The sequence below is a fragment of the Arthrobacter cupressi genome (assembly GCF_900099975.1).
Classification (GTDB): domain Bacteria; phylum Actinomycetota; class Actinomycetes; order Actinomycetales; family Micrococcaceae; genus Arthrobacter; species Arthrobacter cupressi.
Genome location: NZ_FNEI01000011.1, coordinates 112,383 through 153,211, shown reverse-complemented (window position 1 = coordinate 153,211; position 40,829 = coordinate 112,383). Strand labels below are relative to the sequence as shown.

The window sequence follows — 40,829 nt, the reverse complement described above, 5'->3', positions numbered from 1 at the left end:
CCTGACAGCTCCGGAGGTGCTTTGGAAGGACTAACTCAACTCATATCAGCCTGCCGGAACGACGAAGCCATAGAGTAACCAGCCGGGTACGAGCCATCAACATACCTAGGACGGCAGCAGGAACATCGACGGCGGAAAACTACTGGGCATGCCGGTCGGACCCGCCCAGCATTTGCTGTGAGCTGCTTCTCGCAGCTCAGCGCGAATGGGATTCGTAGAACTTCATGGCCTCGCTCAAATGAAAGTCAAATTCATGCGCAAGAATAGTCCCGTGTCCACGCACTTCACCGTCGTACATGACAAACTTGTGGCGACCTGACCGGGAAACACCTGAGTCATCTCGAACGCCGTACACCGCTTTGAACGGCAGATAGTGGTTCTCCACATGCGATGGGTCGCTTCGACTCTGCATGTAGTACACAAAGTTCTCGGGCTGCTTCATCTGGTAGTGCCGAACCATGTCGAATCTCTCCGGGAAAGCCTTTAGGAGGTCTTCCTGAGACCAACCTGGCCAAACAACGTCGAAATAGGTCTTCACGACGTGAGGGATGTATCTCGCGATCGACGTCTGCGGTGCCTGGACAAAAGCCATAGAGCCCGGCGTCATAGCCGAGGCTCTGAGTGCTGCATAGCCGCCACCTGAACCGCCCACAAAGACAACACGTCGTGAACCGGTCTTCCCAATGGCCTTCCGGATGACCTTGGTGATCTCGTTCATAGGATCCCAACCAGGACCACCGAGGTACCACGAGAGCAACATTTCCCTCGATTGGTCGACCATGATCGTCGGATCAGCGAATGCGATCAGGGCCGGAGCTATCTTCCTTAGCGACTGCACCCGTTCAAATCGCGGGTACATGTTGCGGTCGATCATGTTGGCGCCATGAAACGCAACAAAAAGCGTGTCGCTCTTCCCAGTCTGGATGAAGAAATCAAGGGACAGCGAATTGTTTATGGGAACCGTGTGAACGGCGCGTGGTTGCCCGTCGAAGCGAAGCGCATTGACGTTCCGCTGGTGTACTTCGGGGATCTTATAGAACGGATGTACCCGTTCCTTCAGACCAGTCTTCTCGTTTACAGCTAATGTCAATTTTCCCTCATTATCGGATGATGCACGTGTGGATGTTGATGAGTCGCTTGGACAGGGCCGTCAGCGGCGGACGATGGGGTTGGACAGGGTGCCGATGCCTTCGATTTCGACCTCGACGCGGTCGCCTTCGCGCACGAGTCCGACGCCGGCCGGGGTGCCTGTCATGATGACGTCGCCCGGGAGCAGGGTGAAGGCGTGGGACACGATCGAGACGAGTTCCCTGACGCCGCGGATCATCTGCGTGGTGTTGCCGTCCTGACGGAGTTCACCGTTCAGGGTGGACTTGATGGAGATGTCCTCCGGGTCCAGTTCCGTTTCGATCCAGGGGCCAAGCGGCGCGGAGGTATCGAACCCTTTGGCGCGTGCCCACTGCAGGTCGGTCTTTTGGGCGTCGCGGGCCGTGAAATCGTTGCCGCAGGTGTAGCCGAAAATGACGTCGTCCACGCGTTCTTCCGGTACGTCCTTGCAGATCCGGCCGATCACCACGCACAGTTCAGCCTCGTAGCTGACCTCCTCGGAAAACTCCGGAAGGACCACGGGATCGCCCGGACCGACGACGGCGGTGTTCGGCTTGAGGAACAGCAGCGGCTGGGCCGGGACGTCGTTGCCAAGTTCGGCCGCGTGGTCCACGAAGTTGCGTCCCACGCCCACCACCTTGCTGCGCGGAATGATGGGGGCCAGCAGCCGAACGTCCTCCAGCTTGTGCCGCACGGACGTGGGTTCGACCCCGTGGAAGAAGGGATCGCCATTGATGACAGTGACGGTTTCGCTGCCGGGCTCCCCTTCCACAACGCCGTACATGGGATCAGAGTCAACAACAAACCGGGCTATACGCATGGGCTCAAGCCTACCGTCGGAGGTAGTCCAGCTGCGCCGCCACGGAGTTCTCTGCCGCGCGCCGCACGGACGGATCGACGTCGGGGTAGACGGCGTCGGCGACCTCCGAAACGCCGGCGTCCGCCCCGAGTTCGTCCAGGGCGGCGCGGATCTGCTCAAGCCGCATGAGCCGGTGGGCGCGGTATTCGCGGCAGATGATGTCCGTGGCCGGAAGCACGGGGCCGTGGGCGGGCAGCAGGGTGGCGGGCCCAAGCGATTCGAGGAGGTCGAGGCTGGTCAGGTAGTCCCCGAGCCGGCCGTCCGGGTAGTCCAGGACTGTGGTCCCCCGGCCCAGGATGGTGTCCCCGCTCAGCACGGAACCGTCCGGGCCGTCCGCGGGAAGGTGGAAGCACAGCGAATCGGAGGTGTGGCCCGGAGTGGCGAGGACCCGGATCTCGACGCCCCCGGCGTGCAGCATCTCGCCGCCGCGCAGGGGCTCGCCGCCGTGGCAGTGGTGCGGATCGGCCGCGCGGACCGGTGCCCCGGTGATTTCGTGGAACCGGGCCGCGGCCTCCGTGTGGTCCGGATGGCGGTGGGTTATGAGCACCAGCTCCACCTTTCCGGCACCAGCCAGGGCGGCCAGGTGTTCCCCGTCCAGCGGGCCGGGATCCACCACCACGGTTCCCGCCGCTCCGGGCGCCGAAATCACGTAGGAGTTGGTGCCGTCCAGGCTCATCGGGCCGGGGTTGGGCGCGAGCCGGTAGCGCGTGAGTTCGCTGCTGTACAGGAGGGAGGAGTCTTGGGCCGGGTTCATGGTCCTATCTTGGCATCCGGTTTCCGGGCGCGCGCCGGGCGTTACAGCAGGAGAAGGACCGCGATGACGAGCGGCAGCAGGCTCTGGCCGATGCCGCTCACCCACAGGCGCCGCTCTGACACCACCAGCACGATGCCCAGGATGACATGGGCCACGCACGCGAACAGCAGCACGGCGTGGCCGGCCTGATGGTTGGCCCCGCCCAGCAGCAGCGCCCCGATGATCGCCCCGACGCCCCACACCATGTTGTAGAAGCCCAGGTTCACGGTCCACAAGCGCACGGCGGCCGTGTCCTTGGGTTCGATCAGGAAGATTGAATGGAAGCGCTGGTCCCGGAAGAAGAACGATTCGAGGACGCCGACCACGATCAGCACGGCGCCTAAAACCACGCCCAGTATCTGGATTGTCCCGGTCATGCCCATATTGTGCCCGCGCCTGTGGCGCCCGGACAGGGGTCGGTCCGGAAAACTACGGTTAACCCCCGACGGCGGCCCGCCCACCTGGGTGGGCAGACCGCCGTCGGCGAGGGACCCGGGCCGAGCTTGCGGGGGCTTGGGAGCCGGTGGGGATCAGGCGAGGCGGGTCAGCCAGCCGTGCTTATCCTCGATGGTGCCGGTCTGGATGCCCAGGATCTGCTCGCGGATTGCCATGGTGACCTCACCGGCCACGGCGTCCTCGGATCCGATGAATTCGGTTTCGTCCTTCAGTACGCCGATCGGGGTGATGACGGCGGCGGTGCCGCAGGCGAACACTTCGGCGATCTCGCCGGAGGCCACGCCGTCGCGCCATTCCGCGAGGGTGATCTTGCGTTCGGCGACCTCGCGGCCCATGTCCTTGGCCACCTGGATGATCGAGGAGCGGGTGACGCCCTCGAGGATGGTCCCCGTCAGGGCTGGGGTGACCAGGGAGCCGTCCTTCAGCACGAAGAAGACGTTCATGCCGCCAAGCTCTTCCACGGCGTCGTCGTTGTAGTGGTCCAGGAAGAGGACCTGCTTGCAGCCGTGTGCTTCGGCTTCCTGCTGGGCGATCAGTGAGGCGGCGTAGTTGCCGCCGCACTTGGCCGCACCGGTGCCGCCGCGCCCTGCGCGGGCGTATTCACGGGAGATCCAGATGGAGACGGGCTTGAGCTCGCCGCCGAAGTAGTTGCCGGCGGGCGAGGCGATCACGCGGAAGGAGACCTCGCGTGCCGCCCGGACGCCCAGGAAGGCCTCGGTGGCGATCATGAAGGGCCGCAGGTAGAGGGATTCACCGTCGCCGGAGGGGACCCAGTCCTTGTCAGCCTGGACGAGTTCACGGATGGCGCCCAGGAAGTATTCCTCGGGAAGCTCCGGCAGGGCCAGGCGGTGCGCGGACTGGTTCAGGCGGGCTGCGTTGCGCTCCGGGCGGAAGGTCCAGACCGAGCCGTCTGCGTGGCGGTACGCCTTCAGGCCCTCGAAGATTTCCTGGCCGTAGTGCAGCACGGCCGCGGACGGGTCCAGCGAGATGGGACCGTAGGGCTCAACGCGTGCACTGTGCCAGCCGCCTTTGCCTTCGGCGTCGACCTTGTAGTCGACAACCGCGGTGTGGTCGGTGAAGTGGTCGCCAAAGCCTGGGTTCGCCAGGATGGCCGCACGCTCTTCAGCAGATTTCGGGTTCGCCGAGAACTGCTGGCTGAATTCGACGCCATGGGCAGTCTGAGTCATGGTTCCTCCACTATCGGCTACCGGCCGACGCGAACCCCGTCCGCGGGGAAGACCATCCCCCGGAGCATGGTTCAACGGCGGACACGGCAGCATGTAAGTAATTCAAGTCAAGCTTACGCCCCGGGGCGGGGCGCAAGAGTCCGCCTACAGGGCGGCCAGGATGGCGTCGCCGATGGCGGCGGTGCCGCGCGGTTCGCCGGTGCGGGACTCGACGTCGGAGACCACGGCGGCCTCGATCCGGCGGGCCGCGTCGGCGTAACCGAGGTGGTCCAGCAGCAGGGCCGCGGAGAGGATGGCCGCGGTGGGGTCTGCCTTTTGCTGGCCGGCGATGTCCGGCGCGGATCCGTGCACCGGTTCGAACATGGACGGTGCCGTGCGGTCCATGTTGATGTTGCCGGAGGCGGCCAGGCCGATGCCGCCGGTAACGGCTGCGGCGAGGTCGGTGATGATGTCGCCGAACAGGTTGTCCGTGACAATGACGTCGAAGCGCGCCGGGTCGGTGACCAGGAAGATCATGGCGGCATCGATGTGCAGGTAGTCGTGGGTGACCTCGGGGAATTCCTGGGCCACTGCCTCGACGGTGCGCTTCCACAAGTGGCCCGCGTACACCAGGACGTTGTGCTTGTGGACCAGGGTGACGTGCTTGCGGGGACGTGCGTTGGCGCGCCGGAAAGCGTCACGGACCACGCGCTCCACGCCGTGGGCCGTGTTGAGCGAGACTTCGGTGGCCACCTCGTGCGGGGTTCCGCCGCGCAGGGTGCCGCCGTTGCCGACGTACGGCCCTTCGGTGCCTTCACGGACCACGATGAAGTCGATGTTCCCCGGGTTCGCCAGGGGGCTGCCCACTGTGCCGTACAGGCGTGAGGGGCGCAGGTTCACGTAGTGGTCCAGGCTGAAACGCAGCTTGAGCAGCATCTCGCGCTCGATGATGCCCGAGGGGATGCGGGTGTCCCCGGGTGCGGCACCGACGGCGCCGAAGAGGATGGCGTCGTGGCCGCGGAGCTTTTCAAGGGTCTCATCCGGCAGGGTTTCGCCGGTCTCCAGCCAGTGCTGCGCGCCGAGCTTGTACTCGGTGCGCTCAAGGGTGATGCCTTCGCTGGCAACAACCTTTTCCAGGACCTTGACGGCCTCGGCGATCACTTCGGGGCCGATGCCGTCGCCGGGGATGACTGCGAGATTAATGGACCGTGCGTTCATTCCACCAGCGTGCCAATGCATCCACATTCTGGTCAAAAACGTCTCATTATTCGAACGTCCGGCGGCCTGCCCGCTGGGCGCTCTCCGACCGCGGTCCGATGTGGCGGCATTCCGGCGGCCGATAGAGTGCATGGGTGGATAGACGGCATGCACTCTACAACTGGTTCAGGCGCAATCCCTTCAAGGTGGACTGCGCCGCCGCCGCCGTCCTGGTCCTGATCCTCGGCCCTGTCTACGCGTTCGCGGACCGCCCGCCGCTGGCGCTGCTCTCCGCCGGCCTCCTGGTGCCGCTCGCGTGGCGACGCACGCGCCCGGTGGCGGCGGCCGCCGTCGTGGTCTTCATCTGCCTGGTCCAGTGGGCACTGGCGGTCCAGCCGGTGGCCGGGCAGATCGCCGTGCCGCTGATCATCTACGCGGTGGCCGCCTACGGTCCCGTGTGGGCGAGCCGCTCCGTGCTGGTCCTCGGCCTGGTAGGGGCGGTCATGCTGACCACCCGCTACTACGGCGGCGGGGTCAACTCCGGCATCCAGGACCTCACGGTGGGCGCGACCTACACGGTGCTGATCTGGATGCTCGTCCTGGTCAGCTGGACCCTGGGCGACCTGACCCGGGTGCGCCGCCTGCAACTGCAGGCCCTCGAAGACCGCAACCGGCGGCTGGAGATCGAGCAACAGCAGGAGCGCCAGCTGGCCGCCGCCGATGAACGCTCGCACATTGCCCGGGAGATGCACGACATCGTGGCCCATTCCCTTGCGGTGATCATCACCCAGGCCGACGGCGCGCGCTATGCCGCAGCGGCAAAGCCCGAGCTCGCCACGCAAGCCCTGGCCACGATCGCCGGCACCGGCCGGAATTCGCTGGCCGAGATGCGGCGGCTGCTGGGCGTGCTGCGCTCCGATGAGCAATCCGGCACCCGCCCCCTGCCGGGGCTCCCGGACCTGGACGACCTTTTCCTTGGTTTCCGCGCCGCCGGCCTCACCATGTCCTTCGAACAGGGCGGTGTTCCCTCCGGCCCGCCCGGAGGCTCACGACGCCGGCTGCCGCCGGGTGCCGAACTCACCGCATACCGGGTCATCCAGGAAGCCCTCACCAACGTAATCAAGCATGCCGGCCCCCGGGCCCGGGCGTCCGTGAAGCTGCAGTGGGAGGGACGCGGGCTGCGAATCGACGTGCACGACGACGGCCGCGGAGCCGCCGCCGACCCCGGCCCGGGCGGCGGCAACGGCCTGCGCGGGATGGCCGAGCGGATCGCCCTCTACGATGGATCCTTGGATGCCGGCCCGGCCAGCGGCGGGGGTTTCCGGGTGTCCGCTTTCATCCCCTACACGGAGTCCTGAACCATGACTGAACCGGCCGGTACCATCCGGGTGGCCCTTGTTGACGACCAGCAGCTGGTGCGCTCGGGCTTCGGCATGCTGATCAATTCGCAGCCGGACCTTGAGGTGGTGGCCGAGGCCGGCAACGGTTTCGACGCCGTGCGGGCCCTGTCGGCGACTGCCGCGGATGTCGTGCTCATGGATGTGCGCATGCCGGGCATGGACGGGATTGAAGCCACCCGCAGGATCCTCGAACTGTCGCGGGACCCGAAGATCGTGGTGCTCACCACCTTCGACCTGGACGAGTACGCCCTGGCCGCGATCGAGGCCGGCGCCAGCGGCTTCCTGCTCAAGGATGCCCCGCCCGAGGAACTGCTCGAGGCCATCCGCACGGTGCACCGCGGCGACGCCGTGATCGCGCCGTCCACCACGCGCCGGCTCCTGGACCACGTGGCTCCCTTGCTGCGGGCCCGGACCCCGGAACGGAATGGCCACGCGGCCGCCGTCGAACGCCTCACCGCCCGCGAGCGCGAGGTATTCGAACTGATCGCGCAGGGCCGCTCCAACCCGGAAATCGCCGCGGACCTCTACCTGTCCGAGGCCACGGTGAAAACCCACGTGGGGCACATCCTGGCCAAGCTCGGGGCCCGGGACCGGGTGCAGGTGGTGGTGATCGCCTACGAAACGGGCGTGGTCTCCCCCGGCGGCTGACTCCGCTTTGTGGACTAACGTGCCCGCCGGCCGGCTCAGACCACGGTATGAGTTCGGGGCTGGAACAATGGCCCCTTGGCCCGATCCGCCGGGCCAATGCCCGGAAATAGCGTGGGAACATGACAACTTTCGCGCCCTTTCCCCGCCCTTCCGGCCAGCCCGCCTCAGCTGCGGCGCCCGCCGTCGAGGCCTTCGAGCTCAGCAAGCACTACGGCAAGGCCGACGCCCGGGTCACAGCGCTCGACGGCGTCAGTGTCTCCTTCGAGGCGGGCCGCTTCACTGCCATCATGGGACCCTCGGGTTCCGGCAAGTCCACCCTGATGCACTGCCTCGCGGGCCTCGACACCCCCGATGCGGGCCGGATCCTGCTGGGCGGCACGGAGATCTCCGCCCTCAACGACCGTCAGCTGACCGCGCTGCGCCGCGAACGCATCGGCTTCGTGTTCCAGGCGTTCAACCTGGTTCCCACGCTCAACGCCGAACAGAACATCACTCTTCCCCTCGCGCTGGCCGGCAGCACGGCCGATCCCGCGTGGTTCGACTATGTGGTGGGCACCCTGGGCCTGAAGGACCGCCTCACACACCGGCCCCATGAGCTTTCCGGCGGGCAGCAACAGCGTGTTGCCGTAGCCCGGGCGCTGCTGACCCGGCCGGACGTGGTGTTCGGCGACGAACCCACCGGCAACCTCGATTCCAAGGCCGGGGGCGAGGTCCTTGCCATGCTGCGGCGCAGCAGTCAGGAACTGGGCCAGACCATCATCATGGTCACCCACGATCCCGTGGCGGCCAGCTACGCAGACCGCGTAGTGCTGATGAGCGACGGCCACCTGGTGGGAGACCTGGACAACCCCACCACCGGTTCCGTGCTCACTGCACTCGGCAAGCTGGGAGCCTGAGCATGCTGCGGGTTTCCCTTTCCCAGCTCACCACCCAGTTCAGGCGCTTCATCGCGATCGGGCTGGCCGTGATGCTGGCCGTCGCCTTCCTCTCCAGCACGCTCATGGTGGGAGCCAGCACCCAGGCCTCGCTGGGCGCCAGCGTCGGCGAGGCCTACCGCAAGGCCCAGCTCGTAGTGACGCCGCAGGACGGCAAGGAGCTCTCCCAGGAAGCCGTCGACGCCGCCGCCTCGGCACCCGCCGTCGCGGAAAGCTACGCCGAACGGTACGCCACCGTGACCATCGACGACGGCGGCGAGCAACTCGCACGGGTCCGGAACCTCGCCTCGCCGGCGATGGAGCCCTCGGTGCTGCTGTCCGGCCGCTACCCCGCCGCCGCGGACGAGGCCGCCGTGGACTCCAGGACCGCCGAACGGCTCAAGCTCAGCCCGGGCAGCGAACTGACCGCGGGCACCACCGGGGCGCCGGAGGCGGGCGGCAAACCCGGCACCCGCACCTTCCGGATCACTGGCCTCCTGCAGCCCAGCAACGATCCTTTCTCCGCACCTTTCCCCCAGCTGCTCGCGCCCGACGGCACGGTGGCGTCCCTCGCGCCGGGGAATGAGGGCTTCACCGGGCTGCAGCTCAGCATCAAGGACGGCCAGGACGAGTCGGCGGCCAGGGATTACCTCGGGCAGCGGCTGAAGGCCGCCGGCGCCGGGGACGCGCTGGTGCAGACCTCCGGGGAAAAGGTGACGGCCGCCGTCGCGCAGATGAGCGGCGGGCAGGACCAGCTGACCATCATCCTGCTGGCCTTCGCAGGCGTGGCCGTGGTGGTCTCCACGCTGGTGGTCGCCAATACCTTCTCCGTGCTGCTCGCCCAGCGCACCCGGGAACTGGCCCTGCTGCGCTGCCTCGGAGCGGGCCGGGCGCAGATCCGCGCGTCGGTGCTCTTCGAGGCCGGGGTGCTCGGCTTGGTCTCATCGGTCCTCGGGGTGCTCGCCGGGGCGGGGCTGATGTCCGGCCTGATCGCCTGGGCCCGGACCGGCCCGGAACAGTCCTTCGCCACCCTGGCCGTCCCGCCGTCGGCAATCATCGCCGGGCTGCTTGCCGGAACCCTGCTCACGGTCATCGCAGCACTGCTGCCCGCCAAGGCCGCGACCGCCGTGGCGCCCCTGGCCGCCCTCCGTCCCGCGGACGACGCGAGCCTGCGCAACAAGCGCGGCCGGGCACGGCTCTGGCTTGGCATCGCCCTGTTGGTGGTCAGTGTTCCGCTGCTGGTTCTCGGCGCCATGTTCAACATGCTGTTCGTGGCCATGCCGGCCGGTGCGTTGTCCTTCGTGGGCGTGCTGCTGTGTGCCAGCCTGTTCATCCCGCCGGTGGTGGCTGCGGCCGGCAGGCTTGCCGCGCCCGCAGGGGTTCCCGGAAAGCTGGCCGCCGTCAACGCGGTGCGCAATCCGGCCCGCACCTCGGCCACGGCGGCGGCGCTGCTGATCGGCGTCACCCTGGTCACGCTGATGATGACCGGAGCGGCCACCTCGCGGCAGGCCTTCGACGCCATGCTCGCCGAGAACTACCCGGTGGATCTCGCCGTCAGGATCGACGGAGATCCCCGGACCGACGAAGCTGCGGTGCGAAAAGTCTGGGCCTTCGACGGCGTGCAGGCGGCCGTGCTGCTCCAGGCGGCCGGCACGATCACGGCTCCCGGCACTGCGGCGGACGGCAGCCCGGTGTTCGCGATCAGTTCCGGTGATGCCGCGGCCGTACTCCGCGATCCCGGCCTGCGGCCGCAGGCGGGCACCGTGTACCTCCCCGAACGGCTGGTCCTGGACCGGGTCACCATCGCCGGGCCGGGCGGCACGCACAGCTTCGCGGGCAAGGTGCTGCGGACCGGCAACATCGAGTCCCTGATGGACAGCACGACGGCGGCGACCCTGCTGGGCGCCCCGGCACCCGGCACCACCGGGCCTGGGTCAGCCCAGGAGCTGCCGCGCACGGCCTGGCTGAAGCTCGATGACGGGCTCTCCGCCGACCGGATCCAGGCCATCCAGCGCGAGGCCGCGGCCGCCTTCGGCGTTCCCGTGCACAACGTCAGCGGGGCGGCGGTGGAACGTGTGGTGTTCAACAGCATCATCGACGTCCTCCTGCTGGTGGTTACCGCACTGCTGGGGATCGCCGTCGTGATCGCCCTGATCGGTGTGGCGAACACGCTGTCCCTGTCGGTACTGGAGCGGACCCGGGAGAACTCGCTGCTGCGCGCGCTCGGCCTCACCCGGGGTCAGCTGCGCGGCATGCTCGCCCTCGAAGCCGTGCTGGTGGCCGGGGTCGCCGCGGTGCTGGGCTCGGCGTTGGGCACCGCCTACGGCTGGCTGGGTGCCAAGGCAGCGCTGGGACCGGTGGCCGAGGTGGTTCCCGTGGTGCCGTGGCTGCAACTGCTGGGCGTGTTCGCCGTCGCCGTGGTCGCCGGGCTGCTGGCCTCGGTGCTGCCGGCCCGGCGCGCGGCACGGCTCTCTCCGGTGCAGGGCCTGGCCACTACCTGAGCGGCAGGCAAAAAAAGAACCCCTCCTTCACCGGCTTGTTCGGTGAAGGAGGGGTTCTACGTGTTGGGTGTTGCCTAGGCGTCCGCGGGTTCTTCGTAGCGCGGGAAAACCGGGGCCGGGGCGGGCAGTTCCGTGCCGGCCACGATCGGCGTGCCGATGGCGGCGAACTGGCGGGCCTGGCCTTCCGGCTGGCCAAGCACCTCAAGGAGCTTCGCGGACGACGCCGGCATAACCGGTTGGGCGAGGATCGCCACGATCCGGACTACCTCGAGGGTGACGTACAGGACCGTGTTCATGCGTTCGATGTCGGTTTTGCGCAGCACCCACGGGGCCTGCTCGGCGAAGTAGGCATTGGTGTCGCCCAGCACGCCCCAGATCGCTTCGAGGGCACGGGAGAACTCCTGCTTCTCGAAGGCGGCCCGGGCGGTGTCCAGCAGCGCCCCCGCCTTCTCCAGCAGCGCGGTGTCCTCGGCGGTGAACGCACCGGGAACCGGCACCTTGCCTTCGCAGTTCTTCGCCACCATGGACAGCGACCGCTGCGCGAGGTTGCCGAAGTTGTTGGCGAGGTCCGCGTTCATGCGGCCCACGATCGCCTCGTGGTTGTAGCTGCCGTCCGCGCCAAAGGGTACTTCGCGCAGGAAGAAGAAGCGCATCTGGTCCACGCCGTACTGGGCGATGAAGTCGGCCGGCGCCACCACGTTGCCCAGGGACTTGGACATCTTCACGCCGTTGTTCTGCAGGAAGCCGTGGATCATGACGCGCTTGGGCAGTTCCAGGCCCGCGCTCATCAGGAAGGCCGGCCAGTAAATGGCGTGGAAGCGGGAGATGTCCTTGCCGATCACGTGCACGTCGGCCGGCCAGAACTTCTTGAACGACTCGGAGTCAACGTCCGGGTAGCCGGCACCGGTGAGGTAGTTGGTGAGGGCGTCCACCCAGACGTACATGACGTGCTTGGGGTCGCCGGGCACCGGCACGCCCCAGTCGAAGGTGGTGCGGCTGATGGACAGGTCCTCAAGGCCGCGCTTGACGAAACTGATGACCTCGTTGAAGCGGTAGCCGGGAGCACCGAATTCGGGCTGGGCCTCGTACAGGGCCAGCAGCTTGTCCTGGTAAGCCGAAAGCCGGAAGAAGTAGCTCTCCTCCGCCGTCCACGTGACCTCGGTGTCCGTCTCCTTGGAGTAGCGCACGCCGTCGTCCTTGACGATGGTCTCGTCTTCGCCGTAGTAGGCCTCGTCGCGGACGGAGTACCAGCCCTCGTATTTGGACAGGTAGATGTCGCCGTTGGCTTCCATCTTCTTCCAGATCGCCTGGCTCGCCGTGTAGTGGTCGGCATCCGTGGTGCGGATGAAGCGGTCGTAGGAGCTGCCCACGAGGTCGTGGACCTCGCGGAAGGCGGCGGAGTTGCGGTCCACCAGTTCCTTGGCCGTGATGCCTTCCTTGTCAGCGGTCTGCTGGACCTTCAGCCCGTGCTCGTCCGTTCCGGACATGTAGAACACCTCGTGGCCATCCAGGCGCTTGAAGCGCGCCATCGCATCCGCTGCCACGAACTCGTAGGCGTGCCCGATGTGCGGGGCGCCGTTGGGGTAGCTGATGGCCGTGGTGATGTAGAACGGGGGCTTTGCTGCGGGGCTCACTCTAGAAAGGTACCTTTTTTCGGTGACGGCTGGGGTTCGGTGACGGCTGCTTCGCGGGCGGCGTCAGTTCAGCTCGGTCAGGGTGTCGCTGAGGCGCACGAGTTCGTGGTCGTGCGAGGCCACCAGCACGGCGATGCCGTCGGTGCTGGTGTCCTTGAGGATGCCGATGATCTTGTTGGCGGAGGCGCGGTCCAGGCTGGCCGTGGGTTCGTCCACCACGAGGACGCGGGTGCCCAGGATCAGGGCCCGGGCGATCGCCACGCGCTGGCGTTCACCGCCGGAGAGCTGCGCCGGGCGGTGCCGCATGCGCCGGCCCAGCCCCACCAGGTCCAGCAGGTCCTTGGCCATTTCGGTGCGCTGTTCCACTTCGCCGTCGGGCACGGCCGGGAGCAGCACGTTCTCCAGGGCGCTCATCCCGTCGATCAGGGCGCCGCCCTGGTCCACGTAGCCGATGAGGGCGCGGCGGCGGTCGGCGATCTCGTCGTCGCCCATGGTCTCCAGGGACTGGCCCTCCCACAGCACCCGGCCCGCCGTCGGCAGCGTCAGGCCGGCGCCGACGGTGAGGATGCTGGTCTTGCCGGAGCCGCTTCGGCCGGCAACGCAGTGCATCTCGCCCGCGTGCAGGGTCAGGGAGAAGTCCTCGACGACGGTGACCGGCTCGGCGCCGCCCTTGTCGCCGCCGTAGCGGATGGTGATCCGGTTCAGTTCCAGGGGCGTGGCGTGGTCCGCAGCCTTGACGATGGTGTTGGCGCGGGTCTGCAGGGGATCCCCGGCGGATGCCTGCACGGCCTCCAGCGCCGCGTGCGGGTCGTTGTGGAGATTCTCAGTCATTTGACCACTTTCGTTGCGATGGGAATCCAGCAGATGACGGCCAGCAATCCGGCCAGGGCCGCCCACAGGGCGGCGTAGGGGGCAAGGATGAGGCCCAGGGCGAGGGCGCCGAGCACGCCTAGGATCACGGCAACCGTGCCCACGAGGGCGTTCTCGAAGAAGCGGACGTGGCCCAGCATGTCCGGGTTCCAGCCCATGGCTTCGAGGGTGGACAGGTACTGGCGCTTGGCCTGCAGTTCGAAGCGGGCGGTCACCAGCGTCAGGAGCAGTCCCACCAGCACGCCGGTGATGGCCATGATCACGCTGGGCAGTGCCACGCTTGCCGCCGCCAGGCCGCTGAGCGCGCTGGCGCCAGCGGCCCGCGGAATGTCGATCAGCAGGGCGATCAGGGCACCCACGGCGGCACCGAACACGCCCACGGCCACGGCGAGGGCCGCGGAGTTGAAGCGGTTGGTGACCACCTGCCGGTAGGCGAAGGTCAGGGCCGAGTCGACAGGCAGGAGGCGCTCGTCGTGCTGCGGTTCCTGGTCCACCTCGTGGCGGTGCCGCAGCATCAGGGCTGCGATGTAGGCGGCGGCGCAGTAGAGGACCAGCACGGACACGGACACGATCACGGTGGCCAGGTTCCAGCTCAGCAGGCTCAGCAGCAGCCCGGCCGCGGCCAGGATTGCGGAGCCGATACCGAATTCCTCGAGCACCCAGCGGCGGATCCTGCCCTGCGTCCAGCCCATGGCGCGCAGGATGCCGGCTTCGTTGCGCCGCTGGCGGATGTAGCTGACGGTGGAGGCCGCTGTGAGCAGGGTGGCTCCGAGGAGGGTCAGGAACAGCAGGGTGATGTTCGTGCCGGTCAGGGACCCGGAGACGGCGTCGGCGGCGTCCTGGCGTACCCAGGACTGGGCGACCGTGCCGAGCGCGGATTCCTTGCCGGCGTCGTCCTTGGAGTATCCCGGCACGAAGATGCTGACGTCTTCGCGGGCCGAGCCTGCCACGACGGTGGCTTCCAGGCCCATGGCGCGGATTTCGTCGGCGAGCTTCTCAACCTCGGGCTGGGCCTGCTTCCAGGTGCCGGACACCCCGGCACGGACGCGGACGGCGTCGATCACGTCGGCATTGCTGTCATAGCCCCGGGCGGCAGCCAGGCCGTAGTAGTCGGTGATCGCACCGGCGGACTGGCTGACGAGACCGGTGGCGCTGAGCGAAGGCTTCAGGCCCTGGTTCTTGTCCTTGCCCTCCGCGTCCTTCTCAAGGGTCATCGGCGCGGCGTCGTAGCCGCCGAGGGGCAGCTTGTTGATGTCTCCCGCGGCTGCCTGGACTTCTGCGGGGTCGAAGGTGCCGTACACCATCGGAAGCGGGGTGGCCGGCGTGTTGCCGGTGGCGAGGCTTTCCCGGTAGGAACGTTCGTCGGCGGGCTGGCGCTGGGTCTGGTCAACGGGATCGCCGCTGAGCGACTTCTCCGGCAGGCGGTTGACAGTGACCCACTCCCCCGGCGTCGCGGACTTGTTCAGCGAGCCGTTGGCGGCCGTGTCGCCGTCCTTGTACTTGGGCGCGGCGGCGAAGTCGGTGCTCCACTGCGCGGGCTGGTACAGGCCCTGGCTGAAGTTTCCGGTGTTGCCCAGGAGCTGGCTGTGGTCGGTGGAACCCGGCCATTCGAGGGTGAACGGCGAGCGGGACACGAACGGCAGGTAGTCCTTGTCCAGCGACCGCGAAACGGTGCCGACGTCCTTGACCACCTTGCCGGCGTCGTCGATTTCCTCGATTTTGACCGAGTACTTCAGGTCCAGGGAGGTGCCCTTGCGGACGATCAGCGGGATGGCCTGGGAGTCGTCAGTGAGCTGGCCGGCGAGCTTGGCCTGCTGGTACTGGGTCATCAGCGGCGCCCAGTACTTGAGCTTGACGCCGAGGAAGTCGGGGCCTTCCTCGAGTTCCTGCTGGCTGGGACTGGTGGTGAACAGCTCTTCGAAGTAGCGGCCGATGGCCCCGGCGTTGCGCGTGTCGGCCGGCGGGGCTTTCTCGAGGGGTTCCAGGAAGTCGCCGGCCGAGCCGAGCAGCGCGCGTTCGGCGGAAGGGTCGACGGCGACCACGGACTCGGTCACTTCCGGCGCCATGGGCAGGGAGACCGAGAGGTTGAACAGGTTGTGGTCGGAGCCGCCGGCGGGGGCCGGGAACTTGATGCCGGTCTCGCCGTCGGGGCCGGTGATGCGGATGCTCTTGCCGCCGGCGGTGTTCGACTCGACGACCTTCGCCTTGCCCAGGGTGCCTTCGGCGCTGGTCTTGAACAGCGTCTGCTCGGAGACGCCGTCGGAGCTCACGGCCGTGGCGGTCAGGCGGTACTTCGTGGCCTTCTCCGGCAGTACGGACTCCGGTGCCGGCCATTCCTTGGCGTCGGTGCCCGTGGGGTCCCCGGCGGTGGCACCTCCGGCCAGGCCGGAGTTGTAGCCGAGGTAGTCCATGGCGTTCAGCCGCGGTGCTTCCAGGTTCTGGGTCACGCGGGAGACCAGGCTGATCGGGGCTGCCACGGAAGTGCCGGAAAGGCCCCGGATCTTCTCCAGCTGCTCGAAGCTGATCCCGCCCTGTCCGGTGGCGATTTCCGGTTGGATCATCGCCTTGCCGTCCTTGGCACCCTTGGCCTGGACGAGGATGTCGTACAGGCCCCGGGAATTCTCATCCACGGTGCGGTTCAGCGCCGCCTGGGACTGGCTCTGGATGAAGACGGACATGCACATGGCGACGATCAAAATGGCCGAAGTCAACAGCAGCACTCGGCTTCTGATGAACCTCTGGACGGCGTTCATTCGGCTCTCCCTGAGACCTGGATTGCGGGCGCACGACGGCAGGAGCAGTGCGCAGCAGGCAGCGTTGTCCTGCGTTTACTGTTCGAAAAGTAGTGGCCGGCCTGCCGCCGGGTCCGAAAGTCGGACCAAGCCATTGTATGCAGACCGGCCACGGCTACGCGCCGAAGCCTGTGGCTCCGGCGCGTAACCCCGTGTCAGGGAAACTTAATCTTCCAGGTCCACTTCGCGGACCATGTCGGCGCCGATCCCGGCCTTGATGGCGTCCAGGACCTGCTGCGGCACCGAGCTGTCGATGGTCAGCAGGGCGAGGACCTGGCCGCCTTCGGACTGGCGTGCCACCTGCATGCCGCCAATGTTGATGTTGTTCATGCCCAGGATGTGGCCGATGGTGCCGATGACGCCCGGACGGTCCTGGTAGGCAACCACCACGAGGTGCTCGGTGATCGGGATTTCGACGTCGTAGCCGTTGACGCCCACCAGCTTCTCGACCTGCTTGGGACCGGTCAGGGTGCCGGCCACGGAGATCTGCGAGCCGTCGCTCAGGGCGCCGCGCAGGGTCAGGACGTTGCGGTAGTCCTCGGCTTCGGAGGTGGTGATCAGGCGGGTGTTGATGCCGCGCTGCTCGGCGATCACCGGGGCGTTGACGTAGGAGACCTGCTCGGTGACAACGTCCGCGAAGACACCCTTCAGGGCGGCCAGTTCGAGGACCTTGACGTCCAGGCTGGAGATCTCGCCGGCAACCTCGACGTCGATCTGGGTCAGGGAGTCGTGGGTCAGGGCGGTGAAGATCCGGCCGAGCTTTTCGATCAGCGGGATGCCGGGGCGCACGTCGGGGGCGATGACGCCGCCCGCGACGTTCACGGCGTCGGGCACCAGTTCACCGGCGAGGGCGAGGCGGACCGACTTGGCCACGGAGACGCCGGCCTTTTCCTGGGCTTCGTCGGTCGACGCGCCGAGGTGCGGGGTGACCACGACGTTGTCCAGTTCGAAGAACGGCAGGTCGGTGCTGGGTTCCTTGGAGAAGACGTCGACGCCGGCACCGGCGATCTGGCCTTCCTTCAGGGCGACGTAGAGGGCTTCCTCGTCCACCAGGCCGCCGCGGGCGACGTTGATGACGTACGCGGATTCCTTCATCTTGCGGAAGGCGTCGGCGCCGAGCATGCCCACGGTCTCGGGGGTCTTGGGCATGTGGATGGTGATGAAGTCTGCCTGCTCCAGCAGTTCGTCCAGGGTGACGAGCTTGACGCCGAGCTGGGCGGCCCGGGCGGAGGTGATGTAGGGGTCGTACGCGAGGATCTCGGTGTCGAAGCCCTGCAGGCGGGCGGCAACCAGGGCGCCGATGCGGCCGAGCCCGATGATGCCGATCTTCTTTTCGAACAGCTCGATGCCGGTGTACTTGGAACGCTTCCACTCGCCGCCCTTGAGTGCGGCGCTGGCCTGCGGGATGTGGCGGGCCAGGCTCAGGATGTGGCCCACGGTGAGTTCGGCCGCGGAGACGATGTTCGACGTCGGCGCGTTGACCACCATGACGCCGGCCTGGGTGGCGGACTTGATGTCGACGTTGTCCAGTCCCACGCCGGCGCGGGCGATGACCTTGAGGTTCTTGGCGGCAGCAACCGCTTCCGCGTCCACCTGGGTTGCCGAGCGGACCAGGATGGCGTCGACGTCGGCAATGGCCGGCAGGAGCGCGGACCTGTCAGAACCGTCGACCTGGCGGATTTCGAAGTCGGGGCCGAGGGCCTCGATCGTTGCGGGCGAGAGTTCCTCGGCGATGAGGACGACGGGCTTCGTGTCTGACACGGGGTGGCACCTTACTTTGGACAGGACTGTGGACAAGGAGCGGATGCGTGGCCCGGACTGAGAACCGGACCCCGCCCAGAATATCGTTCCCCGACGGTGTTTCCGGTGCCCGGGTTCGATGTTACGCACGCCGCGGGCTGCTTGTGAACAAACTCACGTTTGCGCGGCCGGACCGGCGGGGCAAACGAACGGGGACGCAAAAGCGCCCGCCCGGCCTGGTGGCCGGACGGGCGCTTGTGCATGCTAGCGGGCTGCGGAGCCTTCGACGTAGTCGGCGTCCTGCTGCTGCCAGGAGAACAGCGAACGCAGCTCGCGGCCGACGGCCTCGATCGGGTGCGATTCGGCCTTGGCGCGCAGTTCCTTGAACTCGACGGCGCCGTTGTCCTGGTCGTCGATGAAGCGCTTTGCGAAGGCACCGGACTGGACGTCGGCGAGGACGGCCTTCATGTTTTCCTTCACCTCGGGGGTGATGACGCGCGGGCCGGAGACGTAGTCGCCGTACTCGGCGGTGTCGGAAACGCTCCAGCGCTGCTTGGCGATGCCGCCTTCCCACATGAGGTCAACGATGAGCTTGAGCTCGTGGAGCACCTCGAAGTAGGCGATCTGCGGCTGGTAGCCGGCTTCGGTCAGGGTCTCGAAGCCGTACTGGATCAGCTGGGACACGCCGCCGCAGAGGACAGCCTGCTCGCCGAAGAGGTCGGTTTCGGTCTCTTCGGTGAAGGTGGTCTTGATGACGCCGGCGCGGGTGCCGCCGATGGCCTTGGCGTAGGACTTGGCCAGTTCCCAGGCGGAACCGGATGCGTCCTGCTCCACGGCGATGATGTCCGGGATGCCGCGGCCGGCTTCGAATTCGCGGCGCACGGTGTGGCCCGGAGCCTTCGGGGCGATCAGGATGACGTCAACGCCTTCCGGTGCCTCGATGTAGCCGAAGCGGATGTTGAAGCCGTGGGCGAAGGCGAGGGCCTTGCCCGGGGTCAGCTTGTCCTTGATGGACTCGTTGAAGATGGAGCGCTGGTGCTGGTCCGGCGCCAGGATCATGATGACGTCGGCCCATTCGGCGGCGTCGGCAACGTTCTTGACAGTGAAGCCGGCGTCCTCGGCCTTGGCGATGGACTTCGAGCCTTCCTTCAGCGCGATGACAACCTCGACGCCGGAATCGCGCAGGTTCTGGGCGTGGGCGTGGCCCTGCGAGCCGTAGCCGACAATGGCAACCTTGCGGCCCTGGATGATCGACAGATCGGCGTCGTCGTCGTAGAACATTTCAGTCACTTGCGTAACTCCTCTTGAGTGGTTTCTTGGAGATGTAATTCGGTGGTGCTGCGGTAGGGCAGCCGTGCCCGCGAGGCGGCGCCTAGGCGGAACGCAGTGCCCTGTCACTCATGGAGCGGGATCCCCGTCCAACGGCCAACGTGCCGGACTGCACAATTTCACGGATGCCGAACGGCTCCAGCACTGACAGCAGTGCCGTGAGCTTCTCGGGGTGACCGGTTGCTTCGATGACCAACGAGTCGGTGGACACGTCGACCACGGAGGCACGGAACAGGTCTGCAGCCTGGGTAACCTGCAGACGTGTTGCGGCATCCGCACGTACCTTGACCAGGATGTGGTCGCGCTGTACGGAAGATTCGGAAGTCAGCTCGACAATCTTGATCACGTTGATCAGTTTGTTCAGCTGCTTGGTGACCTGCTCGATGAGCTCGCCGTCGGCGTCGACGACGACGGTCATCCGGGAGATGCCGGTGACCTCGGTGGGTCCCACGGCAAGGGAGTTGATGTTGAAGGCGCGCCGGGCGAAGAGGCTGGCCACGCGGGTCAGCACGCCGGGCTTGTCTTCGACCAGAACGGACAGTGTGTGGCGGCTCATGCTTAGTCCTCCTCTTCCCATTCCGGGGTCATGTTGCGGGCTACCTGGATCTGGTCGTTCGACACACCGGCGGGGACCATCGGCCACACCATGGAGTTCGGGCTGACCACGAAGTCGATGACCACGGGACGGTCGTTGATCTCCAGTGCCTTCTGGATGGTGGCGTCGATGTCCTCGTCGCGTTCGCAGCGCAGCGCGGCGCAGCCGTAGGCGTCGGCGAGCTTGACGAAGTCCGGGATGCGGACCGTCTCGTGGCCGGTGTGCAGGTCGGTGTTCGAGTAGCGGCCGTCGTAGAAGAGGGTCTGCCACTGGCGCACCATGCCCAGCGAGGAGTTGTTGATGATCGCCACCTTGATCGGGATCTTGTTGATCGCGCAGGTGGCCAGTTCCTGGTTGGTCATCTGGAAGCAGCCGTCGCCGTCGATCGCCCAGACCACGCGGTCCGGCTCGCCGACCTTCGCACCCATGGCCGCCGGAACGGCGTAGCCCATGGTTCCGGCGCCGCCGGAGTTGAGCCAGGCATGCGGGCGCTCGTACTTGATGAACTGGGCAGCCCACATCTGGTGCTGGCCGACGCCCGCCACGTAGATTCCCTCGGGACCGGTCAGGGCACCGATACGTTCAATGACGCGCTGCGGGGCGGTGAGTCCGTCTTCCGGCTCCGTCCAGCCCAGCGGGTAGGTGTCGCGCAGGTTGTTCAGGAACGACCACCAGGAGGCGAGGTCCGGGGTGCCGGACTGGCCGAACTGGTTGCGCACCGCTTCGGTCAGTTCCGGGATGATCTCCTTGACCGAACCCACGATCGGGACGTCCGCCACGCGGTTCTTGGAGATTTCCGCGGGGTCGATGTCGGCGTGGATGACCTTCGCGTTCGGCGCGAAGGTGCTCAGCACGCCGGTCACGCGGTCATCGAAACGCGCGCCCAGGGTGATCAGGAGGTCCGCCTGCTGCAGCGCGGTGACGGCCGAGACCGAGCCGTGCATGCCGGGCATGCCCACGTGCTGGGCGTGCGAGTCCGGGAAGGAACCCTTGGCCATCAGCGTGGTGACCACAGGGGCGCCGGTCAGTTCGGCGAGTTCGAGCAGTTCGGCCGAGGCGTGGCCCTTGACCACGCCGCCGCCGACGTAGAGCACAGGCTTCCGGGACTCGGCGATGAGCCGGGCCGCTTCACGGACCTGCTTGTTGTGGCCGCGGACCACCGGACGGTAGCCCGGCAGGTCCACCTTCGGCGGCCAGGAGAAGGTCATGTTGCCCACCTGGGCGTTCTTGGCGATGTCCACCAGCACCGGGCCGGGACGGCCGGTGGATGCGAGGTGGAAGGCTTCGGCCATCACGTGCGGGATGTCTTCGGGGTCGGTCACCAGGAAGGAGTGCTTGGTGATCGGCATGGTGATGCCCACGATGTCCGCTTCCTGGAAGGCGTCGGTGCCGATGACGGCTGCCGAAACCTGGCCGGTGATGGCAACGAGGGGCACGGAGTCCATGTGGGCATCCATGATGGCGGTAACGAGGTTGGTGGCACCGGGGCCGGAGGTGGCGATGCAGACGCCCACCCGTCCGGTGACCATGGCGTAGCCTTGGGCTGCGTGGCCGGCTCCCTGTTCGTGACGGACCAGGACGTGATTCATCTTGGAGGCCATCAAGGGGTCGTAGGTGGGCAGGATCGCGCCACCGGGCAAACCAAAAATATCGTCGACGCCGAGTTCTTCGAGCGAGCGGACAATAGCTTCCGAGCCGGTCATCACCGTTGGGGGTACAACGTTGTTCGGCCCGAGGACAGGAGAGAGAGTTGCAGCATTGTCGACGACGGCGTCAGTGGCACGGTCGACTTTTTCCGGAGCCTTGGGGGCTCCAGCGGACTTTGCAGCCATCAGCGAGGGGCTGATCGGCGATCCTTTGCTCATCGGACTCTTCCTTTGGGGATCTTCAGTTAGTGAAAGGTACTGCTGGGATACTGCGTGCGATCACGGTTCGTTCTGCCGTCGGCAATAAAAAAACCCCTCAGCCTTACGGCTCTTCGAGGGGTTGCGCGTGACAGATCGTTGCCGGCCGGCTTAGTAAGCCACGCGCTTGCTAAGTACGACGACGGTGCCGGTGACAGTTGCGATCATGCGTTCAGTTTTCCCTCTTTGTGAGAGAGGTGTCAAACGGGACAAAGCTCATCTCACTATTTGGACGTCAAAGTCCATTTTGCGGACCCCTCCCCAACTGGATCGCAGTTGATGTCGTTATGGGGTGTCAAAGCGACATCTATTGCGATCCAGTTGGGCCGGGATCCCATCAACCGCAGTACGCGCCGGTGGACGCGCTGTGCACGAGCTTGGCATACTTCGCAAGGACGCCCTTGGTGAACTTCGCGGGCAGCGGCTCCCAGCCGGCCTTGCGGGCCTCGAGCTCGGCGTCATCGACCAACAGGTCGAAGGTGCGCGCGGCGATGTCGACCCGGATCCGGTCACCGTCCCGGACGAAGGCGATGGGGCCGCCGTCGACTGCTTCCGGGGCGACGTGTCCGATGCACAGGCCGGTGGTGCCGCCGGAGAAACGGCCGTCGGTGAGCAACAGGACGTCCTTGCCCAGGCCCGCACCCTTGATGGCGCCGGTGATGGCGAGCATCTCCCGCATGCCCGGCCCGCCCTTGGGGCCTTCGTAGCGGATGACGACAACATCGCCCTTTTCGATCTGTCCGTTGTCCAGTGCGTCCAGTGCACCTTGCTCGCGCTCGAACACGCGGGCGGTGCCTTCGAAGACGTCGGCGTCAAAGCCGGCGCTCTTGACAACCGCGCCTTCCGGGGCCAGCGAGCCGTGCAGGATGGTGATGCCGCCGGTCTTGTGGATGGGATTGTCCAGCGCGCGCAGGATCTTGCCGTCCACGTCCGGCGGGTTGATCGCCTCGAGGTTCTCGGCGACGGTCTTGCCGGTGACGGTGAGGCAGTCGCCGTGGATCAGCCCGGCGTCGAGCAGTGCCTTCATGATGACCGGCACGCCGCCGATCCTGTCGACGTCCGTCATGACGTAGCGGCCGAACGGCTTCAGGTCGCCCAGGTGCGGGACCTGGTCGCCGACGCGGTTGAAGTCGTCCAGGGTCAGCTCGACGCCGGCTTCCCGGGCAATGGCGAGCAGGTGCAGCACCGCATTGGTGGAGCCGCCGAAGGCCATGGTCACGGCGATGGCGTTCTCGAAGGCCTTCTTGGTCATGATGTCGCGCGCCGTGATGCCGAGCCGCAGCAGGTTCACCACTGCCTCGCCGGACTTCCGGGCGAAGTCATCACGACGGCGGTCTGCCGAGGGCGGCGCGGCGGAGCCGGGAAGGGACATGCCAAGGGCCTCGCCGATGCAGGCCATGGTGTTCGCCGTGTACATGCCGCCACAGGCGCCTTCGCCGGGACAGATGGCCTTCTCGATACGTGTGAGGTCTTCCATGCTCATCTTGCCGGCCGCGCAGGCGCCGACGGCCTCGAACGCATCGATCAGGGTGACTTCCTTCTCGGAGCCGTCCTCGAGCCTGACCCAGCCGGGCATGATGGAGCCGGCATAGAGGAAGACGCTGGCGAGGTCCAGGCGGGCGGCGGCCATCAGCATGCCCGGAAGCGACTTGTCGCAGCCGGCCAGGAGCACGGAACCGTCGATGCGCTCGGCCTGCATGACGGTCTCCACGGAGTCGGCGATGACTTCGCGGGACACCAGGGAGAAGTGCATGCCCTCGTGGCCCATGGAAATGCCGTCGGAGACGGAAATGGTGCCGAACTGCATGGGGAATCCGCCGCCGGCGTGGACGCCTTCCTTGGCGCCCTGGGCAAGGCGGTTCAGCGAGAGGTTGCAGGGGGTGATTTCGTTCCACGAGCTCGCGACGCCGATCTGGGGCTTGGCGAAGTCGTCATCGCCCATGCCCACGGCCCGGAACATGCCACGCGCCGGGGCGGCGTGGATGCCCTCCGTCACGACCCGGCTGCGTGGCTTGATGTCTGGTGTGTTGCCTGGCGCATTTTGGGTGTGGTCAGTCATGGGCCAAAGTCTAGGGCTCCGCAGACCGGGCCACTACCCATGCCGCCCCGGCAAAAATGGGCCCGGATGCCGGGACACCGGGGCCTCCTGTTGCTGGACACCCTCCGGGGGCCGCCGTAACGTCAAGCCTGACAAGTGCACCGCTCAAACAGGAGGGCTTCTGCCGTGGATTGGTTGATCTGGGTCATCGTCATAGTGCTCGTCGTCGGGGTGGCGTGGTGGCTGTTGAGCCGAAGGGGTTCCGCTTCCGCACCCGCCGGCACTTCCTCCCCTGCCGATACAGCGCCGCCGGCCTCGGCCGGCTCTCCTCGCATGGATACCGCGGCCGGGCTCGCCGGCACCGCCGCCCCCGCGCCGGTGCCTGTGCCCCCGGTTGCGGAACCGGCAGCTCCCGTACCGACGCCCGCTCCGGAGCCTGCCGCCGCGGAACCCGGCGGCGGCGACGTGGACGACTGGGAGGACGCAGCGGTCGGAGGAACCGCGCCCGCCGCGGGCGCCACGTCCGCGGAGCCGGTGGCGGAAGCCGTGGTGGAGCCTGTCGACGAACCGGCACTTGCGGAGCCCGTGACGGCGGAACCGGTCCTGAATGAAGACGTTCCCCGGGAGTCGCCGTCCGCGGCGGACGCCTCCGTCGAAGTAACTGACGCTCCTGTCGAGGGCGTGACGGCCGACGATGTCACTGCCGCCGACGCCGGTCCGCTCACCGGGGCGGACGACCGGGCTGCGTCCGACGCAGCGGCCGACAAGGCGGAATGGGAAGCCACCTGGACCGAGGCGCCGCCGCGCCAGGCCCCGGCGCATCACCCGGAGTACACGGGGCCGCACGCCCCGACCCTGCCCGGCGCCGAAACCGCGGCCGGCGAGGAAGACGAAGCCTCCGAGGCCGCAGCACAGGCTGAAGGGGCGATGCCGACGCCGGCCGCGGAAGACGCCCCGCCCGCCGGCGGGCACCTGGCGGCAGGCCAGCCTTACGGGGAGGGTTCGGCCGCGGCGGGCCCCGATGGCAGCGGCCCCGCGGACTTCCCGGTGAAGGCCGACGCCGGCACCATGACCTACTACGACGAGGACATGCCTGCCTACGAGGAGGCGCAGGCATCCGTCTGGTTCCTTTCGGCGGCACACGCAGAGGCTGCAGGTTTCCGCCCGCCGCGCCGCGAGCGCTACTGAGGCACCGCGGGAAGCGAGGAGGAACCGTGGCGGGGTGGAGACCGGAGGCACGGTCCCGGCGGCGGCGCCGGGCCGCGGGACTCCGGGGTGCAACGTCCAGATCCCTGCTTATGGTGCTCTCCGGTGGTGCCTTGATCGCAGCCTGCACCATGATCAGCGCCTGCACGGGCAAACCGCCGGGACCGACCCCGGCAACGCCGGGCTCCTCCCCCGCCGGCAGTCCGGCCCCGTCATCGCCTGGTAAGTCGTCCGGCACGCCGTCGGCAGGCACATCGCCGGCGCTTCAGGCGCCCGCGCTCCAGGAAAAACTCGACCTCGGCTTGGACATTCCCTGGTCCGTGGTCTTCCTGGCGGACGGCACCGCCGTCATCTCGGAACGGGACTCCCGGCTCCTGAAGTCCGTGCGGAACGGTGAGGCAAGCACAATCGGCGAAGTTCCCGGCGTCGTGCCAGGCGGCGAAGGCGGCCTCATGGGGCTGGCGCTGTCCCCGCACTTTGCCCAGGACCGGCTGCTGTACTTCTATTACACTGCCGACTCGGACAACAGGATCGCGCGGGCGAGGCTGGCGGCCGGCGGGGACGGCAGGCTCAGCCTGGGCGAGCCCACGGTGGTTTTCAGCGGGATCCCCAAGGCTTCCACCCACAACGGCGGCCGAATCCGCTTCGGCCCCGACGGCTTCCTTTACGTGGGCACCGGAGATTCGCAGCGGCGTGGTCAGCCGCAGGACCCGAATGCGCTCGGCGGGAAGATCCTCCGCCTCACGGCCGACGGGGCACCGGCCCCCGGCAATCCCTTCGGCGACAATCCGGTATACAGCTACGGCCACCGGAACGTCCAGGGACTGGCCTGGGACGAAGACGGCCGGCTCTGGGCGAGCGAGTTCGGGCCCGACGTCGACGACGAACTGAACCTGATCCGTCCCGGCGGGAACTACGGCTGGCCCGATGTCACCGGCGCTCCGGGCCGCGAGGGCTTCATCGACGCCAAAGCCGTCTGGCCGTCAACAGCCGACGCCTCCCCCAGCGGGCTCGAAATCGTGGACGGAGTGGCATACACGGCCGCGCTCCGCGGGCAACGGTTGTGGGCCGTCCCGCTGGACGGCGAACAGGCCGGCACTCCTGTGGCTTATTTCACGGGCGAATACGGCCGCCTCCGGGACGTTTCGCTGGCCCCGGACGGAATGCTTTGGGTGTTGAGCAACAACCGGAACCCCGATTTTGCCCTGCTGCTCAGGCTCCCCCGCTAGGCCGCGCAAAACGCCCCCGGCCGATTTCGCACTTTGCCCGGGTCTCGTGTAGAGTTACATGTCGTTGCGGAGATCAACGGAAAAGGAAATACTCCATTCCAGCGGTCGAAAACGACAAGCACCTCTAGCTCAACTGGCAGAGCAATTGACTCTTAATCAATGGGTTCCGGGTTCGAGTCCCGGGGGGTGCACCAAGGGAAGGGCCCTTGAGCGGCAATGGCGTTCAAGGGTTATTTCTTTGGGTTGAACACCACAACTGAATGCACCTCTAGCTCAACTGGCAGAGCAATTGACTCTTAATCAATGGGTTCCGGGTTCGAGTCCCGGGGGGTGCACCAAAAGAGAATCCCGGACCGGCGTCAGCCGGTCCGGGATTCTTTCGTTTCAAATCCGGCGGGTCGTTCACGCCGGGCCGGTCGGGACGGGCCGCCTTCCGGATGGCCCGCCCTTCAACACCAGTAGCCTTCAGTCCCGGCGGCCGCCGTCCGCGCCGGCTCTCCCCGCAGCTGTCTCCGCAGCTTGGAAAGCGGAACCGTTCGTTGTCACGATTTCATGCACCTCGGGCGAGGCGTGCCGTTCGGACAGGGCACGCACCAGGACCTGGAGCTCTCCACGGAGGACGTTCGCGTCCACCGGCGAATCACGCAGCACCTCCCGTTCGAGGCGTTCCGCACTGTCGAGCACCCGCGTGCCTTCATCGCTCAGGCTGACGATCTGGCTGCGCCGGTCGCTTGAGCTGCGGGATCTCTCGATGTAGCCGTGCGCTTCGAGGCGTGCCAGGGTCTTGCCCATGGTCTGAGCCTGGACCCGGACAATCTGCGCGAGCAGGACCTGGGTGATGGGGCCTTTCACCGCAAGGACTTCCAAGGCGATCACCCCGGCGTGCGTCAGTCCCAGGCCGCTCAGCTTCTCGTTCCATGCGTGTTCCACGAGGCGTGCCGCTGTGGACAACAGCCTTCCGGTGGGCCAACGCTCAATGTCAGGCATAACAGCCAGTATATAAAAGGGACTGCCGGCAATTCGGTTTCCCGGCCGGGCTATTACTAAGCTGGGTGATCGCCGACGCAAGCAAGGAGCACCCATGGCTGAACGACTCACCCCCGGCGACACCGCCCCCGCCTTTACCCTCAAGGACCAGGACGGCAACGATGTCGCGCTGGATTCCTTCCGTGGCAGCAGCACGATCGTCTACTTCTACCCCGCCGCGTCGACCCCGGCCTGCGCCAAGCAGGCCTGCGATTTCCGGGATTCGCTCGCGTCCCTGCAGGCGGCCGGCTACCGGGTGCTGGGCATCTCGCCCGATCCCGTTCCCGCGCTGGCCAAGTTCGTGGCCGAGGAGTCGCTGACGTTCCCGCTGCTCTCCGACGAGGACCACAAGGTGGCCGACGCCTATGCGGCCTGGGGCGAAAAAAAGAACTACGGCCGCACCTACCAGGGATTGATCCGCTCCACGGTGGTGGTGGATCCCGAAGGCAAGGTGGCCGTGGCCCAGTACAACGTCCGGGCAACCGGACACGTCGCCAAGCTCCGCAGGGACCTCAAGCTCGACCCCAAATAAGGGCCGGCGTCCGCTTGGCCCGCGGCGGCTGCGGGCGTGGGTAGAATGGAGGCCGGCGCGGCTACGGGATCTGGCGATTCCCGACGCCGGCACTTGCGCGAGTGGTGAAATTGGCAGACACGCAGGATTTAGGTTCCTGTGCCTTCGGGCGTGGGGGTTCAAGTCCCCCCTTGCGCACAATGTGGACGGCCGGACCCCTGTTGCACGGGGGTCCGGCCGCGTTCCGTCCGACTGCCTTGAGGGGACAAGAGTGGCAAGCAGCAAACGACGCCGGATGAAACTGCAGATCGGCGCGGCCCTTCTTGCCCTGGCCCTGAGTTCGTGCACCGGCGTCCCGGCGCCCGCGCCGTCCAGTGGAACCATGGCCACGTCCAAGCCGGCTGCACCGGACGCGACCTTCAACTTCGGCACGCCGGCCATGCCGCTCGGGCTGGATCCGGCCCTGAGCAACGATTCCGAGACCTACCGCGTGACCCGCCAGGTCATGGAAGGCCTGCTCGGCGTCGACCCGTCCACCGGCCAGCCCGTTCCCCAGCTCGCCACGGAATGGACCGCAGGCGACGACGGGCTCAGCTACGACTTCAAGCTGCGGGAGAAGGTCACCTTCCACGACGGCACCGCGTTCAACGCCGCCGCGGTGTGCAGCAACTTCAACCGCTGGTACACCTTTACCCCGGCGATCCGGAACCAGGCGCCCGGAATCATGTTCAAGAGTGTCTTCAAGTCGTTCTCGGACAACGCGTCGCTTTCGATCTTCAAGAGCTGCACCGCGACCGGCGCCAACGCAGTGCGGATCAAACTCAACCGGCCCTTCACCGGATTCCTGCAGGCCCTGACCCTGCCGGCCTTCGCCATCTCCTCCCCCACGGCGCTGGCGAAGCAGAAGGCCAACGTCCTGGACCGCACGCTGGACGGGCAGGCTGTCTCCGCCTACGCCTCGCACCCGGTGGGCACCGGCCCCTTCGTCTTCTCCGCCTGGGCCAAGGACAGGATCACCCTCAAGAGCTATAGCGGCTACTGGGGTGATCGGGGCCAGATCGCCACCCTGAACTTCGTGCCGTTCGACCATCCGCAGGGCCGGCTCGACGCACTGCTGAGCGGCAAGATTGACGGCTACGACCTCGTCACCGCAGGCACCTTCGATTCCTTGGTCAAGCACGGCATGCAGATCGTGCAGCGGGATCCGTTCTCGGTGATGTACCTCGGCATCAACCAGGCCGTGGTTCCCCTGCAGAAACTCGAGGTCCGCCAGGCGATTGAGTATGCGATCGACAAGGAAAGCCTCATCCGGAAGTTCTTCATGGACAACACGGCCCAGGCCTCCCAGTTCGTTCCGCCCAAGCTCAGCGGCTTCAACAACAACGCGCCGGCGCTGGGGTACGATCCCGCCAAGGCCAAGCAGTTGCTGGCGAAGGCCGGGTACAAGGGCGAGCCCCTCAAGTTCTACTACCCGCTCAACGTGACCCGCAGTTACCTGCCCACCCCCGAAAAGATCTACGCCGAAATCAGCAGGCAGCTGACCGCCGTCGGCTTCAACATCAAACCGGTGCCGGTGGATTGGGAGGACGGCTACCTGCCGAAGGTCCAGTCGCCCGGCGACCATGCCCTGCACCTGCTGGGCTGGAACGGCGTCTACTCGGATCCGGACAACTTCGTGGGCACGTTGTTCGGCGAACGCCGGGGCGAGTTCGGCTACAACGATTCCCAGGTCTTCTCCAAGATCGACCGCGCCCGCGGCATGCCCGAGGGACCGGAACGCAACGCCCAGTACGACACCATCAATGCGCAGATCGCCGCGACCGTCCCGGCCGTGCCGATTGCCTTCCCGATCTCGGCCCTGGCACTGTCCGACCGGGTGGAAAAGTACCCTGCATCGCCGGTCTTGAACGAAGTTTTCACGAACGTCCGACTAAAGTCTTGACGGCCCACCGCAATTTCAGTTATGGGGCGGCGCGGGGATATTCTGTGACAGCCAATGCCGCTGCTATCGGAGATTGACTGTGACCTTCATTTCCAAGACCAAACACGCCGACGTCGTCCTTATTGGCGGCGGAATCATGAGCGCAACGCTCGGGGCGTTCATCAAGCAGCTCGAACCCAACTGGAGCATCGCCCTCTTCGAACGCCTGGACGAAGCCGGCCTTGAAAGCTCCGGCCCTTGGAACAACGCAGGAACGGGCCACGCGGCGCTCTGCGAACTGAACTACTCCCCGGCAGCCAAAGACGGCTCCGTGAACCCCGCCAAGGCGCTGCACATCAACGAACAGTTCCAGCTGTCCCGCCAGTTCTGGTCCCACCTGGTGGACAACAACCTGATCGGTTCCCCCAAAGGCTTCATCAACACCGTTCCGCACATGAGCTTCGTCATCGGCGACAAGCACGCGGACTTCCTCAAGACCCGCTACGAGGCCCTCAAGCCCAACACCCTCTTCCGCAGCATGGAATACACGGAAGACCAGGCCCAGATCGCCAAGTGGGCTCCCCTGATCGTCAAGGGCCGCGACCCCAAGCAGCGCGTCGCCGCCACCCGCGCGGCCGAGGGCACCGACGTCGACTTCGGCGCACTGACCCGCGAGCTGACCACGTACCTGGCCAATACGGGCGTCGAGGTCAACTACGGCCACGAGGTCAGCAACATCAGCAAAGCCTCCGACGGCGGCTGGGACCTTTCGCTCAAGTACCCGGCGTCCGGGGAACGCAGCCGCATCCACGCCAAGTTCGTCTTTGTCGGCGCCGGCGGCGGCGCCCTGCACCTGCTGCAGGCCTCCGGGATCCCGGAAAGCAAGGGCTACGGCGGTTTCCCCGTGTCCGGCCAGTTCTTCCGCTGCACCGACGAGGAGACCGCGCTCCAGCACAGCGCCAAGGTCTACGGCCAGGCCTCCGTGGGCGCCCCGCCCATGTCCGTGCCGCACCTGGACACCCGGTACGTGGACGGCAAGCGTTCCCTGCTCTTCGGCCCGTACGCCGGATTCTCCACGAACTTCCTCAAGACCAGCAGCTACCTGGACCTGCCGCTGTCCATCCGCCCAAGCAACATCATCCCGATGCTCGCCGTGGCCAAGGACAACATGGACCTGACGGCCTACCTGATCAAGGAAGTGGCCAAGCGCCACGACGCGAAGGTCGAGTCCCTGCGCGAGTACTACCCCGAAGCCGACGGGTCCAAGTGGGAGCTGATCACGGCCGGCCAGCGCGTCCAGATCATCAAGAAGGACCCGCAGAAGGGCGGCATCCTGCAGTTCGGCACCGAGGTCATCGCCGCGCGCGACGGCTCCATCGGCGCCCTGCTCGGCGCGTCCCCCGGAGCCTCCACCGCCGTGCCGATCATGATCGAGCTGCTGCAGAAGACCTTCCCGAAGAACTTCAAGGGCTGGCAGTCCAAGCTCAAGGAAATGATGCCCGGCTACGGGGTCAAGCTCAACGACAACCCGGAGCTGGCCGCCGAAATCGAGGCAAGCACCGCGGCATCCCTGCAGCTCGAAAACGCCGACGCCACGCGGAGCTGATTCCTGCCACGGCTGCGGCGGCGCCCGCACGCTGAACAACCGTAGATTCCAGGAGAGGATGCAATGTTCGCTCTGGCAAGGCTTTCACTGGCGAACAGGGCACTGATTGCGCTGATCACCGTCTTCGCGGCGGTGTTCGGCGTGATCACCATGTCCTCCCTGAAGCAGGAGCTCATCCCGTCGATCGAGTTTCCGCAGATCACGGTACTCACCTCCATGCCGGGAGCATCCCCGGAAGTCGTGGACAAGCAGCTGGGCCGCCCCCTCGAAACGGCGCTGAACAGTGTGGAGGGCCTGGAATCAAGTACGTCCACCTCGCGCAGCGGCGTCTCCCAGATCACCCTGGTGTTTAGCTACGGCTCCAACCTGGACCGCGCCCGCAACCAGATCGACCGGGCCATCTCCAATGCCCGCCGCACGCTGCCGGATGATGTGGAGCCGCGCTCCTTCGCCGGCAACGTGAGTGATTTCCCGATCATCTTCCTGGCGGTGTCCTCGGACAAGCCGCTCAGTGAGCTGAATGCCGACCTCCTGCGGCTCAGCGTGCCGCGGCTGCAGAAGATCGACGGCGTCCGCAGCGCCGAAGTCAGCGGCGGCGCCACCCAGCACATCCTGATCAAGCCGGACCCCGCGGCCATGGCCGCCCGGGGCGCCACGATCGGGTCCATGTCCGACGCGCTGCGAAACAACGGCGCATTGGTCCCGGCGGGGACCGTTGAAGAGCAGGGCAAGTCCCTGTCCCTGCAGATCGGCAGCCCGGTCGACTCGCTGGACACCATCAAGGCGCTGCCGCTTGCCGGTGCCAAATCCGGCACCACCATCGGCAGCGTGGCCGGCGTCAGCATCAAGGACGATCCGGCTACCTCGATCACCCGGACCAACGGCAAAGAGACGCTTGCGCTGACCGTGACGAAAAAGCCCGAGGGCGACACCGTGGCGATCTCGCATGCCGTCAAGGATGCGCTGGGCCAGATGAGCGCGGAGCTGGGTTCCAATGCCCGCTTCACCCCGGTCTTCGACCAGGCTCCGTACATCGAGAAGTCGATCAAGGACCTGACCACCGAGGGACTGCTTGGCCTGGGCTTCGCCGTGCTGGTCATCCTGCTGTTCCTGCTGTCCGTGCGCTCCACCCTGGTCACGGCGGTATCGATTCCCTTGTCCCTGCTGATCACCTTCATCGGCATTTCGGCCACGCGGTATTCGCTGAACATCCTCACCCTGGGCGCGCTCACCATCGCGATCGGCCGCGTGGTGGACGACTCGATCGTGGTGATCGAGAACATCAAACGCCACCTGAGCTACGGCGAACACAAGCTCACCGCCATCCTGAACTCCATCAGGGAGGTGGCCGGCGCCATCACGGCCTCCACCCTGACCACGGTGGCGGTCTTCCTGCCCATCGCCTTCGTCGGAGACCTCGCCGGAGAATTGTTCCGCCCGTTCGCCCTGACCGTGACGATCGCCCTGCTCGCCTCCCTGCTGGTGGCCCTGACCATCGTCCCGGTGCTGGCGTACTGGTTCCTCAGGTCGCCCGCGGCCGGGAGCGCCGAGGCGGCGCAGGAAACAGCCGCGAAAGCCCATGAGGCCGAGCAGCGCACCCGCCTGCAGCGCGGCTACCTGCCGGTGCTGTCCGCCACCCAGAAGCACCCGGTGCTGACGATCGTGGCGGCCGTGCTGGTGCTCGGCGGCACGGCCGCCATGACGCCGCTGCTGGCAACCGATTTGCTGGGACGCTCCGGCGAGAACAGCATGACGGTCCGGCAGGTCCTTCCGGCCGGCAGCAGCCTGGCCGAAACCGCCGAAGCCGCCGCCAAGGTGGAGCAGGTCCTGGACGGCATCGAGGGCATCAAGGATGTCCAGGTGACCTCGGGCAACGCCCAGAACGGCCTCGCCGCGCTCACCTCCGGAGGGGCGTCGACCTCGACGTTCACGGTCGTCACGGAGGAGAACACCGCCCAGGAGAAGCTGCAGGACACCGTCCGCTCACGGCTGGCCGAAGCCGGCGCCGCGGGCAAGGTCACCGTCGGTGCGCGGCAGGGTGGCTTCGGCGCCTCCTCCACGGTGGACGTGACGATCAACGCTGCCACCCCGCAGGACCTGCAGACAGCCGGCGACGCTGTCTTCAACGCGCTCAACGGCGTCCCCGGCAGTTCCGAGACCGCCACCAACCTCGTCCCCGGCCAGCCCGTGGTCCAGGTGAAGGTGGACCGGGCCAAGGCGACGGCCGCCGGCCTCAACGAAGAACAGGTGGCCGGCGTGCTTGCCGCCACGGTCTCGCCGGTCCCGGCCGGCACGGTGCGCATCGACACCACCGACTTCCCGGTCCAGGTCGGCGAAGGCACCCGCTTCACCAGCATCGCGGCGGTGCGGGACATCAAGCTCCCGACGCCGGCCGGCCCGGTCACGCTGGGCAGCGTCGCCAGCGTGGAGCAGGTGGATGTTCCGCTCTCCGTGACCAGCAGCAACGGCCAGCGCACGGCCAAGGTGACCGTGACGCCGTCGGGCTCCAACCTGGGCGCGTTAAGCAGCGCTGTCCAGGAACGCCTCGACACCGTGCAGCTTCCCCCGGGCGTGACGGCGGTGATCGGCGGCGCCACCACGCAGCAGGCGGAGTCGTTCCGGCAGCTCGGCCTGGCCCTGCTCGCCGCGATCGCGATCGTCTACGTGATCATGGTGGCGGCCTTCAAGTCGCTCATCCAGCCACTCATCCTGCTGGTATCGGTGCCGTTCGCGGCCACCGGTGCGATCGGGTTGCTCCTGCTGACGGGCGTTCCGCTCGGCCTGCCGGCCCTGATCGGGCTGCTGATGCTGGTGGGCATCGTGGTCACGAACGCGATCGTGCTGATCGACCTCATCAACCAGTACCGCAGCCCCCGGGACGGCCGCGCGGGAATGAGCGTCGAGGACGCCATCACCCACGGCGCCCGGCGGCGCCTCCGGCCGATCCTCATGACGGCGCTGGCCACCGTGTTCGCGCTGACGCCGATGGCTCTCGGCTTCACCGGCGGCGGCGGGTTCATCTCACGGCCCCTGGCGATCGTGGTGATCGGCGGCCTGGTTTCGTCGACCCTGCTGACGCTGGTGCTGGTTCCGGTCCTCTACAAGCTGGTGGAAGGCCGCCGGGAGAAGAAGGCCCTCCTGAAGGCACTCAAAGAGCGTCCCGCCGTCGTGAATGGTGCCGGCGGAAGCGGAACGGACGACGCGGAATTCCTCGATTGGACCACCGGCATGGTCCCGAAGGTCACTGGCCGACGCGCCGCACCAGGGTCTCCCAAATAGCCCTCCCCGCTCACAACCAACTCGCAGTTGTTGTCGTTTTGCGCGCCCAAAACGACGTTAACTGCGAGTTGGTTGGGTGCGGGAATAATCCGCGGGCCAGGGCGTTACACAGGGCGATAGATGCAAATGCATCTAGTTTGGGATACACTGTCTGTAACGCCCGCACACAACCGCGGGCAGGAAGAAAGGCACATCATGGAGATCGGCGTATTCAGCGTCAGCGACATCACCACTGACCCCACCACGGGCCGCACCCCCACGGAAAACGAGCGCATCAAGGCGTCCGTGGCCATCGCCAAGAAGGCCGAAGAGATCGGCATGGACGTCTACGCCATCGGCGAGCACCACAACCGGCCCTTCTTCTCTTCCTCCCCCACCACCACGCTGGCCTACATTGCGGCCCAGACCGAGCGCATCACCCTCTCGACCTCCACCACCCTGATCACCACGAACGATCCCGTGAAGATCGCCGAGGACTTCGCCATGCTGCAGCACCTGGCGGACGGCCGGGTGGACCTGATCATGGGCCGCGGCAACACGGCCCCGGTGTACCCGTGGTTCGGCAAGAACATCCAGGACGGCATCGAGCTCGCGATCGAGAACTACGCCCTGCTGCGCCGGCTGTGGGACGAAGACACCGTGAACTGGAACGGCAAGTTCCGCACCCCGCTGCAGAACTTCACCTCGACGCCGCGCCCGCTCGACGACGTCCCGCCCTTCGTGTGGCACGGTTCCATCCGCAGCCCGCAGATCGCCGAACTCGCCGCGTACTACGGCGACGGCTTCTTCGCCAACAACATCTTCTGGCCCAAGGAGCACTACCAGCAGCTGATCGGCCTCTACCGTGAGCGCTACGAGCACTACGGCCACGGCAAGGCAGACCAGGCAATCGTGGGCCTCGGCGGCCAGTTCTTCATGCGGAAGAACTCCCAGGACGCCGTGAAGGAATTCCGCCCGTACTTCGACAACGCCCCGGTGTACGGCCACGGCCCGTCCCTGGAGGACTTCACGTCGCAGACCCCGCTGACGGTGGGCAGCCCGCAGGAGGTCATCGAGAAGACCCTGACCTTCCGCGAGTTCTTCGGCGACTACCAGCGCCAGCTGTTCCTTGTGGACCACGCCGGCCTGCCGCTGAAGACCGTGCTGGAGCAGCTGGACCTGTTCGGCGAGGAGGTGCTGCCGGTGCTCCGCAAGGAGTACGCCGCCCTCAAGCCGGCCCACGTGCCGGATGCCCCCACCCACGCCTCGCGGGTGGCCGCCAAGCTGGCCGAAACTGCGGGCGATACGGCGGATGCCGCCGTCGGGAACCCGGGGAGCAACGAATGAGCAGCCCCGCTCCGGCTGGGAAAGCCCCGGCCGGAGCGGCCCGGCCCGCGGGCGCCGCTTCCGGCAAGGACGTGCGCCTCGCCGCCGAGGCCTGGGAGTCGCTGTTCCGCTCCCAGGTGGCGGTGATGCGCAGGCTGCAGTCCGGGCCCGCGTTCAAGAAGCTGCCCGTCAAGGAGTACGACGTGCTCTTCACGCTCTCCCGCTGCCCCACCGGGAAGCTGCGCCTGAACGAGATCAACGACCACGTGCTGCTCAGCCAATCGAGCCTGAGCCGGCTGGTGGACCGCTTGGAGAAGCGCGGCCTCGTGGAGCGCAGCATCGCTCCGGAGGACGGCCGCGGCATCCTGCTGGGGCTCACCGAGGCCGGCGTGGCGCTGCAGAAGGAGATCGGGCGGGAGCACGTGCGTGACATCGCCGAACTGCTCCTTCCGGCGCTAAGCGCCACGGAACAGCAGGAGCTGATGCGGCTGACCGAGAAGCTGCGTTCCGGCCTTCCGGACTAACCGAGGACGACGGCGGCGGCCGGGTCTTCTGCCGGAAGCTCGCCGGCAATCTCCGCCGTCACCTTCAGCGTCTTCAGGGAGAGGCTGCCCCCGACGGTGGAGAGGAACGCAGTGTCGGAGGAGTCGCGTCCGGCGGTGATCCGCAGCATGGCCTCCCGGGGAGCCAGGCCGGTGGGATCGATGACGTACCAGGCGCCGTCGACGTGCGCCTCGGCCACGGCGTGGAAATCCATCGGGCTCAGTCCGGGAGCATAGACGGCCGCCAGCCTGGCCGGAATGTCCTTGGACCGCAGCAAGGCGATCGCCAAATGGGCGAAGTCGCGGCACACCCCGCGGCGGTGCAGCAGCGTCTCCACGGCGCCGTCGGTGCCACGGGAGGAACCGCTGACGTACCGCAGTTCGCTGTTGACCCAGTCACGCACCGCCTGCAGCAGCTCGCGGCCATGCAACCCGCCGAACTCGGCGTAGGAGGTGGGCAGGAGCCGGTCCGATTCGGCGTAGCGGCTGGGCCGCACATAGCGGATGAGCTCCATCTTCGAGGACTCGTCCGGCACCCCGCGGCCGGTCACCGTCGCCTTGTACTCGACCTCCACCTCGCTGGGATCAGGGAACTCCATGTAGTGGAAGCGCCCGCCGTGGTGGTCCTGCAGTTCCGTGTACGGCACGGCCTCGCCGCCGGCGGTGACGCTCAGGGTTTCCGTCATCGACGCGAAGCCGGGGTCGCGGGCGACGGCGATGGCCATGGCCACCTTGGTATTCGCCACGGTCTTGAAAACGAGCCGCGCGGCAACGTTGCGTTCCATGGATCTCCGGAAATGTCTCGCGGCGAGAACAGCCCCCAGTGTCGCCGATGGTCGTGGAAGGCCGTGCCGCTTTCTACGGATTGGCCTTCAGAGACAGTAGCATCCGTTGAACGTTTGCAAACTCCGTGCCCTGGTCCACGTATTGGGCGGCCTGGCCCAGCGTGTCGAAGGACTTGGCAGGGGCCACCTTCTCGTCGGGCGCGAAGGCGCGGACAGCAGGGAGGTCGCCGAAGAAGATGTCGCCCTTGCCGGCCGCGCCCTGCACGAGGTTGCGCAGCTGGCAGGCCTTGCCGCCCGCTCCGGCCACCAGGTTGGTGATGCCGTAGGAACCGAAGTACTTGTATCCCTGGATGACCCGGAACACCACGCGCGGCGAGATGGTCGCATCCGTATCGGCATGCGGTAGATCCACCGGGACGCTGCTGAGCACCACATAGCTGCGGCTTGCCTTCGGGCTGCAGGCGGGGGCTTTGGCGGGCTGCAGGCCGGTGTGCAGGGTGGCGATGTAGCCGCCTTCGGCGTCCTTGACCTCCACCTTCAGCGCCCCGGGCAGTGACCCGGCGTTGGGAGTGACGGACTGGACGATCCACTCTTCCGGCAGTTCGAAGCTCACCTTCCGTCCGGCGTCGGTGTATGTTTTCCAGCGGTCGGCGGTGGGCACCGCCCCGGGCGTGGCGGTTCCCGACGCCGTCGGGCTGCCCGACGGCGTCCCTCCGGACGGCGTGGCGGACCCGGTCGCGGAGGCTCCCGCGCTCGGCGAACCGGCAGTCCAGACCTGCCCGCCCTTGCCTTCCTCGCTGCACGCGGCCAGCCCTGCGGTGAGCAGGAGGGCGGCCAGGACCAGACTTCCGTTCGCTGCGCGGTTCCCGTTCATAGCCGCCAGCCTAGTATGGGTGGCATGGATGAGGAGTTGCGTGACGGCGGCGCCGCGGACGTGGCGGGCATGTCTGCACTGGACATCGTGGACTGGCGGCTGCGGACCTTCGCCCTCTACGACGAGGTTCGCCGGCTCGCCCGCGACGACCCGTTCCAGGCCCACGTGCACTGGCGCCGGACCCGGGACCATTTGTTCGGCACCCACCCGGCGTCCGCGCTGACTCCTGCAGCCAAGCAGGGCTTCACCGGCCTGGATACCGCCGAATACGATCCGGCGTTCCGCTTCCACGCCCGCCTAACGCCGGAGGGGTCGGGGCAGGAGCTGACCGTCCGGACCGGGACCGACGGCGATGTGCCGTTCCGGCGGCTGGGCACCTTCGAACTGCCCGGCCTGGGCTCCCTCGCGGTATGGCGCCTGCGCAGCTACGGCGGCGGGATCTTCGTCCCGTTCCGCGACGCCACCGCCGGCAAGGAAGGCGGCAGCTACGGCGCCGGAAGGTACCTGCTGGACACCATCAAGGGCGCATTCCACGGCACGCGGAGCACCGGGGAGGATGAGGAGTTCGTCCTGGATTTCAACTTCGCCTACAACCCTTCCTGCGCGTACAACGAGGCCTGGGCGTGCCCGCTGGCCGGGCCGGACAACCGCTTGGCCGCCGAAGTGCCAGTGGGCGAGCTGTACGTCCCGGCGCCCTGAACGGGCGGCTTAATCGAACGGTAAGGATTCCGGGCGGACAAGGCGGAACCCCGGCGCCTAACCTTGAACCATGACAACGCCGGCCAACGACAACCGCGCGGGCAAGGGCTCCGTTCCGGCGTTCCTGCGCCGCCACAGGGTCTTCACCGTCCCGGCGGCCGTGGTGTTGCTCGCACTGTTGGTGGCCGGCGCGGCCCTCTTCCAGCCCTGGCGCCTGTTCACCAGCAGCACGGTTGACGAAGCCCTGCCGGGGGCGACGCCAACCCCGAGCGGCACGCTGGCTATCCAACGGATCCCGGAAGATCCCGGAACGGCCCTCCCCACGGTGGTTCCGGCCCCGCCGACCGTCATCGCGCGAGGCACCTTCGTCTCCCAGGAACACACCACGTCCGGGGCGGCGAGCCTGGTCAAACTGCCCGACGGCGGCCTGGTACTCCGGCTGGAGAACCTCGCCAGCAGCGACGGACCCGACGTCAAGGTCTGGCTCAGCAACCAGGAGGCCGGCGGAGACTGGTTCAAGTACCGTTCCGGAAAGTGGCTGGACCTCGGCGCAGTCAAGGCCACCCACGGCAACCAGAACTACGCCATCCCGGCCGGCGCCGACATCTCGGGGCTGGACACCGTGGTGCTGTGGTGCGACCGGTTCAGCGTGGCCTTCGGCTCGGCCGGATTGAACCGCGTCTGACACCGTTCGCGCCCCGGCGGAGCCGTATGACAGGCTTGGGGCATGGAATCGGCCGCACCGTCACGTGAACCGCTGCGGCAATCCCCGCCGGAAACCCGCCCAAGCCACCGCCACAAAGGCCTGCTCCGCTATCCGGTACTGAGGCAATTGCTGCGCTTCACCGGCGTCGGGATCATCTGTACCGCCACTTCGCTGGCACTGTACGCGCTGCTCCGGCCAGTGCTTGGCCCGCAGCCGGCGAACGCGGCGGCACTCATCATCACCTCGGTCCTGAACACGGCACTGAACCGCCGGCTGACGTTCAAGATCGAGGGCAGCAGCAGGCGCCTCCAGGATCACCTCAACGGGCTGATCGTGATCGCCATCGCACTCGTCATCACCGGCGGAAGCCTGGGCGTGCTGCACGTCTTCAGGCCGGACGCGACAGTCACGGAAGAGCTTTGGACCACCACACTCTCCGGATTCCTCGCCACCGCCGTCCGCTTCACCCTGCTGCGGCATTGGATCTTCCGCCGGGCCCGCCACGCCTGAGCCCCCCAACCAGCTCGCATTAGTTGTCGTTTTGAGGGCTCAAAACGACAACAACTGCCAGTCAGTTGGGTCAGCGGCGGCCGATCCCGATGACGCTCCCGACGGCGTCGCGCACGGCTGCGGCGGCCTGCTCAAGTTCGTTTGCCGTCACCGCGGAGGTGAAGCTGAAGCGGACGGCCGTCTGTGCGACCTCAGCCTCGAGGCCGAGGGCGAGCAGCACCGGCGACGGCGCGTCCGACCCCGCGGCACACGCCGAACCGCTGGAGCAGACCACGCCGCGGCGCTCGAGTTCCAGCAGCACGGATTCCCCGCTGGTGCCCGGGAAACAGAAGGACGCCACGGAGGGCAGCCGCTGCGCCGGGTGGCCGGTCAGCACCGCACCGGGAACGGCCTCCAGGACCGCCCGGATGAAGGCGTCGCGCAATTCCGTCACTCTGGCGGCAAGGCGCGGCTGTTCCTCCGCCGCGAGGGTCAGCGCAGTTGCAAGCGCCACGGCACCGGCCACATTCTCCGTGCCGGAGCGGCGCCCGCGTTCCTGGCCACCGCCGTGGACCAAGGGTTCGATCCGCAGCCGCCCCTTGGCGAAGAGCACACCGGATCCTTTGGGCGCACCGAGCTTGTGCCCCGAAATACTGAGCGCATCCACGCCGAGGTCCTTCACGCCCAGGGGCAGCCAGCCCGCAGCCT

The 40,829-nt window shown here is 67.1% G+C and carries 33 protein-coding genes and 3 tRNA genes (1 of these 36 only partly in view); 18 read left to right on the top strand and 18 right to left on the bottom strand.

Features of this window, described 5'->3' with window-relative positions:
- Window positions 1-196: 196 nt before the first annotated feature.
- The 6 genes from BLP88_RS13675 to BLP88_RS13650 all read right to left on the bottom strand — a co-directional run bounded on the left by BLP88_RS13675 (window position 197) and on the right by BLP88_RS13650 (window position 5,599).
- Window positions 197-1,090 carry a hypothetical protein gene (locus tag BLP88_RS13675; RefSeq protein ID WP_074590013.1) on the bottom strand — a complete coding sequence of 298 codons (894 nt, stop codon included), beginning with the start codon at window positions 1,088-1,090 and terminating at the stop codon, window positions 197-199.
- A gap of 60 nt (window positions 1,091-1,150) precedes the next feature.
- Entirely contained in the window at window positions 1,151-1,927 is a 777-nt protein-coding gene (locus tag BLP88_RS13670; protein WP_074590011.1) for a fumarylacetoacetate hydrolase family protein, read from the bottom strand.
- A 10-nt stretch (window positions 1,928-1,937) separates the two neighbouring features.
- Complete coding sequence (locus tag BLP88_RS13665; RefSeq protein ID WP_074590009.1) at window positions 1,938-2,720, bottom strand: MBL fold metallo-hydrolase; 783 nt, start codon at window positions 2,718-2,720, stop codon at window positions 1,938-1,940.
- A 41-nt stretch (window positions 2,721-2,761) separates the two neighbouring features.
- Window positions 2,762-3,136 (bottom strand): DUF1304 family protein, encoded by a 375-nt coding sequence (locus tag BLP88_RS13660; protein WP_074590036.1) that lies wholly within the window; start codon window positions 3,134-3,136, stop codon window positions 2,762-2,764.
- Window positions 3,137-3,289: 153 nt separating this feature from the next.
- Window positions 3,290-4,402 carry a branched-chain amino acid aminotransferase gene (locus BLP88_RS13655; protein WP_074590007.1) on the bottom strand — a complete coding sequence of 371 codons (1,113 nt, stop codon included), beginning with the start codon at window positions 4,400-4,402 and terminating at the stop codon, window positions 3,290-3,292.
- Window positions 4,403-4,546: 144 nt separating this feature from the next.
- Window positions 4,547-5,599 carry a 3-isopropylmalate dehydrogenase gene (locus BLP88_RS13650; RefSeq protein ID WP_074590005.1) on the bottom strand — a complete coding sequence of 351 codons (1,053 nt, stop codon included), beginning with the start codon at window positions 5,597-5,599 and terminating at the stop codon, window positions 4,547-4,549.
- A gap of 134 nt (window positions 5,600-5,733) precedes the next feature.
- Here BLP88_RS13650 and BLP88_RS13645 point away from each other — a divergent pair, with 134 nt between their 5' ends.
- From BLP88_RS13645 to BLP88_RS13630, 4 genes are all read left to right on the top strand, one after another.
- Window positions 5,734-6,936, top strand: coding sequence for a sensor histidine kinase (locus BLP88_RS13645; protein ID WP_074590003.1), 1,203 nt, complete (start codon window positions 5,734-5,736; stop codon window positions 6,934-6,936).
- Between the two features lie 3 nt (window positions 6,937-6,939).
- Complete coding sequence (locus BLP88_RS13640) at window positions 6,940-7,626, top strand: response regulator (protein ID WP_175453557.1); 687 nt, start codon at window positions 6,940-6,942, stop codon at window positions 7,624-7,626.
- A 119-nt stretch (window positions 7,627-7,745) separates the two neighbouring features.
- Window positions 7,746-8,522, top strand: coding sequence for an ABC transporter ATP-binding protein (locus tag BLP88_RS13635; RefSeq protein WP_074590001.1), 777 nt, complete (start codon window positions 7,746-7,748; stop codon window positions 8,520-8,522).
- A 2-nt stretch (window positions 8,523-8,524) separates the two neighbouring features.
- The gene (locus BLP88_RS13630; RefSeq protein ID WP_074589999.1) at window positions 8,525-11,041 is read left to right on the top strand and encodes an ABC transporter permease; all 2,517 of its coding nucleotides are present in this window, start codon (window positions 8,525-8,527) and stop codon (window positions 11,039-11,041) included.
- A 74-nt stretch (window positions 11,042-11,115) separates the two neighbouring features.
- Here the strand turns inward: BLP88_RS13630 and metG are convergent, their stop codons facing one another.
- The 8 genes from metG to ilvD all read right to left on the bottom strand — a co-directional run bounded on the left by metG (window position 11,116) and on the right by ilvD (window position 23,964).
- Window positions 11,116-12,675, bottom strand: a complete 1,560-nt coding sequence (gene metG, locus BLP88_RS13625; RefSeq protein WP_074589997.1) for a methionine--tRNA ligase — start codon at window positions 12,673-12,675, stop codon at window positions 11,116-11,118.
- A gap of 63 nt (window positions 12,676-12,738) precedes the next feature.
- Window positions 12,739-13,506, bottom strand: a complete 768-nt coding sequence (locus BLP88_RS13620) for an ABC transporter ATP-binding protein (RefSeq protein WP_175453556.1) — start codon at window positions 13,504-13,506, stop codon at window positions 12,739-12,741.
- Entirely contained in the window at window positions 13,503-16,298 is a 2,796-nt protein-coding gene (locus tag BLP88_RS13615; RefSeq protein ID WP_074589995.1) for an FtsX-like permease family protein, read from the bottom strand. Before BLP88_RS13615 ends, BLP88_RS13620 begins: the two co-directional genes overlap by 4 nt.
- A 204-nt stretch (window positions 16,299-16,502) precedes the next feature.
- Window positions 16,503-18,098: a phosphoglycerate dehydrogenase gene (gene serA / locus BLP88_RS13610; RefSeq protein WP_074589993.1), complete on the bottom strand. Its 1,596-nt coding sequence runs from the start codon at window positions 18,096-18,098 to the stop codon at window positions 16,503-16,505.
- 243 nt (window positions 18,099-18,341) lie between these two features.
- Window positions 18,342-19,367 carry a ketol-acid reductoisomerase gene (ilvC, locus tag BLP88_RS13605; RefSeq protein ID WP_245679868.1) on the bottom strand — a complete coding sequence of 342 codons (1,026 nt, stop codon included), beginning with the start codon at window positions 19,365-19,367 and terminating at the stop codon, window positions 18,342-18,344.
- A gap of 82 nt (window positions 19,368-19,449) precedes the next feature.
- Window positions 19,450-19,962, bottom strand: coding sequence for an acetolactate synthase small subunit (gene ilvN, locus BLP88_RS13600; protein WP_074589991.1), 513 nt, complete (start codon window positions 19,960-19,962; stop codon window positions 19,450-19,452).
- A gap of 2 nt (window positions 19,963-19,964) precedes the next feature.
- Window positions 19,965-21,866, bottom strand: a complete 1,902-nt coding sequence (locus tag BLP88_RS13595) for an acetolactate synthase large subunit (RefSeq protein WP_074589989.1) — start codon at window positions 21,864-21,866, stop codon at window positions 19,965-19,967.
- 376 nt (window positions 21,867-22,242) lie between these two features.
- Window positions 22,243-23,964 (bottom strand): dihydroxy-acid dehydratase, encoded by a 1,722-nt coding sequence (ilvD, locus tag BLP88_RS13590; RefSeq protein WP_074589988.1) that lies wholly within the window; start codon window positions 23,962-23,964, stop codon window positions 22,243-22,245.
- 165 nt (window positions 23,965-24,129) lie between these two features.
- Here ilvD and BLP88_RS13585 point away from each other — a divergent pair, with 165 nt between their 5' ends.
- From BLP88_RS13585 to BLP88_RS13570, 4 genes are all read left to right on the top strand, one after another.
- Window positions 24,130-25,131 carry a sunset domain-containing protein gene (locus BLP88_RS13585; RefSeq protein WP_084111199.1) on the top strand — a complete coding sequence of 334 codons (1,002 nt, stop codon included), beginning with the start codon at window positions 24,130-24,132 and terminating at the stop codon, window positions 25,129-25,131.
- 110 nt (window positions 25,132-25,241) lie between these two features.
- A complete protein-coding gene (locus BLP88_RS13580; RefSeq protein WP_074589984.1) occupies window positions 25,242-26,378 on the top strand; it encodes a PQQ-dependent sugar dehydrogenase in 1,137 nt (378 codons plus the stop codon).
- Between the two features lie 118 nt (window positions 26,379-26,496).
- Window positions 26,497-26,572: transfer RNA gene (locus BLP88_RS13575), tRNA-Lys, on the top strand.
- 68 nt (window positions 26,573-26,640) lie between these two features.
- Window positions 26,641-26,716: transfer RNA gene (locus BLP88_RS13570), tRNA-Lys, on the top strand.
- Between the two features lie 127 nt (window positions 26,717-26,843).
- On the opposite strand, the gene BLP88_RS13565 is transcribed toward BLP88_RS13570, so the two are convergent.
- Entirely contained in the window at window positions 26,844-27,365 is a 522-nt protein-coding gene (locus BLP88_RS13565; protein WP_084111196.1) for a MarR family winged helix-turn-helix transcriptional regulator, read from the bottom strand.
- A gap of 94 nt (window positions 27,366-27,459) precedes the next feature.
- Here BLP88_RS13565 and bcp point away from each other — a divergent pair, with 94 nt between their 5' ends.
- The 7 genes from bcp (at window position 27,460) to BLP88_RS13530 (ending at window position 36,550) form a co-directional block, all read left to right on the top strand.
- Window positions 27,460-27,936, top strand: a complete 477-nt coding sequence (gene bcp / locus BLP88_RS13560) for a thioredoxin-dependent thiol peroxidase (RefSeq protein WP_074589980.1) — start codon at window positions 27,460-27,462, stop codon at window positions 27,934-27,936.
- A 95-nt stretch (window positions 27,937-28,031) separates the two neighbouring features.
- Window positions 28,032-28,113, top strand: a tRNA-Leu gene (locus BLP88_RS13555).
- A 97-nt stretch (window positions 28,114-28,210) separates the two neighbouring features.
- On the top strand, window positions 28,211-29,857 hold the full coding sequence (locus tag BLP88_RS13550) for an ABC transporter substrate-binding protein (protein WP_175453555.1): 1,647 nt from the start codon (window positions 28,211-28,213) through the stop codon (window positions 29,855-29,857).
- A gap of 79 nt (window positions 29,858-29,936) precedes the next feature.
- Window positions 29,937-31,442, top strand: a complete 1,506-nt coding sequence (locus tag BLP88_RS13545; RefSeq protein WP_074589979.1) for a malate:quinone oxidoreductase — start codon at window positions 29,937-29,939, stop codon at window positions 31,440-31,442.
- Window positions 31,443-31,505: 63 nt separating this feature from the next.
- The gene (locus BLP88_RS13540) at window positions 31,506-34,721 is read left to right on the top strand and encodes an efflux RND transporter permease subunit (RefSeq protein ID WP_074589977.1); all 3,216 of its coding nucleotides are present in this window, start codon (window positions 31,506-31,508) and stop codon (window positions 34,719-34,721) included.
- 195 nt (window positions 34,722-34,916) lie between these two features.
- Entirely contained in the window at window positions 34,917-36,047 is a 1,131-nt protein-coding gene (locus BLP88_RS13535; RefSeq protein ID WP_074589975.1) for an LLM class flavin-dependent oxidoreductase, read from the top strand.
- Complete coding sequence (locus tag BLP88_RS13530; RefSeq protein WP_074589973.1) at window positions 36,044-36,550, top strand: MarR family winged helix-turn-helix transcriptional regulator; 507 nt, start codon at window positions 36,044-36,046, stop codon at window positions 36,548-36,550. Before BLP88_RS13535 ends, BLP88_RS13530 begins: the two co-directional genes overlap by 4 nt.
- On the opposite strand, the gene BLP88_RS13525 is transcribed toward BLP88_RS13530, so the two are convergent.
- Both BLP88_RS13525 and BLP88_RS13520 read right to left on the bottom strand, forming a co-directional pair.
- Window positions 36,547-37,353: a transglutaminase-like domain-containing protein gene (locus BLP88_RS13525; protein WP_074589972.1), complete on the bottom strand. Its 807-nt coding sequence runs from the start codon at window positions 37,351-37,353 to the stop codon at window positions 36,547-36,549. The genes BLP88_RS13530 and BLP88_RS13525 overlap by 4 nt on opposite strands.
- 73 nt (window positions 37,354-37,426) lie before the next feature.
- A complete protein-coding gene (locus BLP88_RS13520; RefSeq protein WP_074589970.1) occupies window positions 37,427-38,227 on the bottom strand; it encodes a hypothetical protein in 801 nt (266 codons plus the stop codon).
- A gap of 24 nt (window positions 38,228-38,251) precedes the next feature.
- Here BLP88_RS13520 and BLP88_RS13515 point away from each other — a divergent pair, with 24 nt between their 5' ends.
- The 3 genes from BLP88_RS13515 to BLP88_RS13505 all read left to right on the top strand — a co-directional run bounded on the left by BLP88_RS13515 (window position 38,252) and on the right by BLP88_RS13505 (window position 40,142).
- A complete protein-coding gene (locus tag BLP88_RS13515) occupies window positions 38,252-38,926 on the top strand; it encodes a DUF1684 domain-containing protein (protein ID WP_074589968.1) in 675 nt (224 codons plus the stop codon).
- Window positions 38,927-38,996: 70 nt separating this feature from the next.
- On the top strand, window positions 38,997-39,611 hold the full coding sequence (locus BLP88_RS13510; RefSeq protein ID WP_084111193.1) for a DM13 domain-containing protein: 615 nt from the start codon (window positions 38,997-38,999) through the stop codon (window positions 39,609-39,611).
- A 42-nt stretch (window positions 39,612-39,653) separates the two neighbouring features.
- Window positions 39,654-40,142: a GtrA family protein gene (locus BLP88_RS13505; protein WP_074589967.1), complete on the top strand. Its 489-nt coding sequence runs from the start codon at window positions 39,654-39,656 to the stop codon at window positions 40,140-40,142.
- Between the two features lie 70 nt (window positions 40,143-40,212).
- On the opposite strand, the gene BLP88_RS13500 is transcribed toward BLP88_RS13505, so the two are convergent.
- On the bottom strand, window positions 40,213-40,829 hold the 3' portion of the coding sequence (locus BLP88_RS13500; RefSeq protein ID WP_074589965.1) for a cysteine desulfurase family protein. Its footprint extends 541 nt past the window's final position; only the last 617 of its 1,158 coding nucleotides appear in the window; the start codon falls outside the window, past its right edge; its stop codon occupies window positions 40,213-40,215.

What these genes read in the sequence shown, in the direction of transcription:
- BLP88_RS13670 (WP_074590011.1), bottom strand. Translation starts at nt 1,927, where the DNA reads ATGCGTATAGCCCGGTTTGTTGTTGACTCTGATCCCATGTACGGCGTT.
- BLP88_RS13665 (WP_074590009.1), bottom strand. Translation starts at nt 2,720, where the DNA reads ATGAACCCGGCCCAAGACTCCTCCCTCCTGTACAGCAGCGAACTCACG.
- BLP88_RS13660 (WP_074590036.1), bottom strand. Translation starts at nt 3,136, where the DNA reads ATGACCGGGACAATCCAGATACTGGGCGTGGTTTTAGGCGCCGTGCTG.
- BLP88_RS13655 (WP_074590007.1), bottom strand. Translation starts at nt 4,402, where the DNA reads ATGACTCAGACTGCCCATGGCGTCGAATTCAGCCAGCAGTTCTCGGCG.
- BLP88_RS13650 (WP_074590005.1), bottom strand. Translation starts at nt 5,599, where the DNA reads ATGAACGCACGGTCCATTAATCTCGCAGTCATCCCCGGCGACGGCATC.
- BLP88_RS13640 (WP_175453557.1), top strand. Translation starts at nt 6,940, where the DNA reads ATGACTGAACCGGCCGGTACCATCCGGGTGGCCCTTGTTGACGACCAG.
- BLP88_RS13635 (WP_074590001.1), top strand. Translation starts at nt 7,746, where the DNA reads ATGACAACTTTCGCGCCCTTTCCCCGCCCTTCCGGCCAGCCCGCCTCA.
- BLP88_RS13630 (WP_074589999.1), top strand. Translation starts at nt 8,525, where the DNA reads ATGCTGCGGGTTTCCCTTTCCCAGCTCACCACCCAGTTCAGGCGCTTC.
- BLP88_RS13620 (WP_175453556.1), bottom strand. Translation starts at nt 13,506, where the DNA reads ATGACTGAGAATCTCCACAACGACCCGCACGCGGCGCTGGAGGCCGTG.
- BLP88_RS13615 (WP_074589995.1), bottom strand. Translation starts at nt 16,298, where the DNA reads ATGAACGCCGTCCAGAGGTTCATCAGAAGCCGAGTGCTGCTGTTGACT.
- ilvN (WP_074589991.1), bottom strand. Translation starts at nt 19,962, where the DNA reads ATGAGCCGCCACACACTGTCCGTTCTGGTCGAAGACAAGCCCGGCGTG.
- BLP88_RS13595 (WP_074589989.1), bottom strand. Translation starts at nt 21,866, where the DNA reads ATGAGCAAAGGATCGCCGATCAGCCCCTCGCTGATGGCTGCAAAGTCC.
- ilvD (WP_074589988.1), bottom strand. Translation starts at nt 23,964, where the DNA reads ATGACTGACCACACCCAAAATGCGCCAGGCAACACACCAGACATCAAG.
- BLP88_RS13580 (WP_074589984.1), top strand. Translation starts at nt 25,242, where the DNA reads ATGGTGCTCTCCGGTGGTGCCTTGATCGCAGCCTGCACCATGATCAGC.
- BLP88_RS13565 (WP_084111196.1), bottom strand. Translation starts at nt 27,365, where the DNA reads ATGCCTGACATTGAGCGTTGGCCCACCGGAAGGCTGTTGTCCACAGCG.
- bcp (WP_074589980.1), top strand. Translation starts at nt 27,460, where the DNA reads ATGGCTGAACGACTCACCCCCGGCGACACCGCCCCCGCCTTTACCCTC.
- BLP88_RS13550 (WP_175453555.1), top strand. Translation starts at nt 28,211, where the DNA reads ATGAAACTGCAGATCGGCGCGGCCCTTCTTGCCCTGGCCCTGAGTTCG.
- BLP88_RS13540 (WP_074589977.1), top strand. Translation starts at nt 31,506, where the DNA reads ATGTTCGCTCTGGCAAGGCTTTCACTGGCGAACAGGGCACTGATTGCG.
- BLP88_RS13535 (WP_074589975.1), top strand. Translation starts at nt 34,917, where the DNA reads ATGGAGATCGGCGTATTCAGCGTCAGCGACATCACCACTGACCCCACC.
- BLP88_RS13530 (WP_074589973.1), top strand. Translation starts at nt 36,044, where the DNA reads ATGAGCAGCCCCGCTCCGGCTGGGAAAGCCCCGGCCGGAGCGGCCCGG.
- BLP88_RS13525 (WP_074589972.1), bottom strand. Translation starts at nt 37,353, where the DNA reads ATGGAACGCAACGTTGCCGCGCGGCTCGTTTTCAAGACCGTGGCGAAT.
- BLP88_RS13520 (WP_074589970.1), bottom strand. Translation starts at nt 38,227, where the DNA reads ATGAACGGGAACCGCGCAGCGAACGGAAGTCTGGTCCTGGCCGCCCTC.
- BLP88_RS13515 (WP_074589968.1), top strand. Translation starts at nt 38,252, where the DNA reads ATGGATGAGGAGTTGCGTGACGGCGGCGCCGCGGACGTGGCGGGCATG.
- BLP88_RS13510 (WP_084111193.1), top strand. Translation starts at nt 38,997, where the DNA reads ATGACAACGCCGGCCAACGACAACCGCGCGGGCAAGGGCTCCGTTCCG.
- BLP88_RS13505 (WP_074589967.1), top strand. Translation starts at nt 39,654, where the DNA reads ATGGAATCGGCCGCACCGTCACGTGAACCGCTGCGGCAATCCCCGCCG.